Source organism: Aeromonas sp. R5-3, assembly GCF_040908225.1.
In the GTDB taxonomy this organism is placed as follows: Bacteria; Pseudomonadota; Gammaproteobacteria; order Enterobacterales; family Aeromonadaceae; genus Aeromonas; species Aeromonas dhakensis.
Window position 1 is genome coordinate 512,133 of record NZ_JBFODH010000029.1, and the last position, 57,258, is coordinate 569,390.

47 protein-coding genes, 2 tRNA genes and 1 other annotated feature (2 of these 50 running past the window's edge) are annotated in these 57,258 nt (G+C 61.4%); of the genes, 22 read left to right on the forward strand and 27 right to left on the reverse strand.

Annotation, left to right across the window (positions count from 1 at the left end):
- From crr to cysK, 4 genes are all read right to left on the reverse strand, one after another.
- Positions 1–24, reverse strand: partial view of a PTS glucose transporter subunit IIA gene (gene crr / locus AB5Y95_RS21605; protein WP_005303134.1) — the 5' portion only. 486 nt of this gene lie to the left of the window's left edge; only the first 24 of its 510 coding nucleotides appear in the window; its start codon is at positions 22–24; its stop codon lies off the left edge, out of view.
- A gap of 43 nt (positions 25–67) precedes the next feature.
- Positions 68–1,795 carry a phosphoenolpyruvate-protein phosphotransferase PtsI gene (ptsI, locus tag AB5Y95_RS21610; RefSeq protein ID WP_005303130.1) on the reverse strand — a complete coding sequence of 576 codons (1,728 nt, stop codon included), beginning with the start codon at positions 1,793–1,795 and terminating at the stop codon, positions 68–70.
- Between the two features lie 44 nt (positions 1,796–1,839).
- A complete protein-coding gene (locus AB5Y95_RS21615; RefSeq protein ID WP_005303128.1) occupies positions 1,840–2,097 on the reverse strand; it encodes an HPr family phosphocarrier protein in 258 nt (85 codons plus the stop codon).
- 442 nt (positions 2,098–2,539) lie between these two features.
- A complete protein-coding gene (gene cysK, locus AB5Y95_RS21620) occupies positions 2,540–3,508 on the reverse strand; it encodes a cysteine synthase A (protein WP_368162070.1) in 969 nt (322 codons plus the stop codon).
- Positions 3,509–3,675: 167 nt separating this feature from the next.
- Between cysK and AB5Y95_RS21625 the strand changes: the two genes are divergently transcribed.
- Genes AB5Y95_RS21625 through AB5Y95_RS21640 form a run of 4 tightly spaced genes read left to right on the forward strand, consistent with a single transcriptional unit; the run spans position 3,676 to position 8,355 of the window.
- The gene (locus AB5Y95_RS21625) at positions 3,676–4,518 is read left to right on the forward strand and encodes a MoxR family ATPase (RefSeq protein WP_201891867.1); all 843 of its coding nucleotides are present in this window, start codon (positions 3,676–3,678) and stop codon (positions 4,516–4,518) included.
- Complete coding sequence (locus tag AB5Y95_RS21630; protein WP_368162073.1) at positions 4,519–5,682, forward strand: VWA domain-containing protein; 1,164 nt, start codon at positions 4,519–4,521, stop codon at positions 5,680–5,682.
- A 55-nt stretch (positions 5,683–5,737) separates the two neighbouring features.
- Positions 5,738–6,859, forward strand: coding sequence for a beta-ketoacyl-ACP synthase III (locus AB5Y95_RS21635; protein WP_123245590.1), 1,122 nt, complete (start codon positions 5,738–5,740; stop codon positions 6,857–6,859).
- 50 nt (positions 6,860–6,909) lie between these two features.
- Positions 6,910–8,355, forward strand: coding sequence for an HD domain-containing phosphohydrolase (locus tag AB5Y95_RS21640; RefSeq protein WP_017778395.1), 1,446 nt, complete (start codon positions 6,910–6,912; stop codon positions 8,353–8,355).
- Positions 8,356–8,394: 39 nt separating this feature from the next.
- Here the strand turns inward: AB5Y95_RS21640 and tsaA are convergent, their stop codons facing one another.
- Complete coding sequence (tsaA, locus tag AB5Y95_RS21645; protein WP_219325356.1) at positions 8,395–9,102, reverse strand: tRNA (N6-threonylcarbamoyladenosine(37)-N6)-methyltransferase TrmO; 708 nt, start codon at positions 9,100–9,102, stop codon at positions 8,395–8,397.
- A gap of 247 nt (positions 9,103–9,349) precedes the next feature.
- Between tsaA and AB5Y95_RS21650 the strand changes: the two genes are divergently transcribed.
- Positions 9,350–10,330, forward strand: a complete 981-nt coding sequence (locus tag AB5Y95_RS21650; protein ID WP_368162077.1) for an NAD-dependent epimerase/dehydratase family protein — start codon at positions 9,350–9,352, stop codon at positions 10,328–10,330.
- Between the two features lie 70 nt (positions 10,331–10,400).
- Here AB5Y95_RS21650 and AB5Y95_RS21655 read toward each other — a convergent pair whose 3' ends face one another.
- The 4 genes from AB5Y95_RS21655 to cydD all read right to left on the reverse strand — a co-directional run bounded on the left by AB5Y95_RS21655 (position 10,401) and on the right by cydD (position 14,948).
- Positions 10,401–10,793, reverse strand: a complete 393-nt coding sequence (locus AB5Y95_RS21655; RefSeq protein WP_005303108.1) for a DUF488 domain-containing protein — start codon at positions 10,791–10,793, stop codon at positions 10,401–10,403.
- Between the two features lie 22 nt (positions 10,794–10,815).
- Complete coding sequence (gene rcsF, locus AB5Y95_RS21660) at positions 10,816–11,187, reverse strand: Rcs stress response system protein RcsF (RefSeq protein ID WP_010633326.1); 372 nt, start codon at positions 11,185–11,187, stop codon at positions 10,816–10,818.
- A 253-nt stretch (positions 11,188–11,440) separates the two neighbouring features.
- A complete protein-coding gene (cydC, locus tag AB5Y95_RS21665; RefSeq protein ID WP_324042903.1) occupies positions 11,441–13,186 on the reverse strand; it encodes a cysteine/glutathione ABC transporter ATP-binding protein/permease CydC in 1,746 nt (581 codons plus the stop codon).
- Positions 13,179–14,948 carry a cysteine/glutathione ABC transporter permease/ATP-binding protein CydD gene (gene cydD, locus AB5Y95_RS21670; RefSeq protein ID WP_368162079.1) on the reverse strand — a complete coding sequence of 590 codons (1,770 nt, stop codon included), beginning with the start codon at positions 14,946–14,948 and terminating at the stop codon, positions 13,179–13,181. Before cydD ends, cydC begins: the two co-directional genes overlap by 8 nt.
- Before the next feature lie 201 nt (positions 14,949–15,149).
- Here cydD and AB5Y95_RS21675 point away from each other — a divergent pair.
- A tRNA-Gly gene (locus AB5Y95_RS21675) sits at positions 15,150–15,223 on the forward strand.
- Between the two features lie 94 nt (positions 15,224–15,317).
- A tRNA-Gly gene (locus AB5Y95_RS21680) sits at positions 15,318–15,392 on the forward strand.
- Between the two features lie 143 nt (positions 15,393–15,535).
- On the opposite strand, the gene arcA is transcribed toward AB5Y95_RS21680, so the two are convergent.
- Positions 15,536–16,255: a two-component system response regulator ArcA gene (gene arcA, locus AB5Y95_RS21685; RefSeq protein WP_010633329.1), complete on the reverse strand. Its 720-nt coding sequence runs from the start codon at positions 16,253–16,255 to the stop codon at positions 15,536–15,538.
- Positions 16,256–16,631: 376 nt separating this feature from the next.
- On the opposite strand from arcA, the gene AB5Y95_RS21690 reads away from it, so the two are divergent.
- Both AB5Y95_RS21690 and AB5Y95_RS21695 read left to right on the forward strand, forming a co-directional pair.
- Entirely contained in the window at positions 16,632–17,048 is a 417-nt protein-coding gene (locus tag AB5Y95_RS21690) for a DUF3293 domain-containing protein (protein WP_368162082.1), read from the forward strand.
- A gap of 42 nt (positions 17,049–17,090) precedes the next feature.
- On the forward strand, positions 17,091–17,570 hold the full coding sequence (locus AB5Y95_RS21695; RefSeq protein ID WP_010633331.1) for a putative 4-hydroxy-4-methyl-2-oxoglutarate aldolase: 480 nt from the start codon (positions 17,091–17,093) through the stop codon (positions 17,568–17,570).
- A gap of 5 nt (positions 17,571–17,575) precedes the next feature.
- On the opposite strand, the gene AB5Y95_RS21700 is transcribed toward AB5Y95_RS21695, so the two are convergent.
- Positions 17,576–18,052 (reverse strand): hypothetical protein, encoded by a 477-nt coding sequence (locus AB5Y95_RS21700; RefSeq protein WP_021463125.1) that lies wholly within the window; start codon positions 18,050–18,052, stop codon positions 17,576–17,578.
- Between the two features lie 172 nt (positions 18,053–18,224).
- Here AB5Y95_RS21700 and AB5Y95_RS21705 point away from each other — a divergent pair, with 172 nt between their 5' ends.
- On the forward strand, positions 18,225–18,623 hold the full coding sequence (locus AB5Y95_RS21705) for an META domain-containing protein (RefSeq protein WP_010633332.1): 399 nt from the start codon (positions 18,225–18,227) through the stop codon (positions 18,621–18,623).
- A 110-nt stretch (positions 18,624–18,733) separates the two neighbouring features.
- Here AB5Y95_RS21705 and aceK read toward each other — a convergent pair whose 3' ends face one another.
- Positions 18,734–20,461: a bifunctional isocitrate dehydrogenase kinase/phosphatase gene (aceK, locus tag AB5Y95_RS21710; RefSeq protein WP_368162084.1), complete on the reverse strand. Its 1,728-nt coding sequence runs from the start codon at positions 20,459–20,461 to the stop codon at positions 18,734–18,736.
- A 195-nt stretch (positions 20,462–20,656) separates the two neighbouring features.
- Here aceK and AB5Y95_RS21715 point away from each other — a divergent pair, with 195 nt between their 5' ends.
- The 6 genes from AB5Y95_RS21715 (at position 20,657) to AB5Y95_RS21740 (ending at position 27,419) form a co-directional block, all read left to right on the forward strand.
- Complete coding sequence (locus tag AB5Y95_RS21715) at positions 20,657–21,349, forward strand: tRNA/rRNA methyltransferase (protein ID WP_201899001.1); 693 nt, start codon at positions 20,657–20,659, stop codon at positions 21,347–21,349.
- Between the two features lie 72 nt (positions 21,350–21,421).
- Positions 21,422–21,551, forward strand: a sequence feature (Thr leader region).
- 58 nt (positions 21,552–21,609) lie between these two features.
- On the forward strand, positions 21,610–24,069 hold the full coding sequence (thrA, locus tag AB5Y95_RS21720) for a bifunctional aspartate kinase/homoserine dehydrogenase I (protein WP_201899002.1): 2,460 nt from the start codon (positions 21,610–21,612) through the stop codon (positions 24,067–24,069).
- Between the two features lie 2 nt (positions 24,070–24,071).
- Positions 24,072–25,052 carry a homoserine kinase gene (thrB, locus tag AB5Y95_RS21725; protein WP_026458973.1) on the forward strand — a complete coding sequence of 327 codons (981 nt, stop codon included), beginning with the start codon at positions 24,072–24,074 and terminating at the stop codon, positions 25,050–25,052.
- Positions 25,049–26,323: a threonine synthase gene (thrC, locus tag AB5Y95_RS21730; protein WP_019839424.1), complete on the forward strand. Its 1,275-nt coding sequence runs from the start codon at positions 25,049–25,051 to the stop codon at positions 26,321–26,323. Before thrB ends, thrC begins: the two co-directional genes overlap by 4 nt.
- Before the next feature lie 108 nt (positions 26,324–26,431).
- Positions 26,432–26,848 carry an SgcJ/EcaC family oxidoreductase gene (locus AB5Y95_RS21735; RefSeq protein WP_368162087.1) on the forward strand — a complete coding sequence of 139 codons (417 nt, stop codon included), beginning with the start codon at positions 26,432–26,434 and terminating at the stop codon, positions 26,846–26,848.
- A 322-nt stretch (positions 26,849–27,170) separates the two neighbouring features.
- Positions 27,171–27,419, forward strand: coding sequence for a hypothetical protein (locus AB5Y95_RS21740; RefSeq protein ID WP_010633338.1), 249 nt, complete (start codon positions 27,171–27,173; stop codon positions 27,417–27,419).
- Between the two features lie 100 nt (positions 27,420–27,519).
- Here the strand turns inward: AB5Y95_RS21740 and AB5Y95_RS21745 are convergent, their stop codons facing one another.
- A complete protein-coding gene (locus tag AB5Y95_RS21745; RefSeq protein ID WP_368162090.1) occupies positions 27,520–28,422 on the reverse strand; it encodes a hypothetical protein in 903 nt (300 codons plus the stop codon).
- A 406-nt stretch (positions 28,423–28,828) separates the two neighbouring features.
- On the opposite strand from AB5Y95_RS21745, the gene AB5Y95_RS21750 reads away from it, so the two are divergent.
- Positions 28,829–30,400: an ATP-binding cassette domain-containing protein gene (locus AB5Y95_RS21750; RefSeq protein ID WP_368162093.1), complete on the forward strand. Its 1,572-nt coding sequence runs from the start codon at positions 28,829–28,831 to the stop codon at positions 30,398–30,400.
- A 73-nt stretch (positions 30,401–30,473) separates the two neighbouring features.
- Here the strand turns inward: AB5Y95_RS21750 and AB5Y95_RS21755 are convergent, their stop codons facing one another.
- Positions 30,474–33,086 (reverse strand): DEAD/DEAH box helicase, encoded by a 2,613-nt coding sequence (locus tag AB5Y95_RS21755; protein WP_368162095.1) that lies wholly within the window; start codon positions 33,084–33,086, stop codon positions 30,474–30,476.
- Positions 33,087–33,860: 774 nt separating this feature from the next.
- Here AB5Y95_RS21755 and AB5Y95_RS21760 point away from each other — a divergent pair.
- Positions 33,861–34,241, forward strand: a complete 381-nt coding sequence (locus AB5Y95_RS21760) for a hypothetical protein (RefSeq protein ID WP_368162097.1) — start codon at positions 33,861–33,863, stop codon at positions 34,239–34,241.
- A gap of 121 nt (positions 34,242–34,362) precedes the next feature.
- On the opposite strand, the gene AB5Y95_RS21765 is transcribed toward AB5Y95_RS21760, so the two are convergent.
- The 6 genes from AB5Y95_RS21765 to AB5Y95_RS21790 all read right to left on the reverse strand — a co-directional run bounded on the left by AB5Y95_RS21765 (position 34,363) and on the right by AB5Y95_RS21790 (position 46,776).
- Positions 34,363–37,617, reverse strand: coding sequence for a transporter substrate-binding domain-containing protein (locus tag AB5Y95_RS21765; RefSeq protein WP_368162099.1), 3,255 nt, complete (start codon positions 37,615–37,617; stop codon positions 34,363–34,365).
- A gap of 197 nt (positions 37,618–37,814) precedes the next feature.
- On the reverse strand, positions 37,815–38,747 hold the full coding sequence (locus AB5Y95_RS21770) for a diguanylate cyclase (protein ID WP_019839433.1): 933 nt from the start codon (positions 38,745–38,747) through the stop codon (positions 37,815–37,817).
- Positions 38,748–38,758: 11 nt separating this feature from the next.
- A complete protein-coding gene (locus AB5Y95_RS21775; protein WP_368162101.1) occupies positions 38,759–43,642 on the reverse strand; it encodes a PAS domain S-box protein in 4,884 nt (1,627 codons plus the stop codon).
- Positions 43,643–43,893: 251 nt separating this feature from the next.
- Entirely contained in the window at positions 43,894–44,661 is a 768-nt protein-coding gene (locus AB5Y95_RS21780; RefSeq protein ID WP_017765719.1) for a class III extradiol ring-cleavage dioxygenase, read from the reverse strand.
- 330 nt (positions 44,662–44,991) lie between these two features.
- Positions 44,992–45,462, reverse strand: coding sequence for an FKBP-type peptidyl-prolyl cis-trans isomerase (locus AB5Y95_RS21785; protein WP_010633350.1), 471 nt, complete (start codon positions 45,460–45,462; stop codon positions 44,992–44,994).
- 159 nt (positions 45,463–45,621) lie between these two features.
- On the reverse strand, positions 45,622–46,776 hold the full coding sequence (locus AB5Y95_RS21790; protein WP_010633351.1) for a sodium dependent phosphate pump: 1,155 nt from the start codon (positions 46,774–46,776) through the stop codon (positions 45,622–45,624).
- 248 nt (positions 46,777–47,024) lie between these two features.
- On the opposite strand from AB5Y95_RS21790, the gene AB5Y95_RS21795 reads away from it, so the two are divergent.
- Positions 47,025–47,405: a hypothetical protein gene (locus tag AB5Y95_RS21795; protein WP_024941297.1), complete on the forward strand. Its 381-nt coding sequence runs from the start codon at positions 47,025–47,027 to the stop codon at positions 47,403–47,405.
- Positions 47,406–47,498: 93 nt separating this feature from the next.
- On the opposite strand, the gene AB5Y95_RS21800 is transcribed toward AB5Y95_RS21795, so the two are convergent.
- The 6 genes from AB5Y95_RS21800 to AB5Y95_RS21825 form a co-directional block, all read right to left on the reverse strand.
- Positions 47,499–48,842 (reverse strand): APC family permease, encoded by a 1,344-nt coding sequence (locus AB5Y95_RS21800; protein ID WP_005303054.1) that lies wholly within the window; start codon positions 48,840–48,842, stop codon positions 47,499–47,501.
- A complete protein-coding gene (locus tag AB5Y95_RS21805) occupies positions 48,842–48,991 on the reverse strand; it encodes a hypothetical protein (RefSeq protein WP_005303052.1) in 150 nt (49 codons plus the stop codon). The genes AB5Y95_RS21800 and AB5Y95_RS21805 overlap by 1 nt, the downstream gene beginning before the upstream one ends.
- A gap of 357 nt (positions 48,992–49,348) precedes the next feature.
- Positions 49,349–50,692, reverse strand: a complete 1,344-nt coding sequence (locus AB5Y95_RS21810; protein ID WP_005303048.1) for an APC family permease — start codon at positions 50,690–50,692, stop codon at positions 49,349–49,351.
- Positions 50,689–50,814: a hypothetical protein gene (locus AB5Y95_RS21815; protein WP_005303046.1), complete on the reverse strand. Its 126-nt coding sequence runs from the start codon at positions 50,812–50,814 to the stop codon at positions 50,689–50,691. Before AB5Y95_RS21815 ends, AB5Y95_RS21810 begins: the two co-directional genes overlap by 4 nt.
- A gap of 235 nt (positions 50,815–51,049) precedes the next feature.
- Positions 51,050–52,339 (reverse strand): 4-aminobutyrate--2-oxoglutarate transaminase, encoded by a 1,290-nt coding sequence (gene gabT / locus AB5Y95_RS21820; RefSeq protein ID WP_258116945.1) that lies wholly within the window; start codon positions 52,337–52,339, stop codon positions 51,050–51,052.
- Positions 52,340–52,487: 148 nt separating this feature from the next.
- Positions 52,488–53,951, reverse strand: coding sequence for an NAD-dependent succinate-semialdehyde dehydrogenase (locus AB5Y95_RS21825; protein ID WP_017782010.1), 1,464 nt, complete (start codon positions 53,949–53,951; stop codon positions 52,488–52,490).
- Between the two features lie 310 nt (positions 53,952–54,261).
- On the opposite strand from AB5Y95_RS21825, the gene puuR reads away from it, so the two are divergent.
- Positions 54,262–54,876, forward strand: coding sequence for an HTH-type transcriptional regulator PuuR (gene puuR, locus AB5Y95_RS21830; RefSeq protein WP_017782011.1), 615 nt, complete (start codon positions 54,262–54,264; stop codon positions 54,874–54,876).
- Between the two features lie 51 nt (positions 54,877–54,927).
- Positions 54,928–56,205 carry an FAD-binding oxidoreductase gene (locus AB5Y95_RS21835; RefSeq protein ID WP_005303038.1) on the forward strand — a complete coding sequence of 426 codons (1,278 nt, stop codon included), beginning with the start codon at positions 54,928–54,930 and terminating at the stop codon, positions 56,203–56,205.
- A gap of 75 nt (positions 56,206–56,280) precedes the next feature.
- Here AB5Y95_RS21835 and AB5Y95_RS21840 read toward each other — a convergent pair whose 3' ends face one another.
- The gene (locus tag AB5Y95_RS21840) at positions 56,281–56,781 is read right to left on the reverse strand and encodes an SRPBCC domain-containing protein (RefSeq protein WP_005303036.1); all 501 of its coding nucleotides are present in this window, start codon (positions 56,779–56,781) and stop codon (positions 56,281–56,283) included.
- Positions 56,782–56,964: 183 nt separating this feature from the next.
- Here AB5Y95_RS21840 and AB5Y95_RS21845 point away from each other — a divergent pair, with 183 nt between their 5' ends.
- Positions 56,965–57,258, forward strand: the 5' portion of a protein-coding gene (locus AB5Y95_RS21845; protein WP_005303034.1) for a GNAT family N-acetyltransferase. Its footprint extends 129 nt past the window's final position; 294 of the gene's 423 nt are visible here — the first part of the coding sequence; it begins with the start codon at positions 56,965–56,967; its stop codon lies off the right edge, out of view.

A 57,258-nucleotide genomic window follows, 5' to 3' on the forward strand; every position in this document is an offset into this window, starting at 1 on the left:
CTTCAGTTTATCAAACAGACCCATAGTAAAAGCTCCTAGAGATGATTGTCGCTGTTTGCAGCCGATCTTAGCAGACTGCCTTCTGCTTAATAAAGTTATCTACACAGGCTTCGATTTCGGCGGCGGTGGCAAAGCTCAGCGCTTGATCAGCCATGGCCTTCACATCTTCGAAGTTGGTGTTGCGGATAAGCTTCTTGATACGCGGTACAGAGATGGCGCTCATGGAGAACTCATCCAGACCCATACCCAGCAGCAGCAGGGTGGCACGCTCGTCACCAGCCAGTTCACCACACATACCGGTCCACTTGCCTTCGGCGTGGGATGCATCGATAACCATCTTGATCAGGGTCAGGACGGAGGGTGACAGCGGGTTGTACATGGCGGAAATCATCTCGTTACCACGGTCGACGGCCAGGGTGTACTGGGTCAAATCGTTGGTACCGATACTGAAGAAATCCACTTCCTTGGCCAGATGATGAGCCATCACGGCAGCAGCCGGGGTCTCGATCATGATACCCACTTCGATGGATTCATCAAAGGCTTTGCCTTCGGCACGCAGTTCGGCTTTCAGCGTCTCTACGGTGGCCTTGAGGCTGCGGAACTCTTCGACGGAGATGATCATCGGGAACATGATGCGCAGTTTGCCGAAGGCAGACGCACGCAGGATGGCCCGCAGCTGGGCGTGCATGATGTCGGCGCGATCGAAGAAGATCCGCACGGCACGCCAGCCCAGGAAGGGGTTCATCTCTTTCGGGAAATTCATGTAGGGCAGTTCTTTGTCGCCGCCGATGTCCATGGTGCGCACGATGATCGGTTGATCCGGCATCGCTTCGGCCACTTCTTTGTAGGCTTTGAACTGCTCGTCTTCGGTCGGCAGCGCGTCACGGTCCATGAACAGGAACTCGGTACGGTACAGACCCACGCCTTCGGCGCCGTTGCGGATGGCACCCTCGGTATCCTTGACGGTACCGATGTTGGCGCACACTTCGACCTGATGGCCATCCAGGGTGATGGCAGGCAGATCTTTCAGCTTGGCCAGCTCGTCTTTTTCGGCCTGGAACTGGGCCTGAATCTCTTTGAACTTGGCCAGCTGTTCGGCAGTCGGGTTGAGGACGATCTGGTTGTTGATCGCGTCCAGCACCAGCACGTCACCATTCTTGACGCGCTCGGTGATGTCGTTGGTGCCCACGATGGCCGGCAGCTCCAGGGAGCGGGCCATGATGGAGGTGTGGGAAGTACGGCCACCGATGTCGGTGACGAAACCCAGCACGTATTTCAGGTTGATCTGAGCGGTTTCGGACGGGGTCAGGTCTTTGGCGACCAGGATCACCTCTTCGTCGATGGTGCTCAGGTTGACAACGGCGATGCCCAGTACGTTCTTGACCAGACGGGTGCCGATATCACGGAAGTCGGTGGCGCGCTCGCGCAGATAGGGGTCATCCAGCTCGGCCATCATCTTCGCGTACTGCTCGATGACCTCGTAGATGGCCTTGTCAGCGGTGGCCTTGTTGTCTTTGATGAAGGATCTGATATCCCCTTCCAGCTCTTCATCTTCGAGCAGCATGATGTGGCCTTCGAAGATGGCCTCTTTTTCTTCACCGAAGGTGCGACCGGCCATCTCTTTGATGGCTTCCAGCTGTGCGGCTGACTTGGTGCGGGCTTCGAGGAAGCGGTTGATTTCGGCATCAATCTGTTCGGCAGCGATTTTGCCCTGATTGATAACGATTTCATCTTCTTTCAGAAGAAGCGCCTTGCCGAATGCGATACCGGGGGACGCAAGAATGCCAGATATCATAATCCTTCCTATTAAAACGACTGTGGGGGAGGAATAAAGCTGGATTACTCCAGCTCGTCCATCAGGGCAACCAGCTTCTCAACGGCTTTCTGAGCGTCCGGGCCGTCGGCCTGGATGGTCACGTTGGTGCCTTTGGTCAGGCCCAGGGTCTGCAGCTTGAACAGGCTCTTGGCGCTGGCGGATTTGCCACCGGAGACCACAGTGATCTCGCTTTGGAATTCTTTGGCTTCTTTCACGAACTGAGCTGCCGGACGGGTGTGCAGGCCGTTTTCAGCAGTAATAACAACAGACTTCTCGTACATGGTTTCACCCCATATTATTGATATTTTTTGGTGTGAGGGATGCTTTTGACGCTTCCTTCTCGCACCGTGTCAGTATGGATATGTTGTAAAGTAACGAAATCAGACCTGCAATGGTTTAATCCAGGTCAATTTTCTGTGCAGTATTCGGTGTCTGCCTCAACTCTTTTCCGTTATCGCGCTACAAGCCGCGTCAATGCTGGCTTGAAATTATTTTATAACGAAAAATAACACTTTGTTACTTTGTGATACCTAGTCGGCAAACACCTCGTGACGCGGCACAGGATATGAGATTTATCACAGAATGTCTGCTTTTTTCGTCACTGCTTTGCTTGTTATTTTACCCCGAAAAATAAGGGGTCGACTGGCGCTGCCAAGTGCTCAGTCTAGCCCATAAAGAAACGGCGCTCCTGGGAGCGCCGTTGTTTTGAAATAATCCGATCACTTATTGCTGCAGCTCTTGTTCGCTGAACACCCCGGCAAACAGGGCGCTGGAGAGGTAGCGCTCGGCAGCGCTCGGCAGGATGACCACTATGGTCTTGCCTTCAAACTCCGGCAGCTCGGCGAGGCGAGCTGCGGCTACCACGGCGGCACCTGAGCTGATGCCGGCCAGAATGCCTTCCTCTTCCATCAGGCGGCGAGCCATCTCGATGGCGTCATCGCTGCTTACCTGCTCGACACGATCCAGCAGGGTGAGGTCCAGGTTGCCCGGGATGAAGCCGGCACCTATGCCCTGGATCTTGTGGGGGCCCGGTTTGATTTCAAGACCGGCCAGACGCTGGCTGATCACCGGCGATTCGCTCGGCTCGACGGCGACAGAGACCACCGCCTTGCCCTTGGTCTGTTTCAGGTAGCGGGAGACACCGGTAATGGTGCCGCCGGTACCGACGCCGGCCACGAACACATCCACGTCACCATCGGTGGCATCCCAGATCTCGGGACCAGTGGTTTTCTCGTGGATTTCCGGGTTGGCCGGGTTTTCAAACTGTTGTAGCAGCACGTATTTGCCGGGCTCGGACTCGAGGATCTCGTTGGCCTTGGCAATGGCGCCCTTCATGCCGAGCGGCCCTTCGGTCAGCACCAGGTTGGCACCGAGTGCCTTGAGCAGCTTGCGGCGCTCCAGGCTCATGGTGGCCGGCATGGTCAATGTGATGGGATAGCCACGGGCGGCGGCCACGAAGGCCAGAGCAATACCCGTGTTGCCGCTGGTGGGTTCGATGATCTCCTTGCCCTGGGTCAGCACGCCGCGCTTCTCGGCATCCCAGATCAGGTTGGCGCCGATACGGCACTTGACGCTGAAGCTCGGGTTTCGGCTCTCAATCTTGGCCAGCACGCGGCCCTTGGTAACACGGTTGAGACGAACCAGAGGGGTGTGACCTATGGTCTGGCTGTTGTCCTCAAAAATTTTGCTCATGGTGCTATCCCTGTTTGTTACGGCGATGAAACAAGATTACCCTGTGGTTTCTGAATGAGAAGTGACGATTTGTTATAACAATATGTTATTACAAGATATAGAGCTTATTCTTTCTTATTGAGACCTCCCTCGCGAAAAGGTCTCTCGTCGTCAAAGGAATGGACGTTATGGGATTTGCAGGAAGCGATCGCTATCTCGCCTCAGAGGCGCTCAAGATGGCGGTCAATGCCGCCATCGTGCTGGAGAAGCCGCTGCTCATCAAGGGGGAACCCGGCACGGGCAAGACCGAGTTGGCAGAGGCCGTGGCCAGCCATCTGGGCACCGAGCTTATCGCCTGGCACATCAAATCCACCACCAAGGCCCAGCAGGGGCTCTATGAATACGATGCGGTGGCCAGGCTGCGGGACTCCCAGCTCGGCGACCCCAGGGTAGGGGAGATAGGCCACTACATCCGCCGCGGCAAGCTGTGGCAGGCTTTCACTGCCGACCAGCGTCCTGTGCTGCTTATCGATGAAATCGACAAGGCGGACATCGAGTTTCCCAACGATCTGCTGCAGGAGCTGGATCGGATGGAGTTCGACGTCTACGAGACCGGCGAGCGCATCAAGGCCCGCCAGCGCCCAGTGGTCATCATCACTTCCAACAATGAAAAAGAGCTGCCGGATGCCTTCCTGCGCCGCTGCTTCTTCCACTACATCCGCTTCCCCGACAAGGCCGAGATGCAGGCCATCGTCAAACTTCACTACCCCGACCTCAAGGAGAGCCTGCTCGGTGAGGCGATGGATCTCTTTTTCGAACTGCGGGAAGTAGAGGGGCTGCGCAAGAAACCCTCCACCTCGGAACTCTTGGACTGGATCCGGCTGCTGTTGGCTGACGACATCGCCCCCGAGGCGATGCGCGCCCGCGAGCCAGGCAAGCTGGTGCCCGCCCTCTACGGCGCCCTGCTCAAGACAGAGCAGGACCTGCATCTCTTTGAGAAGCTCGCCTTTCTGGCCCGCCGTGGTAGCTAGATGCTGATCGACTTTTTTACCCACCTGCGCCGCCACCAGCTCCCCTGCAGTCTGCGCGAACTTCTGGACTTGCACGGGGCGCTGGCAGCCCGGCTGGCCAGTCTCGACATGGACGAGTTCTACCAGCTCTCCCGCTGCCTGCTGGTAAAAGACGAGGCTCACTACGATCGTTTCGATCGCGCCTTCGCCGAGTATTACGAGGGGTTGGCCGCCATCCCCCTGTTGCCGGAGAGCCTGCCCGATGAGTGGCTGCGCAAGGAGTTCGAGCGGCTGCTGAACGCCGAGGAGAAGGCGTTGCTCCAATCCCTCGGCGGGCTGGATCAGCTGCTGGCGACCCTCAACCAGCGCTTGAACGAGCAGAAGGAGCGCCACGCCGGCGGCAACAAGTGGGTCGGCACCGGTGGCAGCAGCCCGTTCGGCCACGGCGGTTTTCACCCGGAAGGGATCCGCATGGGGGGAGAGGGCCAGCATGGCAAGGCGGTCAAGGTGTGGGAGGCGCGCCATTATCGCAACTTCAGCGAGGATTCGCCGCTGGGGCAACGGGCCATCCAGCTGGCGTTGCGCAAACTCAGGCGCTGGGTGCGTCAGGGCAACCCCGATGAGCTGGATCTCGACGACACCATCCGGAGCACGGCCAGGCAGGGCTGGCTCGATGTGAAGCTCAGACCCGAGCGCCACAACGGGGTCAAGCTGCTGGTCTTCTTCGACGTGGGAGGCTCCATGGATGCCCACGTGGCCGAGGTGCAGCGGCTCTTTTCTGCTCTGCGCCACGAGTTCAAACACCTGGAGTACTTCTATTTTCACAACTGTCTCTACGACTTTGTCTGGCGAGACAACGCCCGCAGGCACGAGGAGCGCTTCGACACCCTGCGCCTGCTGCGCACCTACGGCAGCGACTACAAGGTGATCCTGGTGGGGGATGCCACCATGGGCCCCTACGAGATCACCTGGCCCGGCGGCAGCGTCGAATATTGGAACGAGGAGGCCGGTCAGGTGTGGCTGGCCCGCCTGCAGCAGCATTTTCCCAAGCTGGTGTGGATCAATCCCACCCCGCGGCGGGAGTGGCTCTGGCACCCCTCCATCAAGTTGATGAACGAATTGATCGGCGGGCGCATGCACCCGCTGACTCTGGCGGGTCTGGCTGCGGCCATTGACCAGCTGTGACCCTCTCTACCCGAACAGACCAACAAGCCGGGAGTGAACCCGGCGAGGAGCAAAGATGACCTCTATCGTGATCAGTGGCTCAGGCCTCTATACCCCTCCCTTTGCCGTCAGCAACGAAGCGCTGGTGGCCGCCTTCAACCAGTACGTGGATCTCTACAACGAGGAGAACGCCTCCGCCATCGACGCCGGCCAGCTCCCCGCCAAACAGCATTCGAGCAGCGAGTTCATCGAGAAGGCCTCCGGCATCAAGAGCCGTTATCTGGTGAGCAAGGAGGGGGTGCTGGATCCCGACATCATGCAACCATTGATGGCGGAGCGACCCGATGACAAGCCCTCCATCATGGTGGAGATGGCGGTGGCCGCCGCCGAGCAGGCGCTGATCGCCGCCGGTCGCGAGCCGGGGGAGATCGATCTGGTTATAGTGGCTGCCTCCAACATGCCGCGCCCCTATCCAGCCCTCTCCATCGAACTGCAGCACTATCTGGGGGCGGGCGGCATGGCCTTTGACATGAACGTGGCCTGCTCCTCCGCCACCTTCGGCATCAAGACGGCGGCGGACATGCTGGCGGCTGGTACCGCCCGACTGGCGCTGGTAGTCAACCCGGAGATCTGCTCGGGCCACCTCAACTTTCGAGACAGAGACAGCCACTTCATCTTCGGTGACGCCTGTACCGCCGTGCTGCTGGAGCGGGAGGCCGATTGCCAGGTGGCCAACCCCTGGCAACTGGTGGCCAGCAAGCTGGTGACCCAATACTCCAACAACATCCGCAACAACTTTGGCTTTTTAAACCGGCTCAGCCCGCGCACCCGTTACGGCGATGACAAGCTGTTCCGCCAGCAGGGGCGCAAGGTGTTCAAGGAGGTGCTGCCGCTGGTGTGCGACCAGATCGCCGGCCAGCTCGATGAGCAGGGCTGGGCGGCAGATTCCCTGAGCCGCCTCTGGCTCCACCAGGCCAATCTGACCATGAACCAGTTCATCGCCCGCAAGCTGCTCGGCCACGATGCCAGCCAGCAGGAGGCGCCGGTGATCCTCGACAGCTACGGCAACACCAGTTCGGCGGGTTCCATTATTGCGTTCCATCTGTACAATCGCGACCTTCCCGCGGGGGCCCGCGGCGTGCTCTGCTCGTTTGGCGCCGGCTATTCGATCGGGAGCCTGCTGTTGCGGCGCCTGTGAGGGGCGGGGTCATCTCCCCGCCGTCATGACGATAAGGTTTGGGTGGAATCATGCAGAGGATCACGGGGCGCTGCGCCCTTCACTACGGGGTGACGCTGTCACTCTTTTGTCTTTACGGGCTGCAGGTCTGCCCATTTCTGGAGAGCCTGACGCTGCCCCAGCTGCTGGGGCCCGCGCTGGTGACCTTCACCATCATGTTTGTCCTGCGCGATCAGCTGCTGCGCAAGGTGACGCTGTCCGGTCAGGGGCTGGGAGGCTTCGGGCTGGAGGTGGGCTTCTACCTGCTGGGGGCCTTGCTGCTCTCTGGCTACAACGGCATCCGGTATGATTTTCCGCTGGAGAGCCACCTCAAGATCCTGTTGGGGATGAGCACCCTGGGCTTTCTGGTGGCGGCGGATCTGTCGCTGCAGCGGGACTGGCAGCGGGCCAAGCTGCGGGAACATCAGGCCTGCCTGGTGCTGAACCAGCCGCTGGCCATGCCGGTTTCCCGCAAGTTCTCCCTGTTCGCCTTCACCACCCTGACCCTGCTTGGCGCTGTGTTCTTCCTGCTGTTCAACAAGGATCTGGAGTGGCTGGTCACGGTGGACAAGAGCCTGCCGCGGCTCGATGCCCAACACTACATCTTGCTGGAGATCGCCTTCGTGATGGTGGTGACCTTCGGTTATCTCTGGCTCATCATTCGCGGCTATGGCCGCAACCTGACCCTCTCCCTGATGCATCAGACTCGCGCCATGGCGCAGGTGCAGTGCGGCGATCTGGAGGCGCGGGTGCCGGTGATCCGGGACGATGAGTTCGGCCTGATTGCCGCCGGCACCAACCAGATGATCGGCGAGCTGAAGGCGCGCCAGGACGAGCTCAACCTGACCCGGGACGTGGCCATCCTGGGGCTCGCCTCGCTGGCGGAGACCCGCGACAACGAGACCGGCGCCCACATCATCCGCACCCAGTTCTACGTCAAGGTGCTGGCGGAGCAGTTGAGCCGCAGCGACTGGGAGCGCTATCCGCTGGACGATGCCACCATCGATCTGCTGTTCAAGTCGGCGCCGCTGCACGACGTGGGCAAGGTGGGCATTCCCGATGCCATCCTGCTCAAGCCGGGCAAGCTGACGGACGAGGAGTTCGCCATCATGAAGCGCCACCCCCAGATTGGCGCCGATGCGCTGGCGAGCGCCGAAGCCCAGCTCGGTTCCAACTCCTTCCTGCGGCTGGCGCGGGAGATCTCCCTCACTCACCACGAGAAGTGGGATGGCAGCGGCTATCCGGCTGGGCTGGCGGGGGAGGCGATCCCCTTGTCGGGGCGGCTGATGGCGCTGGCGGATGTCTACGACGCCCTCATCTCAAAACGGGTCTACAAGCCCGCCTTCAGCCATGAGCAGGCCAGAACCATCATAGTGGAGGGGCGTGGCCGCCATTTCGATCCGGCCATCGTCGACGCCTTCCTCGCCTGCGAGGAGGAATTTCGCCAGATTGCCCTCAGGCACAAGGATCACGACTGACAAAAAACCACCCGAACGGGTGGTTTTTTTATGGCTGGCTCACTGGGCCGGCTCGATGGCGAGCACCAGGCAACTGGGCTCGCTGATGCGAAAGCGCACGTTGCAGTCAAACAGCCTGACGCCGTACTCCTTGTCATCCGGCTTGCCCTTCTTGTAGGCGGGGCGGGGATCCTGGGCCAGCACTTCGCTCACCAGCAGGCGCAGCTCGGGGTGGGCCTTGAGCCAGGGTTGCAGCTGCAGCTCCGCCTCCGGGCTGAAACTCACCGCCAGCGGCGGGGTGGGGGCATCGGGGGCAAAACCGCCGCGGGCATCCGGCAGGCTGTCGGCATAGGGAACATAGGGCTTGATGTCGACGATGGGGGTGCCATCGAGCAGGTCCACCGCCCCCAGCTCGAGCCAGAGTTTGCCGCGCGCACGGCCGACCCCGTGCAGCTCGACCACCGAGAGGCCGAGCGGGTTGGGGCGAAAGGTGGAGCGGGTGGCGAACACCCCGACCCGCTCGTTGCCGCCCAGGCGTGGCGGGCGCACCGTCGGGTGCCAGCCCTGCTCCATGGTCTGGTGAAACACGAAGCTGAGCCAGAGGTGGGAGAACTGCTCGATGCCGCGCAGCACGTCCGGCTGATCGTAGGGAGGCAGCAGCTCGAGGCGGGCGCGGGCCGATTTGACCAGACCGGGCTGGCGCGGGATGGCGAACTTCTCCTTGTAGGGAGAGCGGATGATACCCAGGGTGTCGATTTCGAACTTCATGGCGGATCCTGACTGAAAACCCCGGCAATGTAGCACAGCAGCCCTTAAAACGCAGGCTTGCCCGCCAGCCGGTGGCTCTCCGTTTGCCGTGATCCCGCTCCCATCCCGGCCGCCCGAAGGCTGTATCGCGCCGCCAACTTGCGTAGGGTGGGCGCAGGAAGAGTGAAAGGTCCGTCCGCCGGCAGGGCGGGCCGGCACAACCGGCGTGGCCATCGAGGATGGGCCGCGCCGCACAGGGGAGACAGGGATGAAACTGCTGATCATCGGCGGCACCGGATTTCTGGGTCGCCATCTCGCCTCACTGGCGCTGGACTGGGGCCACGAGGTGACCTTGTTCAATCGCGGCCGGCGCCAGCATCCGGACTGGCGCGAGCTCAGCCAGCTGCAGGGGGACCGGGATCAGGACCTGACCCCGCTGCATCACCATCAGGATGGCTGGGATCTGGCCATCGATACCTGCTGCTATCGTCCTGAACAGGCGGCGAGCCTCTCGGCCGCCCTGCTCGGGCGCTGCGAGCGGCTGATCTTCATCTCCACCATCAGCGTCTATCGCGACTTCGCCCAACCCGGGCAGGACGAGTCGGCGCCGCTGCACGAGAGTGCCGAGGGGGAGCTGGCGGAAGATTACGGTCCCCTCAAGGTGTTGTGCGAGGCGACCTATCGTGCCCGTTGGGGCGAGCGGCTCTGCATCTTGCGCCCGGGCGTCTTGTGCGGCCCCCATGATCCCACCGGTCGGCTGGCCTGGTGGATCACGCGGGTGCAGCGAGGCGGCCCCTGGCTGCTTCCGGGGCAGGGGGAAGATCGGTTGCAATATCTGGACGTGCGCGACTGTGCCGAGTTCGTGCTGCGGGCCGCCGAGCAGCAATTGAGCGGCATCTTCAACCTGGTCAAACCGGGCATCGCGCTGAGCGACTGGGTGGATCGCCTGGCCGCCAGGCTGGCCCCCGCCACTGCGATCCTGCCCGAATGGGCGCCCTGGCCCGCGCTGCTGGCCGCCGGGGTGGAGCCCTGGCAGAGCTACCCGACCCTGTTGCCCAATGCACAGCCCGAGTATGCCGGCTATGGCCGCATCAGCGCCGAGGCGGCCATCGTGCAGGGCCTCAATTTTCGGCCGCTGGAGGAGACGGTGGCGGATGTGGCCGAGTGGCTGGCCGGCGCGCCGGACGCTGTGGTGGCCGCCGGCATCACCGCCGAGCAGGAGACGCGGCTGCGTCAGCTGGTCCGCTAGAGGCCAACAAGTGCGGCAGCAAAGCAAAAGGGCATCGAGAGATGCCCTTTTCTGTCTGATGTGAGCGGCGTTATTCGGCGCGCATGGCGGCGCCGGCGGCGGTCAGTTGCTCGCGCAAGATGGCGCGATGACAGCGGGACTCCTGCTCGCAGTAACAGCCCACCGACAGGTTGGTGGTGTGGGAGAGGGCTGCCAGCAGCGCCAGATCGTGCCTGGCGGCGGGAGTGGCCAGCTCTGCCTTGTACTGTTTGCAGAAGGCACTCCACTGGGCGGGTGTCTCGGCAGCCTGGCCCAGCTTCATGGTGTCGTTGCTGGGGGCGAGATTGGGGAACCAGACGTCGTACCAATCCTGGCTGGCAAACTCGGTTTTGGGCACGCCGCGGGGCGGGCGGCGCACTGTGCCGATCCGCAGCCCCTCGTCGGGCAGGCGGGGTGTGCCGAGGCGAACGATGGCCAGTGCCATGCAGGCTCCTTGCAGTTGACGCTTATTTCTCGGTGGCGACTTTCAGCGCCTGACCGTAGCAGATCACCTGTTTCAGGCAACCCGGGGTGTCGCTGAATTCGGCGCACTTGTCGAAGGTGACGCCGTTGCCGCCCATGTCGGCCACGCGGCGGCGGGCCAGGGTGCGGGCCTCACCGGCGTTGGGGATCGGCTGCTTGGCATCGCTCTGGCAGGACTCTCCTTCGACGGTGCCGAGGTAGAGGTAGTTGAGATCGGCCAGCTGGCCCTGTTCATAGATCTGAACGCTGCCCGGCTTGAAGTACTCGTCGAAGTTCTCTTTGTCCAGATTGCTGTTGAAGGCAAAGTCGGCGCAGCCGGAGGCAATCAGGGGCATCATCAGGATCAGGCGTTTCATCGTCTCGTATCTTGTGTCGGTGATGAGGACAGTAGCAAGGCGCAGGCGCTCCATGTCGGCATCTTGTGGAATAGCGAAGGGGCCATTATAGGGGCCAGTCGACGGTGTCGACCAGCCCCATTTTTAGCCGTATGGACGGGGTGTGACAAGGATCCGGCCACGTGTTGCCTGTGCGGCTTCACGCTGCCGGCAAAGATGACTGGCCTGCTGTCACGAGAGAGGGGCGCACTGGGCGCCCCTCTCTCGTTGCTGATCAGGTCGGCGTCAGCCGCTGATGCAGGCTGCGGTAGTAGTCGTCGGCCAGCAGCGCCTGATGGGGGGCGCAGAGGCGGATCTGCCCCTCTTCCATCAGGGCGATCCGGTCCATCTGCTCCAGCCCCAGCAAACGGTGGGAGATGAGCAGCAGGGTGCGATCTGCCCCCAGCTTGAACAGCAGATCCATGATCTCCCGCTCGGTCTGGCTGTCGAGCCCCTCGGTCGGCTCATCCAGCAGCCAGAGCGGCGCGTCGTGCAGCAGGGCGCGGGCGATGCCGATGCGCCGGCGTTCGCCACCGGAGAGCGGCCGGCCGCCATCCCCCAGCCAGGCATCGAGCCCGCTGTCGCTGTGGCCGTTGTCATCTTCCAGCAGATTGGCGAGGCCGACCTGGGTCAGCACCTGCACCAGCTGCTCGTCACTGGCATGGGGGGCGGCCAGCTTGAGGTTGCCGCGCAGGGTATCGGCAAACAGGTGCACCCGCTGGCTCACCACCGAGAGGGAGGCGCGCAGCGCCCCTTCGCTGTAGTCGGTGAGCGGCTTGCCATCGAGCAGGATCTTGCCAGCCTGCGGGTGCCATTCGCGGGTCAGCAGTCCCATCAGAGTGGACTTGCCACAGCCGGTCTGGCCCAGCAGCGCCAGCTTCTCGCCGGCCTGCAGCTGCAGGGTGCAGCCGCGCAGCACCGGCTGCGGGTTGCCTGGGTAGCTGAAATAAAGGTCGCTTATCTGCAGCGCCCCCTGTGGCGCGTGGCGCTCTTCGTGGCCCCACTCGGGGGCCTTGGCCTCTTGCAGGATCTCGTTGAGGCGGCGGGCCGAGGTGAGGCTGGTGGAGAGGTGCTGGAAGGCACCGGCCAGCGGCATCAGCGCCTCGAAGCTGGCCAGGGTGGCGAATACCATCAGCGCCGTGATGGGATCCGGCGCAGCGCCCGCTACCCCGTGGCCGGCCAGCCACAGCATCAGGGTGAGGGTCCAGCCGCTCAGCAGTTGCACCGAGCCGTTGGCCAGCCCGCTCACCCGGGCCATGCGGGCCTGGGCCTGGATCAGCGCCTGTTCGGCCTGCTGCAGCTCGTCGCGCGCCCGGGGGGCGGCGGCAAACATCTGCAGCTCGGCCTGACCGTCCAGATAGTCCACCAGACGGGTACGCAGGCTCGATTTTTCCGCTATCAGCGCCTGTCCGGGCTTGCGGCCGAGGAAGTAGAACACCAGCGGCAGGGCAATCATGCCAAACAGCAGGATGGCACCCAGGGTGAGGGCCAGCTCGCTGTCAAAGAAGGAGAGAAAGAGCACCAGACCGGCAGTGCTGAGCAGGGCCGCGCCTATGGGAGTGACCAGCCGCAGGTATACGTGGTCCATGGCGTCGATGTCGGCCACCAGCCGGTTGAGCAGGTCCGCCTGGCGAAAGCCTGCCAGGGCACCGGTGGAGAGCGGCGAGAGCTTTTGCCAGAACCAGACCCGCAGCCGGGTCAGTACCCGGAAGGTGGCGTCGTGGCTCACCACTCGCTCACCCCAGCGGCCGGCGGTGCGGATGATGGAGAAGAAGCGCACCCCGCCGGCCGGCGTCATGTAGTTGAAGTGATCGCGGGTGGCCGTCGTCAGCCCCGCCACGGCGGCGGCTGAGAGAAACCAGCCGGAGAGCGACAGCAGTCCCATCCCGGCCGCCAGGGTGACCAGTGCCAGCAGCAGACCGATGGAGAGGCTGAGCCAGTGCTGGCGATAGAGGCGCAGAAACGGCAAGAGATCAGTCATCGAGAGAACCCTCGTTACGTTGGGAGAGCAGGTGGGCGAACGGCCCCTGCGCGGTGCTGAGTTGCTGGAAGTTGCCTTGCTCCACCAGCTTGCCACGCTCCAGCACCAGGATCTGGTCCATCTTGGTGAGCTGATCGAGGCGGTGGGTGATCATCAGCAGGGTCTGGTTGGCGATGACCTGCTCCAGCGTGGTCATGATGGCTCGCTCGGAGTGGCGATCCAGGCTGGCGGTCGGCTCGTCCAGCACCATCAGCTGGGTGGACTTGAGCAGGGTACGGGCCAGCGCCAGGCGCTGGGCCTGCCCGACCGAGAGGCCGCCGGCCTGATCCCCCACCGCATAGTCGAGCCCCTTCTCCATGGCGAACTCCCATGCCTGGGCCCGTTTCAGGGCCTCTTCCAGTTCGTCGTCACTGGCGGCGGGCTTGGCCAGCAGCAGGTTGTCACGCAGCGAGGCGTGGAACAGCTGGGGGTTCTGGGAGAGCCAGCCCAGCTGCCTGCGCCACTGGCTCATGTCTAGGCTGGCCAGCTCCTGGCCGTTGACCTTGAGCTCGCCGCGATAGGGGGCAAAGCCGAGCAGGGCGTTGACCAGCGAGCTCTTGCCGGCGCCGCTGATGCCGATGAGGGCGGTGCGTGAACCCGCTTCCAGGGTGAAGTTGATGGGGCCGACCAGCACCTTGCCCTCGGCGCTCAGCACCTCCAGGGCGCGGGCTTCCACCCTGATGGGGGAGTCGGCATGGAACGACGCATTGCCTGAGGCGGGTTCACTCACCTCGGCCTCGAGGAACTCCAGCAGCTGTTCGGCGGCGCCGATGGCCTGCGCCTTGGCGTGGTAGTGGGCACCGAGCTCGCGCAGCGGGGCGTAGAACTCGGGAGCGAGAAACAGCACGAACAGGCCGGTAAAGAGGGTCACTTTGGTGCCATAGTGGCCGAAGTTCAGGTGATCGATATAGGAGAACCCGAAGTAGACGGCCACCAGTGCCACCGAGAGGGCGGCGAAGAACTCCAGTACGGCGGTGCTGAGGAAGGCAAGGCGCAGCACCTCCATGGTGCGTTCGCGAAAATCTTCCGAGGCATCGCGAATGGCATCCCCTTCCGCCTGGGTGCGCATGAAGAGCTGCAGGGTGCGCAGGCCCTTGAGGCGATCGAGGAAGTGGCCGGAGAGACGGGCCAGCGCCTGGAAGTTGCGGCGGTTGGCATCGGCGGCGCCGACCCCCACCAGGATCATGAACAGCGGGATGAGGGGCGCCGTGCCCAGCAGAATGAGGCCAGCGGCCCAGTTGACCGGGAACACGGCCACCAGGATCACCACCGGAATGAACACGGCAATCGCCATTTGCGGCAGGTAGCGGGAGAAGAAGTCCTGCATGTTTTCAATCTGTTCCAGCTGCAGGCTGGCCCAGCTGCCGGCCGGTCGACGCTGGATGTAGGCCGGTCCCAACCGGCCGAGGCGGGTGAGCACCAGCTCGCGGATGGCCTGGCGCACCGCGCTGCCGGCCTTGAAGCTGGCCACCTCGCGGCCATAGGCCAGCACCGCCTTGCCAAGGGTGACCAGCAGCAGGGTAATGAAGAGGGGAATGGATCCCGCCGGGGTGGCGTCTTCGATGATGAAGCCGTGCAGCAGGGTGGCCAGCAGCCAGGCCTGCGCCACCATCAGGATGCCCTGCCCCAGGCCAAAGCCGATGGAGAGGCCGATCCAGCGCCGGCCGTGGCTCGATTGATTGCGCAACCAGCCATAGAGTCGTTTTTGCGTTTTTTTATCCATTACCACCATCCTCGCGTCGAGTGGCGCAAGACTATCCTCGCCCCCCAGGCTTGGCAACCTTGTAAATTCCGGCCGGTGAAAACGATTGATGGAAAAAGCGGCGCGCTGCTCATTAGTTGGTCGAACAGATTGATTTATGGTAAAAAACCGTATCGGGGTGATTGCGCTCGGCGGCAAAATGCATATAGTAGAGGCCCTGACGCGGGTGTAGTTCAATGGTAGAACGGTAGCTTCCCAAGCTGCATACGTGGGTTCGATTCCCATCACCCGCTCCAAATTCCTGATAATGGCCAAAGCCGTTGTCACATCAGCCGAAACGGCTGTCTGTCGTGGGGTTTCCCCATCACACCAAGAAAGTTTTGATGCCAGGCGGGCATCGTATAATGGCTATTACCTCAGCCTTCCAAGCTGATGATGCGGGTTCGATTCCCGCTGCCCGCTCCAGCCTTGATGCAAAAAGCCCACTCCTGCGAGTGGGCTTTTTGTTGTCTGTTTTTTGATGCCGGCGATAGTGCCAGATCGGCCACCCTGAAAGGCGCAGAAATGGAAAAGGCGCCATCGGCGCCTTTTCAACTCGGGAGGGAGGATTATTCCTGCTCCAGCTCGCCGCAGAAGCGATAGCCTTCGCCGTGGATGGTGGCGATGATCTCGGGGGTGTCGTTGACGCTCTCGAAGTGCTTGCGGATGCGGCGGATGGTGACATCCACGGTACGGTCGTGGGGCTTGAGCTCACGGCCGGTCATCTTCTTGAGCAGCTCGGCACGGGTCTGGATCTGGCCCGGGTTTTCGCAGAAGTGCAGCATGGCGCGGAACTCGGAGCGCGGCAGCTTGAACATGTCGCCAGCCGGGCTGACAAGGGCGCGGCTGTTGATGTCCAGTGCCCAGCCGTTGAACAGGTAACGCTCCACCAGTTTCTTCTCTTCGCCACCGGCGGCCACGTTCATGGTGCGGCTCAGCAGGTTGCGGGCACGGATGGTCAGCTCGCGGGGGTTGAACGGCTTGGTGATGTAATCGTCGGCGCCGATTTCCAGACCCAGGATCTTGTCCACTTCGTTGTCGCGACCGGTCAGGAACATCAGGGCGATGTTGTCGTCTTCACGCAGCTCACGAGCCAGCAGCAGGCCATTCTTGCCCGGCAGGTTGATGTCCATGATCACCAGGTTGATGGTGTGGGCAGTCAGGGCCTGATGCATTTCGTCGCCATTGTTGGCTTCGAGCACGATATAGCCCTCTGCCTCGAAGATGCTTTTCAGGGTATTGCGAGTGACCAGTTCGTCTTCGACGATCAGAATGTGTGGTGTTTGCATGAGTATTCCCAGATTCTTATCAGTTAATTATCTAAATTTTAACACTCTTTGGCGTTACCCGACCGGTCCTGAAAATTAATTACGTCATCCTGGGTATGAATATCAGGTCGGATTATCGCGAATTTGGCATCAGCGTTGGCAAACATCCCTGTGCCACACATAGGCTCTCAATAAGTCTGAGCGAGAGAAGCCTGGAAAGGTAGTCCATTACAAAAGTGGCTGCATTTTATCAGTTAACAGGCGCATAACAACACTCTTTGCCGTCAGATAGCAACTTTTTAACTCTGGTTTGATATAGGTCAAACCCTGAGTTCACAGCATGATACTTGGGGTTGCCCCCATTTTCGCCCCTATAAAATGTAATGGAATGTAACATGTGGTTGACATGAATTTGTGGGAAAACTACAGAAAAATCTGCTTTATTGCACCCTTTTCGGCGCCGAAATGGCCTGCCTACGCCATAGTGACGGCCTGGAATCCGGCCAGTCGCCAGCTGGGAATGCGTCGCAATACCCGCCGTCAGCGGGCCCTGTGGCGGGCCATTGCGGCGGTTCCTAGTTGGCAGGTGATGGGACCTTGCCGGGGCAGTTCGCTGGATGAAACATGGCAGGAGTCGTCGCTGCTGCTGGCCTGCCCGCGCAGCGAGGCCATCCAACTGGCAGCCCGTTTTGGTCAGAATGCCATCTACTGGGTGGAACAGGGGGAGATCTGGCTGCTGCCGGTGTTGCTGGCGGGGGAGCCACACCATCTGGGCAGAATTGAATCCCACTGGATTGTCAGGGGCTCTTCTTGATGAAAGAATGAGCGAATTCATGTCCATGGAAGGAGACTTATGATGCTGGATCTACTGCCCGATCTCTGTGACGAGTATGGCGATGCTCTGCAGGTGGCGGAGCCGCTGTTTCAAAATTTTGGTGGCAAGGCGCTGTTTCACGGCCAGGCGGTCACTCTATCCTGTTACGAGGACAACAGCCTGGTGCGGGAGCTGGTCAACCGGCCCGGGCAGGGGCGGGTGATGGTGATCGATGGCGGCGGTTCCCTGCGCCGCGCCCTGCTCGGCGATCAGCTGGCGATCAAGGCGGCGGAGCAGGGCTGGGAAGGAATCGTGATCTACGGCGCCGTGCGCGACGTGGGCACGCTGGCGACGCTGGCGCTGGGGGTCAAGGCGCTGGCGCCCTGCCCGGTCAAGACCGAGAAACGGGGGCTGGGTGAGCTGGATGCGGTGGTGTCGTTTGCCGGGGTGACCATACATCCGGGTGACTATGTCTACGCCGATCTCAACGGCGTGCTGGTGAGCGCCACCCGGCTTATCTGATCTCGCTAGAAGTTGAAGCCGACCCCGACGCTGAGGGATTGTTCGGTGCGAAAGGCGCTGACGCCGTAGTTGGCGGTGATGGCCAGTTGCGGGGTCAGCAGCAGGCTGGTGTTGAGCTCCAGCAGGGTGCTGGGCTTGTTCAGCTCCAGCTGTTTGAGCTGGCTGCCGATGTTGAGCATGGGGGAGAGCTGGTAGCGCACCCCCGAGCTCAGGTTGTAACCGGATTGCTCGCTGCTGGGGCCGATGGCCGGGCCTGCTTCCATGTAGAGGCTGACGCCATCGTGCAGCGGATATTGATAGCCGGTATTGATAAGCCAGAGATCGAAACTGTCGTTGTGATGAGTCTGACTGCCGAGCAGGACGCCTGAGTAGCTTTTGACGTAGAGCTGGCTGTCGGTATCGTTCTTGAGGAAATCCCAGTCGGCGGCCTGGGCGGTGAGGCTGAGGCATGAGACGAGTGCGATGACGGATGATTTGACCATTCTTTTCCCCTCCCTGGGTCCGGAACAGGAATACAAGCATGGCACATGCCAGCTGTTAGTAAAGGGAACCCCGATCACAATAAAACAGTTTTGATTTGCTCTGGTCTCATGATACACAGGCCCCCATCATCCTGTTTCTTCCCCTATTTCGCTGATATCGAGAGGTGAATCCATGAACAAGAAACTGACTCTGCTGGCCGCGCTGGCCCTGGGGGGCTGCGCCATGGCCACTGGTTCCAAACTGACGCAACTGCAAGCCTCCACCTGGCAACTGCAAGGGGCGAGCGGCGACACCTTTACCCTGCAAGTCGCCGGTGACAAGGTGGCGGGCAAAGGCGGCTGCAACCGCTATTTCGGCAGCATCACCCAGCAGGGTGACGGCGTACTGGCGCTGGGCCCCATGGGCTCGACCCGCATGATGTGCATGGGCGAGCTGGCCGGCAAGGAGATGCTCTACCTGCAGACGCTGGAGAAAGTGGCGAGCTTCCAGATCAGTGGCCAGCAGCTGGTGCTGAGCGACGCCAACAAGGCGGCACTGCTCACCTTTGACGCCATGCCTGCCGCCAAGTAACTGACGTTTTTGTCAGAGGCTGTCGTAGCGCACGCAGCCGGATGCAGAAAGGGACGCCACGGCGTCCCTTTTGCTATTTGCACTCCCTTTTGCAACGGGGCGTGGATCGATTAGCCGCCGCGCTGGAACTTGAAACGCTTCTTGCGCCGGTAGGGATAGACATCCTCGAACACCCCCTCCTTGATGTTGCTCTGCAGCATCTTCCAGTAGTTGGCGTCGAACATCTCCTTGTGCAGCGCCAGCATGATCTCGCGCACCTGCGGCTTTTGCAGCAGGAAGGTGGCGAACTCCTCGGGGAAAATGTCGTTGGGGGCCACCGAATACCAGGGCTCGGCGCTCCATTCGTCTTCGGGGTAGCGCGGTGGCGGGATCTGGCGGAAGTTGCACTCCGTCATGTAGCAGATCTCGTCATAGTCGTAGAACACCACCCGGCCGTGGCGGGTGACGCCGAAGTTCTTGAACAGCATGTCCCCCGGGAAGATGTTGGCCGCCGCCAGCTGCTTGATGGCGTTGCCGTACTCCTCCAGCGCGAGCCGGGTCTGCTGCTCGTCTGCCTTGTCCAGATAGAGGTTGAGCGGGATCATCTTGCGCTCTGTGTAGAGGTGCTTGATCACCAGCTTGTCGGCGGTGATGGTGAGCGCCGAGGGGGCCACCGCCTTGAGTTCGGCCAGCAGCTCCGGCGAGATGCGATCGAGGGGAAACTCGAAGTTGGTGAACTCCTGGGTATCGGCCATCCGCCCCACCCGGTCGTGCTGCTTTACCAGCCGGTACTTCGCCTTCACCTGCTCGTGGCTCACGTCCTTGGGGGGCGTGAACTCGTCCTTTATCACTTTGAACACCACGTCGTAGGAGGGGAGGGTGAACACGCTCATCACCATTCCCTTGATGCCCGGCGCGATGACGAACTGCTCGCGGCTCTGGGCCAGATGGTGCTGATAGTGGCGGTAGATCTCGGTCTTGCCGTGCTTCTGGCAGCCGATGGCGTTGTAGATCTCGTAGTCCGGCTTGTGGGGCATGATCTGGCGCAAGAAGGCGACGAACAGCGCCGGCACCGGGGCATAGACCATGAAGTAGGCGCGGGCGAAGCCAAACACGATGGAGGCGAGATCCGGCTCGAAGATGACGGTATCCACATAGATGCTCTGGCCGGTGCTGAGCAGGGGCAGGATGAAGGGAAAGACCTGCTCCCTTGCCCGGATCAGCCCCACCAGATAGGCCCCCTTGTTGCGGTAGAAGACCTCTCTCAATAGTTCGATGGCGAAAGGCTCATCGTGCAGAATATGCGGACCGTTCTCGGCAAGATGGCGATGGATATCGACAATATCCCGCTGTTTGTCCTCATAGGGCAGGGTGAAGCTGTAATCTCCCAGCAGTTGGCTCAGGGTCTGCGGCAGGTGGGCGAGATCGGTGCGATAGATGCGCAGCAATGCGCTCAGATCGGGTTTGTCACCGCGGCTGACGAAAGGGTGGATGTAGAGGTTCTCGTCGCGGATGTTGCGATGGCGAAAGATGCGGCGGTAGACGGAGTTGAAGAAGGACTCCGCCACCTCGAAGTTCTCGCACTTGGGCAGCAGGTCGCTGAAGGCCCCCTTGACCCGCTTGAGCAGCTCCTGGGTGGCGTGGTGTTCTCCCATCATCTGGCGGATGGAGCCGGCCGTCGCCCCCACGTGGTGGTCATAGAGGCGGATGCGCTCGCGCCCCGCCAGCTGCACTCCGAGCCAGTCGCTGTTTTCAAAACGGCTCTTGCTGCCCTGGGTGATTTCGAGAAACCGGCTGTAAAACGACTCGAAGCGTTGCAGAATCGTCTCGGCGACGGCCTGTTCCAATGGCTGCTGCATCTCTCTCTTCCTTGTGATCTGTCGGGCCGATGGCGCCTGGGATTGGCTGCAATTTGTCCACATTCCTGGCCACTATGGCAATATTCAAACGTCTGTTCAAGTGGCAATTTTCGGGTGAAAACGGTAGATTGCGCCCCTGTTTTGCCGACGTTCCGCTGTGGTTTGCACGTTCGGCCCTGCCCAGGAGAAGACCCGATGAAACTCTATTTTGTGCTGGTGGCCCCCGCCCGCCCTGCCAACGTGGGCGCCGCCGCCCGCGCCATGAAAACCATGGGCTTTGATGCCATGCGACTGGTGGCAAGCCGGGTGCACGAAGAGGAGGAGGCGAGCTGGGTGGCCCACGGTGCACAGGAGATCCTGGCCCAGGCCGAGGCGTTCGACACCCTGGAAGAGGCGCTGGCCGACATGGATCTGGTGGTGGCCACCACTGCCCGCCAGCGCGGCCGTTATCAGCACTACCTCACTCCGGCGGAGATTCGTGACCAGATCAAGGCCAAGCCTTCCTTGGACAAGGTCGCCATCGTGTTTGGTTGCGAGGAGTCGGGCCTCTCCAACGAGCAGCTGGCCCAGGTCGATCTCATCAGTTACCTGCCGCTCAAGGTGAGCTACCCGTCCCTGAACCTGGGCCAGGCGATCATGCTGTATGCCTACGAGCTGAGCCAGTTGCTTGATGAGCCCGAGGCGCTAGCAGAAAATATTGATAACGCCGGACAGGTTCGGGTACTGAAAAGCAAAACAGCAGAAATTCTTGGTGATCTAGGTGTTTCGCAGGATGAAAAACTGCATCAGTGGGTGATGGACCGAGTGCCCATGCTACCGCAGCGGGATTTGAATATGCTCCACCTGCTCTGCAAAGACCTTGCCCGCAAACTTGGCAAAGAGGTTTAGGTTGACAGCCCTGCGCCCGGCGCGGTATTGCTAAAAGCCAGCTTCGTTCAAGAGTGTTCGTCATGCAGTTATTCACCAGCGTCATCACCACCACCATTATTACCGGTACCACCACAGGTGGCACTGGGGCCGGTTGATGCGCTGACGAACAAGCACAGAAATCAGAAAAGGCCCGTACCCACCCAGTACGGGCCTTTTTGTTGGATGATTTTCAGAACCATTTTCGGGCAAATTTGCAAGGATCACAGGGAGAGAAAGCGATGAGAGTGTTGAAGTTTGGCGGGTCGTCACTGGCCGATGCAGAGCGTTTTTTACGGGTCGCCGATATCGCGGTGAATACCCACGGCCAATCCCAGGTTGCCCTGGTGCTGTCGGCACCGGCCAAGGTGACCAACCACCTGGTGGCCCTGGTGGAGCAGACCAGCCGCGGCATGGATGCCAGCAGCACCCTGTTTGAAATCAACGGTATCTTCTCCCGCCTGCTGGCCGGCTTGAAGGCAGCCTATCCGGCGCTGGATGACAAGGCGCTGCAGGCCCGTCTCACCAGCGAACTGGATCAGGTGGAGCGGCTGATGCAGGGCATCCGCCTGCTGGGGCTCTGCCCGGACAACGTGCAGGCCCGCATCCTGAGCCGGGGCGAGAACCTCTCCATCGCCTTCATGCACGAGCTGCTGCGGGTACGAGGCCTCGAGCTGGACCTCATTGTGCCGGAAGAGCTGCTGGTGACCGACGGCGGCTATCTGGAGGCTCACGTCGACATCGAAGCCTCCCGCTTGCGCTTCGCCGCCAAGGGGTTGCGTAGCGACTGCCTTTACCTGATGCCGGGCTTCACCGGTGGCAGCGACAAGGGCGAAACCGTGCTGCTCGGTCGTAATGGGTCGGATTACAGCGCAGCCGTGCTGGCCGCCTGCGTCGATGCCGAGTGCTGCGAGATCTGGACCGACGTCGAGGGCTGCTACAACTGCGACCCGCGCCTGGTGCCGGACGCCTATCTGCTGAAGACCCTCTCCTACAAGGAGGCGATGGAGCTCTCCTACTTCGGTGCCAAGGTACTGCACCCGAAGACCATCGCGCCGGTGGCCCAGTTCCACATTCCCTGCCTCATCAAGAACAGCTTCAACCCGCAGGGGCCGGGCACCCTTATCGGCGTCGAGCAGGGGGATGACGACCTCAAGGTGAAGGCCATCTCGGATCTCTCCGGCATGTGCATGTTCAACGTCTCCGGCCCCGGCATGAAGGGGATGGTGGGCATGGCCGGCCGCATCTTCTCCGCCGTCTCCCGCGCCGGGGTCAGCATCGTCCTCATCACCCAGTCATCCTCCGAGTACAGCGTCAGCTTCTGTATCCACAGCTATGACTGCGACAAGACCCGCAAGGTGCTGGAGCGCGAGTTCGAGCTGGAATTCAAGAACCAGCTGCTGGATCCGCTGGAGATCATGCAGGATCTGGCGATCATCTCCCTCATCGGTGACGGCATGCGCACCAGCAAGGGGATGGCGGCCCGCTTCTTCACCTCGCTGGCGCAAGCTTCCATCAACATCGTCGCCATCGCCCAGGGCTCGAGCGAGCGCTCCATCTCTGCGGTGGTGCGGGATCGCAAGGTGGCCGAAGCCATCAAGGCCTGCCACCAGAACTTCTTCGGCAGCCAACAGTTCATCGATCTCTTCGTGGTCGGCGTCGGCGGTGTCGGCGCAGCCCTGGTGGATCAGATTGCCCGCCAGCAGCCGGTATTGGCCGAGCAGGGCACTGGCCTGCGGGTAGTGGGCATCGCCAACAGCCGCCAGATGGCGGTCAACAAGGATGGCCTGAACCTCGCCAACTGGCGTGAACAGCTGGTGGAAGCCCGCGACAGCTTCAGCCTGGAGGCGGTGAAGAAGCTGGTGGAAGAGAGTCACCTCATCAACCCGGTGATCGTCGATTGCACCTCCAGCGAGGCCATCGCCGTCCAGTACGCCGACTTCCTCGCCGCCGGTTTCCACGTGGTGACCCCGAACAAGAAGGCCAACACCGGCTCGCTCGATTACTACAAGGCGCTGCGTCGCACCGCCCGCCAGACCCGTCGCAAGTTCCTGTACGAAACCAACGTGGGCGCCGGCCTGCCGGTCATCGAGAACCTGCAGAACCTGATCAAGGCTGGCGACAAGCTGCGCGCCTTCGACGGCGTGCTCTCCGGTTCGCTCTCCTTTATCTTCGGCAAGCTGGACGAGGGGATGGCCTTCTCCGATGCCACCAAGATTGCCCGTGGCAACGGCTTTACCGAGCCGGATCCGCGCGACGACCTCAACGGCATGGACGTGGCCCGCAAGCTGCTCATTCTGGCCCGCGAGGCTGGTATGGCGCTGGAGCTCTCCGATGTGGAAGTGGAGCAGGCGCTGCCGCCGGGCTTTGATGTGAGCGGCGACGTGGAAGCCTTTATGGCCCGCCTGCCGGAGGCTGACGGCTGGTTCCGCGATCAGTTCGCGGCGGCCCAGCGTGAAGGCAAGGTGCTGCGCTACGTGGGTTCCATCGAGGGTGGCAAGTGCAAGGTCGCCATCAAGGCGGTCGGTGCCGACGAGCCGCTGTTCAAGGTCAAAGACGGGGAGAACGCGCTCGCCTTCTTCTCTACCTACTACCAGCCGATCCCGCTGGTGCTGCGCGGCTATGGCGCCGGTACCGAAGTGACCGCCGCGGGCGTCTTTGCCGACGTGCTGCGCACCCAGAACTGGAAGCAGGAGTTGTAAGCATGAGTTCAGACATGTACCAGAGCAGCAGCGTGGTGGCCTATGCCCCCGCCTCCAGCGCCAACCTGAGCGTGGGATTCGATGTACTGGGGGCGGCGCTCGCCCCCGTGGATGGCTCTCTGCTCGGGGATCGCGTCCAGGTCAAAGCGGCCAATGTGCCGTTTGCCCTCTCCTCCGTGGGCCGCTACGCCCACAAGTTGCCGGCTGACCCGAAAAAGAACATCCTCCATGACTGCTGGCTCGCCTATGGCGAGGCGCTGGAGAAACGGGGCCTTGGTCTCAAGCCGCTCGAAATGGTGCTGGAGAAGAACCTGCCGGTGGGCTCGGGTCTGGGTTCCAGCGCCTGCAGCGTGGTGGCGGCACTCGAAGGCCTCAACGCCTTTCACGGCGCCCCCCTCAATGAACACGACCTGCTGCTGCTGATGGGGGAGATGGAAGGGAAGATCTCCGGCTCCGTCCATTACGACAACGTCGCCCCCTGCTATCTGGGCGGCATGCAGCTGGTGCTGGAAGAGCACGGCGTCATCAGCCAGGGCATCCCGGTGTTTGACGAGTGGTACTGGGTGGTCTGCTACCCGGGCACAGTGGTCTCCACTGCCGCCGCCCGCGCCATTTTGCCGGCCCAGTATCGCCGCCAGGATTGCCTCACCTATGGCCGCCGGCTGGCCGCTTTCGTGCACGCCAGCTACACCGGGCAGGAGGGGCTGGCGGCGAGTGTACTCAAAGACGTGATTGCCGAGCCTTACCGGGCGGCGCTCATTGAAGGTTTCAACGAGGTGCGAGCCCAGGCCGCCCAGAACGGGGCGCTGGCCACCGGCATCTCGGGCTCCGGCCCCAGCGTCTTCGTGGTGATGAAGGATCTGGCCCAGGCCGAGCGGATGAAAGAGTGGATGGACGCACATTTCGTGCAAAACGAAGATGGATTTGCCCGGGTTTGCAAACTTGACATGGCCGGGGCACGGGTAACAGGAAGCGAACTATGAATCTTTACAATATCAAGGACAAGAGTGAACAGGTGAGCTTCGCCCAGGCGGTGCGTCAGGGTCTGGGCCGCGAACAGGGTCTGTTCTTCCCCGAGCAGCTTGAGCCGTTGGCCGATGTGGATGCCCTGCTGGAGTTGCCGCTGGTGGAGCGCTCCGCCCGCATCCTCAGCCACCTGCTGGGGGACGAGGTGGCCGCACCTCAGGTACACGAGCTGGTCAAGGCCGCCTTCACCTTCCCGGCGCCGCTGGTGAAACTCAAAGACGGCACCTATGCCCTCGAACTGTTCCACGGCCCAACCCTGGCATTCAAGGATTTCGGCGGCCGCTTTATGGCCCAGTGCCTTGCGGCGTTTAGAACCAACGACAAGATCACCATCTTGACCGCCACCTCCGGCGACACCGGCGCCGCCGTGGCCCACGCCTTTTACGGGCTGGAGGGGATCGAGGTGGTGATCCTCTACCCGAAAGGCAAGATAAGCCCGCTGCAGGAGGCGCTGTTCTGTACCTTGGGTGGCAACATCCGCACCATCGCCATCGACGGCGACTTCGATGCCTGCCAGGCGCTGGTGAAGCAATCCTTCGATGACGAGGCGCTGAAAAAGGCCATTGGTCTGAACTCCGCCAACTCCATCAACATCAGCCGCTTGCTGGCCCAGGTTTGCTACTACTTCGAGGCGGTGGCCCAGCTGCCGAAAGCCGATCGTGCCAAGGCGGTCATCAGCGTGCCGTCCGGCAACTTTGGCAACCTCACCGCAGGCTTAATCGCCAAGGCGCTGGGGCTGCCGGTGAAGCGCTTTATCGCTGCCACCAACGCCAACGATACCGTACCGCGCTACCTGAAATCCGGCCAATGGGAACCGCACCAGACAGTGGCAACCCTGTCGAATGCCATGGACGTGAGCCGCCCCAACAACTGGCCGCGAGTAGAAGAGCTGTGCCGTCGCAAAGGCTGGGCGCTGGAGACCCTGGGGTCAGGCATGCGTGACGATGCCCAGACCCGTGATGCGCTCAAACGCCTGCACCAGCTGGATTACCTGTGCGAGCCCCACGGCGCCATTGCCTGGGATCTGCTGGGCGAACAGCTGGCCGAGGACGAAGTGGGGGTGTTCCTCTGCACCGCCCATCCGGCCAAGTTCAAGGAGTCGGTGGACGAGATCCTGGGACTGGACGTGCCGCTGCCCGGCCCGCTCGCCAAGCACGCCGTGCTGCCGCTCTTGTCCCACAATCTGCCGGCGGAGTTTGCCCCGCTAAGGGCCTTCCTGCTCGGTTAAGTTGATTGCGAATCCCCCGACCTCGGGGGATTTTTCTATCCGTTGTTTTCTATCCGTTGCTTTCTATTCGTGACAGGGCGGGCAAGCCGCCCCCTATAAGGAGTGAAGATGAGTCAGCATCCCCTTCGAACTCTTATCGAGACCTGCGACGCCGCCATCTCCCGGCGCGATTTCGACGCCCTGATGGCCTTCTACGCCGAGGACGCCGCCCTGGTGGTCAAGCCCGGCATGGTGGTGCGCGGCATTCCCGCCATCCGCCGCGCCTTCGCGGCCATCTCGGATTACTTTCAGGGGCAGCTCAAGGTGGAACAGGGCGTCATGGAGGTGATCGAGGGGGCCGACAATGCGCTGGTGATCATGGAGACCCGGCTCAATTACCCCGATGGCCAGGGGAGCCTGACTGAGGAAACCCGACGCGCCACCTATGTGTTTCGCAAAGAAGCCGATGGGCAGTGGCGCTGCACCATAGACAACTCCTACGGCACAGCGCTGCTGGCAGCGGTGGATCCCGCGCCTTCTGCCTGAACGCTCCCAGGGGCTATCCCAGAGCGGGGGCTGCTACAAGCCCCCGAATGGCAGGCAATCAACAAGCTGCTGATATAGAAACAGTTGTTAGAGGTTGCTGTGGTGCGGCGCCGGTTTGTTGCAGGTTTTCTCCGCCATAGTGGCGGCGCGCAGAAGAATAAAAATCGTGGGAAAAAGCCGCCGATGGGGAGTCCCTTGACCAGCCGCTCGGTGGCTGTTAATCAGGGTGCTGCATGAAGCCATCATGGACGAACAAGGCCGATACGCCTTTCTAGGGGCGCGGCCGATGGCCGGATAATAACGGATCAGGGAGCAAACCATCATGTGGCCGTACCGAAGAGTCGTAACGCAATCCCTTAAAACCCCTCTGGTGATCGCCAGGGTGCTGGTTTATATCGCGCTGTTAATCTTGTTGCCGCTGCCATTGAGCATCTTCTCGGATTCTCTGGTCGGTGGCGCAATTGTTGTTCCTTACGCCGTCTCTGTGCTGCCTGTCAGCGTCGGGTTGATCATCATCTCCGGCTTTATGGCCATCCTGATCGCCAGGGTAGAGGCGCTCAAGAACCGCTGATAGCGAGCACCGGCGCAGATAGTGACTCGCCAAACAGGATAAACAGGAAACAAAAATCCCCCGAGTGCGGGGGATTTTTATTGCTTCGATAGCGGGCTGCTTAATTGGCTTTGCCAATCACTTGAGGGCTCGCTTCGCAGAAGTCGTAATCGTCGCAGTACTGCACCTGATAGACATACTCCTTGCCCGGGATCAGAGGATTCTGGTCGCCATTGATGTCGATATAGCGGTCGTCGTTGATACCGAGTTTGGCCAGTTCGACAAACTTCTGATCTTGCGGCTTGTCGAGTTTCTCGGCGCGGGAGATGCGGGTGTATTTAAGCTGACGGGTCGTGATGGCGCTGTTGTCGGCATTGCTCCAGGCGAGCTGGACTTCGCTGACCAGATCATTGCTGGCCTTGATCCCGGCAGGCTGGCTGAATCTTGGGTACTGCACCTTGATGGTGGAGCTGGCGATGCGCAGTCTAAGGCTGGTCAATGAGTCGAAGGAGGCAATATTGCTGCCGCACAGCGAGAGATATTTCGGCATCGCCTTGCCATATTTCGGCTGATCCTGTCCGTCGTAGAAATGCATCGAGAGCTGGGTATCGCCGCTGGAGTAAGCGGTCGCCCGTTCGATGTTCTTGCGCTGGGACAACATGAAGTTGTCGGGTGATCTGCCGGCCCCGACGGAAAGGGTCATAAAGGTATAAGAGTCGCTGGTGGAGGGCTGATAGAGATTATTGGTGCCCCGCAGGGAGTAGCTGCGATATTTCGGGTCCGAATACATGTAGGAGTAGAGATCCATGGTACCGGCAGAGACGCCTCCTTCCGCATTGACGCCGGTGTCATTGAAGTTGTGTCCGAACAGCAGTGTTGCGCCTTGCGGGGTATTGAGGCGATACATCTGGCAGCCAGCGATGATCTGCTGATATTCCAGTGTGGCGAAGTGGTGGGCAATGGTCTGTTCGGCCATGGCAGGTGCGGCCAGCATGGTCAGAGCGGCGAAGAAAACGCGTTTCATATAATCGAATCCCGAATAAAAAAAGAGCGCACATTCTAGATCATGTCATCCGTCAGTTGTGCTCCATATGGGTATTGAATTGCCTCTCTCGACTGGTTTTCATACGAGGCTTTTTGTGGGTGAAAATTCAGCGGCATAGCTGCGTGAACCCGGTCATGGCGGTTGACCTGCCCGCACTCGCCGGGTTAGCCTCTTGGCTCCTTTGATATATGAGTACTTCCTCCGATGCGCATTTAACCTGTCCGCACCCCGCTTTTGATTCCTCTCCCGCCAGGGAGATCGGGTGCGTCTCACCGTGACAGGTTGATGCTGATTCTTTGTCTGTTTTCCCATTCGTGGACACGTGTCCCTGTCATTTGGCTTGGCTCTTGGCCTGCGGCTCCCGCATTGGCCCACAGGAGTTCAGATGACCCATATCGCATGTCATATCAATGCCTTGCAGCTGCCCTTCGGCGCCTGCACTGTGCCCCTTACCTTCACTTTGCCCGCTGCGGGCTGCACCCTGATCGGCCGCAACGGCATCGGCAAGAGCCTGCTGCTCGAACTGCTGGCGGGCCAGCGCCGCGCGGCTTTTGGCAAGATTGAGTGGTTGACCCCCATCAACTGGCTGTCCCAGTTTGCGCCCGCGCAGGATTATGCCGACGGAGCCAGCGTGGCCGACGTGATCGGCTGGGGCGAGCCGCTGCGGGCCCTTGAGCGCATCGAGCAGGGGAGCTGCGCCCTGGACGATTTCGAGCTGCTGGCTGATCGCTGGCACCTGCGCCGCGATCTTGCCGACCTGCTGGCAGAGGCGGGCCTCAGACTCGATGCCCATGCCCCGGTCAGCACCCTGAGCGGCGGCCAGCTCACCCGCTTGCGCCTGCTGGCGCTGTTTGCGAGGCCTGCTCACTTTCTGCTGCTCGATGAGCCGGACAACCACCTGGATGCCAGTGGCATCGCGTGGCTGAGCCAGCGATTGGCCAGCCACAGTGGTGGCTATCTGCTGGTAAGTCACGACCGGCGCCTGCTCAATCAGGGGAGTCAGTTCCTGGAGCTGGGCGAGCAGGGGCTGCAGAGTGCCAGCCTCTCGTTTGAGGCGTTTTTGGCGCAGCAGGCCGAGCTGCAGGCTGCCCGCAGCGCCCGGCTGGCGCAGGCGGAGCGCCGTGAAAAGGCGGCGGCGCGCAGCCTGCAAAAGGTGCGCGAACAGGCGGCCAGGCGGGCCAGCCAGGGGCGGCGCGAGCGCGGCTCCCAGGCCAAAATCCTGCTCGATTTCAAAGCGGAACAGGCGGGCAAATCCCTTGGCAAGGTGCTGGAACGCCATGAGCGAGGCCACAGTGCCCAGCTGGAGGCGCGCACGGAAGCGGAGGCCGCGCTGGCGGCGGTGCAGCCGCTTGTCATGCAGTGGCCGGCGGAGGGCGATCGCAAGGGGGCAGCCCAGCCGCTGGTGATCACGGCGGCGCGCCATAGGCGCTGGCATGATCAGCAGGTAGATCTGGTGCTACAGCGGGGGGCTCGCTGTCTGTTGGCCGGTCGCAACGGCAGCGGCAAGTCGAGCCTGCTGCAGATGCTGCGCAGTGAGTTGGCGCCCGAAGCGGGCAGCTTTCGCATCAATGGCCGGATGGCCTGTCTCGATCAGGGGCTCAGCCTGATCGCGCGCGACCTCAGTCCGCTGGCCAACCTGCTGGCAGCGGCGCCGACGCTTTCCGAGAGCGACGCAAGAACCCGACTGGCGGGTATCGCACTGCGCGGCGATCGCGCCCTGGCTCCCTGCCATGGGCTGAGCGGTGGCGAGCGGCTAAAACTGGGTCTGCTGATGGTGCTGGCGCAACTGCCCGATCTGCTGCTGTTGGACGAGCCGGATAACCATCTGGATCACCCCTCGCGCCAGCTGCTTATTCAGGTGCTGGCCGATTATCCGGGCACCCTGCTGCTGGTCTCCCACGATCCCGACTTTGTCGCCGGGGTGGGAATTGAAAGGGAGTATTGGTTGGAGGAATAGGGGGGGGAAATCGTGAGCCAGCCTAAAAATGGCTGGCTCAGAAAGGTGGGCGTCCTAAATATTTGATGAATAACTAATTTGATATTTGATCATCTATAGATAAAATGTCTTTGCATTTTTGTTGGCAAAGCTTGTTTTTAATGCTGTTAATGTCAATTTTTGCAAGAGTCAATCTACTTGCCGCTTCAGCCCTCCACATTAAATCACCTGGCTCTTGGAATGTAGTTCTTAGTTCACGAATAACATCCAAGGCATTGCTAGCCCAGTCTTTAAAGTCATTAAGATGCCAGAACATGACATTATTAAGATGTGGGGCGCCCCCTTTTGAGACTTTTGAAACAGGAGATAACAAAATAGGGATAATCTCGACCAAGCTTGATTTACATGATTCAACATTTTCTCTCATCCAGTTTGGATGTGTGGAGACTTGCCTGGCTTTCAATGCGCTAAGAATGTCATTTTCTGCATTTGCATGATCTTCAAACACAAAGCAAAGATTATCAATTTGCCACCATGGGTCTGGTGATGCATCAGATTCTACTTTTCTTGAATCAAATCCTAAGTGTTCACCTAAAAGTCTATGTGCCTCTTCAAATTCATTTTTTGAATTAAGACCTTCACGTATTTTTTTCTCTCTTTTAACAAGTTTTCTATCATGCATACATCCAAGTGTTGATAAAATAGACTCAATTCCTTCTACTTGCTTCATCAATAAATGATTTTGCTTATCTTGCTCGGTGTTTATGTCTTCTTTAATAGAAAACCTAGACAACCCAACTAACCATGGTATATCTACAGCTGCTTTTTTGGCTCTATTAAAATGATCTTGAGCTTTTAATGAGAACTCTACATGACCATTTTTATCAGCTAAGTATGCTGCTGCTCCAGCAAGGTAATCCCATAGGGCTCTATATCCACGTAGTTCTGCAGTTGTTAGAATGCCAAGTGTTTTTTCTGCGCTATTAATGGCTTCTTCATAGTCGCCCTTCCATAGTGATTGAACATAGTCAATTTCAAAAGATACGCATTTTGATAAGATATCTATGCCGGGAAAATTAAGTTTGGTTTTGCTAGATCTTATCTCAACAATTTCACTGTTAACATCTTCCCAAGCCTCCCCATTCTCAATGAAAATATCAAAATTCTCTAATAAACTGGAAAAGTCACTATCAATAGACTGATCTACACCAAATTCTAATTCAGCCTGTAATTCTGGATGTAGGTAATTTCGTCTGCTGCGGCTTGCAAGAAAATCGACAAGTTCATTTCCATTAACGATAACAGAAGAGTAATCTTCTAATGAGCGTGTACATCGGCCAATTGCCTGAATAACCCTTGTTTGTATTCTTTCATTAAAAAGTATATTAGCTCCCATTCTAGACATGAGAAATTGCTCTTGAATATTTACAGTTTTTGGTAAACCTTCAATTACCAATAATCGACATTCATCTCCTGGAAAATCAATGCCATCATATCTATTAGCTACTAATGCAACTGCACCTTTAGACGAAACAAATTTAGATTTAGACTCTTCTATATCACTGGCTTCGAAAACGACTAAGTTATTCTGTTTGTCTATTTTTTCCTTTATCTTTTTAGCCTGAGCATCACTTGGTACAAGGACAAGGCTTCTTTCTGCCTTTTTAAAGAGTTCGATATTTAACTCGGAGCAAGCATCGTCATTCAAAGACAGTGATGGGAAGATAAAAAATCGGCGCCCTACACCTTGAGTATCCCAGCCATCTGGGGTGGCCAATCTATAAATATCTTTTCTACCCACTAGTCGTTCTAGGTCTCCTCCCTCTCCTAGGGTCGCAGACATGTAAACTCTTTGCTTTGCATGTGTGAATGCAGAGTGAACCCATGTGGGCGGCAATAACGGTCTTAGTAAAAAACCTTTTGATGACATATATAAATGGCATGCTTGCAGATTAGAGCGAAGCATCGACCAAGAGAATTTTAGCAAATTTTCAGATGTGTGTTCATCTAATATTTCAATTAAGCTGTTTTTGATTTTATTAAATAATGGAGTTGATAGCTTATCAACCCAGCCTTGATCTGATGGACTATCCCATCGGCCTACTAATCTAGAGTAATTTGTTCCATCCAGATATGGTTTTACTAATGAGCATAGGGCTTCATGAATAATCTTATGTTCAGGGTTTGCGCGCTCAATATCTAAAGACCAAAGCTTGGATATATAATTTTCTGCAGCATGAGCATCATCAATTATTATTATATCTGGATCATCAAAAAATGGATTGACATTAAATACACTACTGTAAGTTGTTACCGCAATCGCCATACCTTGTTTGTACTTTGCGATTGCACTTGGGTCATAGTTATTTTTTGACCCAGTAAACCCCAAGACTGTTAATCCATACTTATGTTCAGCTTGTTCTACAGCTTGGTTGACTAGTTGCTTTGTTGGGCAAAGATAAACTATTTTTTCATTAAATTTTCTGCGGCGCCATTCTGAGATTAATAGTCCGACTAAGGTTTTTCCACTGCCAGTGGGTAATTGCAATGCAACATCAGACCTATTTACGGCTTCTTCCGCATATCGTTGCATTATTGACTGTTGATGTGGGAGAACATCTGGGAATTTTCTTCGTGGAAGCTCTCTGAATAATTGATCTGGGCTTGTAGCTGCGACTGGTCTGATACTTCTTTTTTTAAATGCCATGTTTACCTCATAGTTTAAATCTTAAAAAGCCAATTTCTATAAGAATATTAATTTTAAGTATTAATTAGGTGGGTTAAATAACTGTTAAAAATAGTACTATATATGATACCAGCTCCTCTTACAGTCGCATTCAACACATCAAAGGAATCGAGCTTTTCTCAGCAAAATTAGCATGTGCTTAGGGTTGTTAGACAATAACTCCAGTAATATAGAGTGCAATTAAAGTTTTTTATTAAAAATTGACTCTCAGCTTAACGACAGTGAATTTCAATATTAGAGATACTCATATGTAGACCTATGAGAAAGTTCATGCTACCGCCCATGGATTGCAGCTTCCAATATGCTCGATTGACCAGCGGGCGGGGCCCGGATGGTACTTTAGGCGCCGAATGACCAGCATAGCCTCAAGCCTCATACGCAGACCAGTCAAAAAGTGACGTAATAGTCAGTAATGGTTTGTTTTTTTGCGCTGGCTCAACAAATCGCACTGACCGGGCACTGGATTCCCATGGCCCTTGATTTTATTAGGGGCTGCGGGCGTGGCGGAGCAGAGGGTGATGGCTTGCTATTGAAGAAGTGCTGGCCGGGGAGAGTCCCGCTTTGCCAATCGGCGCTATAGTGCGGCTATGGTGCCCTGTGCCCTGTGCTCCGTGGCCCTGGCTGGCAAGGCGGGGGATCTGTGGCAACAATCAGCTGTTGTCATAACAGTTACTTGCAATCAGATCATCATGCAAACGGGTCACCATGCCAACACATCACAATAAGGAACGTCATATGAAGCGTATTGCCATCTTGTTCGGCCTGCTCTGCGGCAGCGTGCTGCTGGCCAATCCGGTCTTTGCCAACGACGCTGCCCAGTTGCAGTGCGAGGCGCAGGCCGCGGCCAAAAAACTGGCGGGCGCCGCCAAGACCAGCTTTGTCGGCAAGTGCGTGAAAGATGCCGCTGGCGCCGCGAGCGGCGAGTGCGAGAAAGCCGCGGCCGACAAGAAGCTGGCCGGTGCGGCCAAGAACAGCTTTATCCAGAAGTGCGTGAAGACGGGGGCGGCGATGGATCCGGCGGCCAAGTGCGAGAAGGCGGCGGTCGACAAGAAGCTGGCTGGCGCGGCCAAGAACAGCTTTGTCCAGAAGTGCGTGAAGGATAGCGCCGCCAAGTAAGGGGTTTTCTTGTCCGGTGTGTTTGCGGGGGGCCAGCAGGCCCCCCGCGCTTTTTGGGGCGTAGGGGCGTTATCGCTGGGCGGGTGACGGGGCGCAGAACCTGGCCAACTGGCCCGGATCATCAGAGCTGGGGCTGAGCGCAGGCGCCGCTCTGCTCCAGGCTGGCGAGGGCAGTGTGCAGCCGGGCCAGGCCGATGGGCTTGTAAAGGCAGTCGTCCATACCGGCGGCCAGGCAGAGTTCCCGCTCGCGCGCTGTGGCGTGGGCGGTAAAGCCCCAGATAGGCTGGGTGTGGCCGCGGGCGCGCAGGCGGCGGGTCAGCTCGAAACCATCCATCAGCGGCATCTGGCAGTCGGTGATGATGAGGTCGAAGGGCTGGCTCTGGCTGGCCTGCAGCGCCTCGGCGCCGTTGCCGCGCACGCACACCTCGTGGCCCAGGTGCTTGAGCTGCTGGCGCAGCAGCACCTGGTTGGCGTGGTTGTCGTCCACCACCAGCACCCGCAGCCGGGTTGCCGCAACCGGCCGGGGGGAGGGCACAAGCAGTGGCCCGGCCGGCGGCGACGCGGCGTCGAGAAGCTCGTGGGGGGCGGCCAGCGGGGTGAGGGGCAGCCGGATCCTGAGCTCGGTGCCGCTGCCAAGCTCGCTGCTGACCGCTATCTTGCCCCCCATCAGCTGGCACAGCATGCGGGCGATATTGAGGCCAAGGCCGGTGCCGGCGAACTGGTAGGGGTCGTGGGCGCGGTAGAAGGGGCTGAACAGTCCGGGCAGCTTGTCGGGGGCTATGCCCACCCCGCTGTCGCGGATGATGAGGTGCAGCAGCGGCTGCTCCGCGCTCCCCGTGAGGCTGGCCTGCAGGCTCACCTCTCCCCGCTCGGTGAACTTGATGGCGTTGCCGAGCAGGTTGAAGACGATTTGGCGCAGGCGCAGCGGGTCGATGAGCACCCGCGGCAGGGGGGGCAGCTCGACCCGGTAGCCAAGCCCCTTCTGCTGGGCCATCCACTTGCAGGCGCGGGCCACCGAGTGGAGCAGCGGCGCCAGCTCGCATGGCTCGGGGGCGAGCGTCAGCTGACCCGACTCGATGCTGGAGATGTCCAGCACGTCGCCGATGAGATCGAGCAGGCCGTTGGCGGATTCGGAGGCGATGCGCAGCTGCTCGCCGGTGTGGCGGGCGAGGGCGGGATCCTGGCTCGCCAGCTCCAGCATGCCGAGAATGGCGTTCATGGGGGTGCGGATCTCGTGGCTCATGGTGGCCAGAAAGTCGCTCTTGGCCCGGCTGGCGCGGTCGGCCTGCTCCTTGGCGCGGCGCAGCGCCTCCTCCATGGTCTTGCGTTCGGTGATGTCGATCCAGCCGTTGATCACCCCGCTGATGGCGCCGCGGTAGTCAAAGTAGGGCACCATCCAGTGGTAGACGAACTGGCGCGGACCGCGCTGGCTGAAGATGCGATCCGACAGTATGGGGCTGCCGCTTCGCAGCACCTGCTGAAAATCCTGTTCCAGGGCGGCGATGGCCTCGGCGCCGAGCAGCCCCTTGAGCCCCTCGGCAAACGAGGTGCCGAGCACCCGCTCGATGGGGGCGTTGAGGGTGGCCAGGTACTTGCTGTTGCAGAGGATCACCTTGCCCCCCTTGTCGCGCACCACTATGGGGTGGGGCAGGCTCTCGCCGAGCGCCTCGATGAAGCGCACGTGCTCCTCCAGCTGGCGGCGGGAGGCCTGCTCCGAGCGGGCCAGCCGGTTGAGCATGCGGTTGCGGTAAAACAGCAGCAGGGCGACGGCGCACAGCCCCGCCAGCAGCAGGTAGAAATAGGGGGCGTTGCGCTCCATGAAGGTGGGGGCCGGCAGTTTGCGGTTGCGCCACTGGTAACTCATCATCGCCAGCTCGTTGGGGGCGATGGAGAGGATGGTCTTGTCGATGATGTCCATCAGCATCCGGTTGGCGGAGAGGCCTGCAAAGCCCATCCGGATGGGCTGGTCGTCGGCGGGGCCGGCGATGCGGATCTGCTGGAGTCGCCCCCCTTCCACCGCATGCTGGGCAAAATAGAGCGGCACGATGGCGGCATCGAGGCGCCCCTCGTTGACCGCCTCCATCGCCTCGTCGGCGCTCTCCAGAAAGCTCACCTGGCTGTCGCCAAGTCCTCTGGCGATGGGGTTGTAGATGGTGCTGCCCACCTGTTTGCCGGCGAGCTGTGCCAGATCGCCGTTTAAGGAATCCCCTTTGCGGGCCACCAGCACATAGATGTCGTCGGTGGCGTAGGGCAGGGAGGGGCGCAGCCGGTAGCCCTCGGCCACCGGGCGGGAGATGGCGCCGATGAGATCCAGCTCCCCCCTGAGCAGGGCCTCCTTGCGCGCCTGTTCCGAGCCGTAACTGACGAACTCGAAGCGCAGACCGGAGCGTTTGCTGATCTTCTCCAGCATCTCCACCGACATGCCGGTGAGCTGGTTGTCGTAGTCGCGCACCCCGTAGGGGTAGAGGTCGTCCATCAGCCACACCTTCACCGGACCGGCGCTGGCGAGCCAGGCGCGCTCCTCGCGGCTGTAGAGATCGCCGGGGCGCTCGATGATGTCGCGGATGGGGCCGTTCCACTGGTTGAAGATGAGGCTGCGGGTGACGTCGCTCACCCCCTCCAGGGTCTGGTCGAGCAGGGCCAGCAAGCCGGGGTGAGCGGCCGACACCGCGAAGCGAAAGCCGTCCGCCGCAATGGCGGGCTGCGCCTGGCTGCGCTGGCGGATCTTGTCGAAGCGCTCGCTGTTGAGGTAGTGCAGGGAGTGGGGGTCGCTTAGCAGCAGCGGCTCGTGGCCGAAGAAGACCGCATCGAAGGCCGCCACGTTGGAGGGGTAGTTGACCAGTACCAGATCCGGGTAGTAGCGCTTGAAGGCGGCCTCGTTCACGTAGCCTCGCACGGTGGCGACCCGCTGGCCCGGCAGCAGCAGCGGCCCCTGTTCGGCGGCGAGGGCCGAGAAGACGGGGGCACTGCTGAAATAGCGCCGGCTGAGGGCGATGCCCGCCTGTTCGGCCGCGCCGAGGTTGAGGTTGCCGAGGTTGACGAGGTCGAGATCCCCGGCCCGCAGCGCCGCCAGCGCGCTGCGCGAGTCGTTGAATGCCCGCAGTTTCACCGGTTTTTGCAGCGCCCTGGCCAGGATGTCGAGGTAGTCGGCGGCGATCCCCTCGAAGTGATCATCGGGCCCGATCATGGCGAACGGGCGATAGTCGTGGCGCAGCACCCCGACTCGCAGCGCCGTCATTTCGGCGAGCCAGGGCTGGTCAGCCGTGCTGGCGGGCGCCGGGGGGCTTTGCAGGTAGGGGCGACTGTGCAGGGTGAGCGCCTGGGCGCAGAGGGGCAGCAGCAGGCAGAGCAGCAGCAGGGGTCGGATCAGGTTCATTGCCAGATTGTGCCCCTCCCGCCGGTTGGATGGTGATCGAAAGCGGCGATTCTACCGAAGAGCGGCGCACAATGAACCTTTAATCAGCAGTTTGTCAGTGCAAACGGCAAGGCCGCTGGCGGGACGGGACTCGCCAGCGGCCTGCCAACTGCCCGCCCTGACTCCTGATTTGGACAGGGGCAGGCACGGCAGAGGACTCACACCCCCTCGCCATCGGCGGCGACTCTGGCCCGTCCTGCCTCTTTGGCCCGATAGAGCTGGCGGTCGGCCGCCTCCAGCAGCTGTTGCGGCGTGCCGGTCTGGCTGGGGATGGTACAGACCACGCCAAGGGAGATGGTCACCACCCTGGCCACCTCTGAGGCGAGGTGCTCGATGGCCAGCTCGCGCACGGCGCTGCACATGCTGTCGGCGAGATGGACGGCGCTGGCCAGGGGGGTGTTGGGCAGCACGCAGGCAAACTCCTCACCGCCGTAGCGGGCCACCAGATCGTGCGGCCTGCCCAGCCGCTCGGCCAGCACGGCGGCGATGGCCTGCAGGCAGTGATCGCCGGCCTGATGGCCATAGCGGTCGTTGTAGCGCTTGAAATAATCGACATCGAGCATGATGAGGGAGAGGGGGGTGTTGTCCCGGCAACCCTGGCGCCACTGCCGCATCAGCTCATCATCGAACTGGCGCCGGTTCGGTATGCCGGTGAGGCCGTCGAGCATGGCCAGGTTGCGCAGCAAGTCCCCCTGCAGCTTGAGGGTGATGTGGGTCTTCACCCTGGCCCTGACGATGTTGGGGCTGATGGGCTTGCTGATGAAATCCACCGCGCCGAGGGCCAGACCGTACTCTTCGTCCGTCTCCTCCTGCTGGGCCGTGACGAAAATGACGGGAATGTCCTGGGTGTCGGGATCCGCCTTGAGTTGCTGGCAGACCTCGTGGCCGCTCATGCCGTCCATGATGACGTCCAGCAAGACAAGGTCGGGCAGCAGGCTGCGGCAGAGGGCAAGTGCCTGCTCCCCGCTGGTCGCCATGAAGATCTCGCACTCTTCGCGAAAGAGCTGGTGCAGCAGCCTGATGTTGATCGCCTGATCATCGACGATCAGCAGTTTGGGGCGACGGTTGGTGGGCAGGTTCCAGGGGACCATCTTGGGCTCCATCATTGGTTGTCGCATAGGGCGTGTCCCAGCTTGAGGGCGGCACCGAACTCCAGGTTGTCGATCAGGCCGGCAAACTGGCGAAAGGCGGTGTGCAGCTGCGGCGGCGTCTTGGGCGCCAGGGCCTCGGTCAGCTCGACCGCCGCCAGATTGCCATCTTCCAGCAGCGCCAGGATGTGCTGCATGGCCTCCCGCCATTCGGCGAGGGACAAGGCATCATCGGCCGGCTGCGTGGTGGTGTCGGGGGGCGGGGCGAAGGTTTTTTCGAGGCTCTCCAGGCTGAGCCGCACCGTCTCCTGCAACCGCTGCAGCCAGCCGGCGTCAGCCAGCAGCGCAGCGGCCTGCTGCTGGTCGGCGTGGAGCAGGGCCTGCTCCTGCGCCTTGGCCAGGGTGGCCAGTTGGCAGGCCCCCATGGTGCTGGCGCTGCCCTTGATCGCGTGCAATATGCGACAGGCCTCCGTGACCTGGCCAGCGGCGATGGCCTGGTGCAAGGCCTCCAGCTGTTCTGCCATGTCGGGGCCGAACAGGCTCAGGATCCGTTGCAGCAGTTCGATATCGTTGTCAAAACGCTGGCGTATGACGGATTCCGCTTCCAGCAGGGCTTCGCTGGCTGCGGGGGACGGGGGCTGGGCAAGGGCTGGCTGGCCAGCCTTGCCAAGCTGGGCCAGCAGGGTGGAGACCAGCTGTTCGAGGGCAATGGGCTTGCCCACATGCTCATTCATGCCGGCAGCCAGGCAGAGCTGGCGATCCGCTTCCGAGGCATTGGCGGTCATGGCGATGATGGGCAGGTTGGCAAACTGCGGGTGGGCCCGGATCTGGCGGGTGGCCTCCAGCCCGTCAATATCCGGCATCTGCATGTCGATCAGCACGGCATCAAACGAGGGGGCTTGCTGCAATACCATGGCCACCCCGTCCCGCCCGCATTCGGCCAGCAGCACCCTGGCCCCTTCGCAGCTCAGCAACTCGCAGGCAACCTGGCGGTTGAGCAGATTGTCCTCCACCACCAGCAGGGTGAGACCACTCAGGCGGCGGGTGTGCTGGGCAGGGAGCGCGGGCACGACATCCTGGCCATGGAGGGCCTGATAGATGGCCTCTGCCAGCTGCTTGGGAGTCACGGGTTTGGTCAGCAGGCTGACGAAGGGGGTGGCGCCCGACTGGTGCGACTCGGTGAACACCTCGTGGCCGTAGGCGGTGACCATGATGACTCCGGGGGCTGGGTCTTGCCCGGCCTGTTGCCGGATCTGGGCGGCGGCGTTCAGTCCATCCATGCCCGGCATGCTCCAGTCCATCAGCACTATGTCGAAGGGACGGCCCTGGGCACGGGCCTCGCCGACCCGGCGGACGGCTTCTGCCCCCGAGTGGACCAGCTCGGCCTGCCAGCCGAGCTGCAGCAGGGTGCGTTGCAGCAGCTCTGCCGCCAGCTCGCTGTCATCGACCACCAGAATGTAGGGTGGCGGTGCCATGTCCGGGCAGGCCTCCTTGAGAGACTGGGGGGCGGCCTGTGCCAGGGTGATGTCGAACCAGAAGCGGCTGCCACGGCCAGGTTCACTCTCGACTCGCAGCTCTGCCCCCATCAGCTTGAGCAGGCGTTTGCAGATCACCAGCCCCAGCCCGGAGCCGCCGAAGCGACGGGTGGTGGAGGCCTCGGCCTGGGTGAAGCTCTCGAAGATGCGCTCCAGCTGGTGGGCGCTGATGCCGATGCCGCTGTCGGTGACGGCCACGCGGATGGTGACCGTCTGCTCATGGCGGGCCAGCAGCGCCATAGTGATCACCACTTGCCCCTTGATGGTGAACTTGAGGGCATTGCCCGCCAGGTTGGTGAGCACCTGCTGCAGGCGCATGCTGTCACCGATCAGGAGATTGGGCAGATGGGGGTCGATATCGAACATGACCTCGATCTCTTTCTGGCGCTGGTTGCCGTCCAGTACGATGGCCAGGTCCCGCATCAGCAGCTCGATGTCGAAGGGGTGCAGATCGAGCTGCAGCTTGCTGGCCTCGATCTTCGAGTAGTCGAGAATATCGTTGAGCAAGCCCAGCAGGGAGTTGGCCGCAGAGTGTGCCTTGACCACATAGTCGAGCTGGCGGGCGGTGAGCTCGGTGTACTGGATCAGCTGCAACATGCCGAGCACGGCGTTGAGGGGCGTGCGGATCTCGTGGCTCATGTTGGCGAGGAAGGAGGACTTGGTCTGGCTGGCGGCATCTGCCTGCTCCTTGGCATAGAGCAGACGGGACTCCAGCTCGGTCTGGGCGGTGATGTCACGGTTGAAGCCGATGACGCGCAGCGCCTGACCGCTGCTGTCCCGCTCCACCTTGGCCCCGGCCTGGATCACCCGGTGATCGCCGTTGTCCTGCATCACCCGAAAGACGGGGTCGTAGATGCCGGTGCCGGCCACGGCGCGGTTCAGGCTGGCGGTGGTGGCCGCCAGATCGTCCGGGTGCACCCGGTTTGCCCAGTGCTGGTAGTTGAGCCCCTCGTCCCTGAGCGTCAGCGGCAGATCGTAGAGCTCGAACATGCGGTTGTTCCAGCTCAGGGCGTTGCTGCTGAGCTCCCATGACCAGATCCCCAGCTCGGCCACGTCGGCCGCCATCTGCAACTGATCGCGGGTCGACAGGATCTCGTTGCGCTGTGCCAACTGCTGGGTCATGTCGGTCATGATGCAGACGAACATGCTGGAGCCCGCCGCCTGCATCCGGCCGATCGACATCTGCAGCGGGAACTCGCTGCCATCGCGCCGCCGCCCGATAAACTCCCTCTCCATCAGGGCGGCCAGCTGGCTGTCGCTGAGGGTGCCGAGGGGGAATTCACCCAGTTCATGCTCATCGCTGCTTTGCAACAGGGTCTGCACCTGTCGGCCCTGGATCTCGCCGGCCTGATAGCCGAAGGCGGTCTGACCGGCCGGGTTGAGCGAGTGAATGCGACCGTCAGGATCCATGGTCATGATGGGGTTGACGGCGGTGTCCAGGATGGCGCGGGTGATCTCGAGACTCTCGGCCAGCTTCTTCTCGGCCGCCTTGCTGTCGGTGATGTCCAGGCCGATACCAAGGTAGCCCTGACTGCGCCCCTGTTCATCACGGATGGCGGTGATCACCAGGGTGACGGGGAAGCGGCTGCCATCCTTGCGCACATAGGTCCACTCCCGGCTCTCCGCCCCTTCCCGTTCCGGCTTGTAGACGAACACCTGGAAACCGCTGATCTGCTCGCCATATTGGGCGCTGAGCTCGACACTGCGGGCCTGCATCTCGTCGCGGGTGTGGAAGATACCGGGGGTCTCCTTGCCGACCACGTCGGCGGCACTGTATCCCAGCAGCTGCTCGGCCCCCTCGTTGAACAGGGTGATGGTGCCCTCCAAATCGGCCGCTATGATGGAGATTGCCGAGGCTGAGCGCAGGACGTTGCTCAATAACACGTTGATCTTGCTCAGCTCAGCCGTGCGCTCTGCCACCTGATGTTCCAGATTGGCGTTGAGCTCCAGGATCTTGGCCTCTGCCTGTTTCTGGGCCGTGATGTCCCGGATGGTCTCTGAGGTGCCGACCAGCTTGCCCCTATGGTCATAGATGGGGGCGATGGAGATGGAGAGATCCAGCAGATGGCCGTCCCTGTGCCGACGCCGGGCGGAGAAGCTCGGGATCCGGACGCCCTGCCTGAGGTCGGCGAGCAGCGCCTTCTCGCTGGCGCTGTCATGATCCGTCTGAAACAGCGCGCTGTCGGTACGGGTCAGCGCCTCGCCGGCCGGGTAACCGAACAGATCTTCGGCCCCCTTGTTCCAGCTTACGATGACGCCGCTCAGGGTCTTGGCGATGATGCCGTCACTGGCACCGGCCACGATGGCGGCCAGCCTGGCCTGTTCCTCAATGAGTTGCAGACGTTGCTGTTGCCCCTGGGCCCGCATGCGCGCAAGCAGGGTGAGCAGCAGAGTGAAGAGGCCGCCGGTGAACAGCACCACATAGGGGGAGGTCTGGTTGAGCTGCGCCACGAACAGGGGGTGGGCGTCGAGCCTGATCTGCCAGCGGCGACCATGAATTTCCCGCTCGGCGGCTCTGGACATGGTGATGTGGTGCGGATTGCGCGACTCGTGGTCGATGGCACTGGTATAGAAGGGCTGGATATGCCGGGGGTCGGTCACATCGATCAGTCTGATGTGAAAGGCCGGGCTCTCCAGATGCAGGGCGTCCAGCAACTCTTCCATCAGCAAGGGGGTATAGCTCCAGCCAAACCCGGCGGCCTCTCGCTCCTCGGGAGTCGCTGGAGTGGTCACGGTGCGGTAGATGGGCATCAGCATCAGAAAGGATTGCCTTGGCTTGCCCGTGGCCTGTACCAGGGTGATGGGGGGCGTCAGCCGTACCTCGCCGCTGCGGATAGCGGCGAGGGCCGCCTCACGGCGCGAGGGCTCCGAGGCGATGTCCAGCCCGATGGCCGCCTTGTTGCGTGATAGCGGCTCGATAAACTGGATGATGAAATGTTCACCCCGATAGGGCGAGAGCAGCTGAAGGGTGAAACCTGGCCGCCCATCTCGTCGGGCGCGCTGGATGAAGTCGTCCAGCTCGGCATCCTTCACTCGCCTGATGAAGCCAAAACCCCGGGCACCGGGGAATTCACTGTCCACATCCCTGGTCAGGCTGTAACGAACGAAGTCCTCGTTGTTGAAGGCATGTTCGCCGGCGGTCAGGATGGCGCCGCGTACCCCTCTGAGACCGTACTGATACAGATCGAGTCGCGCCTTGACGGTATCTGCGACGTGCTCCGTGGCCGCCGTGATGCTGGCTTGCACCTGCTTGTCATTGCTGTAATGGAGGAAGAGAGTGCCGAGCAGGGAGAGCAGCAGGCCGATGAGCAATACCAGGCCTGCACTGCGGTTCAACCCTAAAAAGGGGTGGTGATTGCGCAAGCTGAAGCCTCCTTGCCTCGCTGATGACGTAGAACACACCCGATGTGACGATTCTGCCGTTTTGGCCAGAGTAGCGTTAATGCATTGAAAGTAAACCCAGATATCCCGCAATCAAAACACAGAGCGCAAATGACGGCGCTCTGTGTTGGTTCAAAGTGGTATCAAATGAGTTGCAACATAACTTAGCATTAATCGCAGGGGTTTGTATCCGATTCTCCTGCTCGTCACCTTGGCCTGAACGGCCGCCGCGTCTATGCAAAGCGGTAGGAGCCCATGTAGAGGCTGCCGCCATCCCAGCTGTCGTGCAGCTTGACGGGCTTGTCCTGACCGGCGGCGCCAAGCGCCACGAACAGCGGGCGCAGGTGATCGTCGTGGGGGTGGGATTCCACCGCCCCCGGCGCGCGGGCGCGGTAATCTTCCAGCGCCGCTCTGTCGCCCTCGGCCATGGTCAGCTCCAGCCAGTCGACGAAACTGCGGGCCCAGCCCGGTACCGGCGAGTTTTCCGGCCCCAGTGCCCGCAGGTTGTGGGTGATGGCGCCGGAGGCCAGGATGCCGATCCCCTGGGCGCGCAGTTGCTGCAGCGCCTCCCCCAGTTGCCACAGCTGGCGCGGGGTGAAGCTGGCCGGGATGGAGAGCTGCACCAGCGGGACGCTGCTGGCGGGATCCATCAGCGATAGCGGCGACCAGACCCCGTGATCCAGCTCGCGGCGCACCGGCTCGGCGGGCAGGCCCGCCAGCAGCAGCTGGTCACTCACCGCCTCCTGCAGCCAGAGCGGGCTGCTGGCCGGCCAGCGGATGTGGTAGAGCGGCTCGGGGAAGCCGTAGAAGTCGTACATCAGGGCCGGATTGGGCTCGACGTTGATCTGCAGCTCGCTGCGGGTAAACCAGTGGGCCGAGATGACCACCAGCCCCTTCAGATCGCCAAGGCGCAGATTTTTGAGGAAATGGGTCGCCGGCTGGTCGCGCAGAACCAGATCCGGGGCGCCATGGGAGATGAACCAGACGGGGGCGATAGACATGACAGACTCCATATGCGTTGTGCCGGTGCCAGGGCACCGAAAACGGTGGGTCAGGGCGACATGCCGCTGACGATATGGTCATTATCTGCCCCGAGATATGAGTTAACAATCCAGATCAATGAATAAGCACTGTTCACTATTGGTTGATAGTGTTGGGTGGGAAGGAGGGGGGATCACCAATAACAAGGCCGGCGCAGTGGCCGGCCCTGGGGGAGCAGACAGGCGACAGGCCTGCCCTCAACAATTTACTGAATACCCAGCAACTCCACATCGAAGATCAACACGGGCGCTGGGTGGGATCTTGCGGACGACAGGGCAGACATCAGCAATTTACTGAATACCCAGCAGCTCCACGTCGAAGATCAATACAGATCCCGGCGGGATCTTGCCGGCGGCGCGATCGCCGTAGGCCAGGTTGGCGGGGATGTAGAAGCGGGTCTTCTCCCCTTCCACCATCAGCTGTACCCCTTCGGTCCAGCCCTTGATCACCTGGTTGAGGCCGAACTCGATGGGCTCGCCGCGGGCGACCGAGCTGTCGAAGACGGTGCCGTCCAGCAGCTTGCCCTCGTAGTGCACCTTCACCTTGCTGGTGGCGGTGGGGTGAACGGTGCCGCTGCCCGGGGTCAGCACTTCGTACTGCAGGCCGGAGGCGGTGGTGGTCACCAGGGGTTTTTCCTTGTTGGCGGCGAGGAACTCGGCCCCCTTGCGCACATTCTCTTCCGCCAGCTTCCTGTTGTTGCTGCTCGAGTAGAAGTAGTAGGCGACGCCGGCAACCAGCAGCGCGATCAGAACGAGTTTCATCGGGTATCCCTATGTCGTGAAATGCCGGGAGGGCAGTGAGTGCGGCATCTTATCCCAGCCGGGGCGTCAGGGCGAGCCGGGGCGGGGCAGGATGTGACCGGACGGGCAAATGAGCAGGGGGAGGCGACTGGCGCCTCCCCCTCGTCGTCAGGGTGGTCGTTACTTGGCGGCCACCATCATCAGGGCGGGCAGGGCGAAGAAGAGGCCCGCCACGTAGCCGAGTGCCAGTAGCTTGTTCTCGCTGCCGACCCGGGCCAGCCCCTCGGCCGCCTTGACCGGCAGCTCGCGCAGGAAGGGCACCCCGTAGATGAGCACCACGGCGAACAGGTTGAACAGCACGTGCACCAGGGCGATGGTCAGCGCCAGCTTGGCCCCGGCACCGCTGATGGCGGTGGCGGCCAGCAGGGCTGTGATGGTGGTGCCGATATTGGCGCCCAGGGTGAAGGGGTAGAGCTGACGGGTGCTGAACACGCCGCCGCCGGCCAGCGGGATCATCAGGCTGGTGGTGGTGGAAGAGGACTGCACCATCACGGTAACCAGGGTGCCGGAGGCGATGCCGGTCAGCGGGCCGCGGCCCAGCGCCTTGTGCAGCACCTCTTTGGCACGGCCGACCAGCACCCGTTGCAGTACCTTGCCGAGCCAGGTGACGCAGCCGAGGATCAGCAGGATGCCGATGACGATGGTGGCGATGGCCGGCCCTTTGCCCGGCAGGAAGGCCACCAGGTCGTCGATGAAGTTGAGGGCCGGGGAGATGAGGGGCTTCATGAAATCCATCCCCTTCATCGACATGTCGGCGGAGCCGACCAGCAGGGTGGCCAGCGCCTCGGCACTCTTTTGCAGCAGACCGAACATCAGCTCCAGCGGCAGGAAGATGAACACCGCCAGCAGGTTGAAGAAGTCGTGCACGGTGGCGGCGGCAAAGGCGCGGCGAAACTCGCCCCGATCCCGGATATGGCCGAGGGAGACGATGGTGTTGGTGATGGTGGTGCCGAGGTTGGCGCCCATCACCATGGGGATGGCCATGCCGATGGGCAGGCCGCCGGCCACCAGACCGACGATCACCGAGGTGACCGTGCTGGAGGATTGCACCAGGGCGGTGGCCAGGATGCCGAGCAGCAGGGCGACGAAGGGGTTGTTGGCGAAGGCGAAGATCTGGGCCGCGCCCTCGGCGCCGCCGGAGAAGCCTTTGAAGCCGTGGGAGACGGCGCCGACGGCAACCAGGATCAGGTAGATCAGGGTGATCACAGCGAGCCAGTTGAACAGTGGGCCAGTACGACGGGTCTGCTGTTGTGCAAAAGATGGGGTGCTGTGCATGAAGCCTCTTGGGACAGTCTGCTTGAAAATGGACGGGCGCATTACAGCAGGGCTCCATGACAGAAATATGACAAAGTGACACTTTTGTGATGATTTGATGACATGGCCGGGTGGGGGAGATGGGACAGAAGGTGTCGGATTGGGCCGGGATCTCGCCCCGTTTGGCTGCGAATGTGTCTGGCGGCTTGCAGCCGGGGGACAGGGCGTTATGCTGCGGTCTTTCTTATCTCAACCAGCGTGGTGTTGTTATGCGTGCATGGGTGTTGTGTCTGTCCCTGGGTCTGCTGTCTGTCGGTGCCCAGGCGAGCGTGTTGAAAGCCGAGTGCAACCTCGACAAGGCAATGAAGAACGAGGCGCTCAATGCGACTCTGGGGGTCAAGGGGCGCTGTGATACCGACAAGCTGGTGCGCCAGCAGAAAGAGAAGGCCGGGGCCGAGGTGAAGAAGCACACCACGGACGTGCTGGACCAGAAAACCGCCGGCCTCAAGGAGGGCAAGAGCCAGCTGCAGGGGACCCAGCAGAAGGTCAATCAGGCCGGCCAGCAGCTCAAGCAGACCCAGCAGGATGTGAAGGCGGTGGCCAAGGATCCGCTCAAGGCGGCTGCCACCGCGGTGATCAATCAGGGCTGATCAGCCTGCCCGCTCTAGGTGGGGCCGCGAGCGCGGCGTGCACAGCAAGAAGGGGAGCCATGGCTCCCCTTCTGCTTGGTTGGCGCTGGCCGCTTACTGCGAGTCGGCCGCCTCTTCGTACTGACGGAAGGGGATGCGGAACACCGCGAGGCGCAGGAACAGGTAGGTGACGCCGAGGCCGGCCCAGATCAGGCCCAGCTCCAGCGAGCTCTGCTCCAGGTTGATCCAGAGCGCGCCTATGGTGGCGGCGCCCAGCAGCGGCAGCAGCAGGAACAGCAGGTGCTCCTTGAGGCTCTTGTTGCGCTTCTCGCGCACCCAGAACTGACCGATGACCGACAGGTTGACGAAGGTGAAGGCCACCAGGGCACCGAAGTTCACCAGCGCCAGCGCCATGTCCAGATCGAACGACACCGCGGAGAGGGCCAGGGCACCCACCATCAGCACGTTGATGGCCGGGGTGCGGTATTTCGGGTGGATGTAGCCGAATACCCGCTCCGGGATCATGCGATCGCGCCCCATCACGTAGAGGATGCGGGACACGCCGGCGTGGGCGGCCATGCCGGAGGCCAGCACGGCTACCGTGGTGCACACCAGCACCACGCTCTGGAACAGGGTGCCGCCGACGTAGAGGGCGATCTCCGGCAGTACGGCGTCCGGCTCCTTGAAACGGGCCAGATCCGGGAAGTAGAGCTGCAGGAAGTAGGAGACGGTGACGAAGATGATGCCGCCGATGAGCGCGGTCAGCACGATGGCGCGCGGGATCACCTTGCCGGCGTTCGGGGTCTCTTCGGAGAGCGAGCTCAAGCCGTCGAAGCCCAGGAACGAGAAGCAGAGGATGGTCGCGCCGGTGAACAGCGGCACCATGCCGGCTGACTCGAAGTGGAACGGACGGCTGCTCAGCAGGGTCGCCGCCCCTTCACCCTGATAGATGCCCCAGCCCATCAGACCGAGGAAGACGGTGATGATGGCCAGCTGGATGAAGACGATGACGCCGTTGAAGTTGGCCACCAGGTTGATGCCGCGCAGGTTGAGGAAGGTCATCACGGTCACCAGACCGAAGATGAAGATCCAGGGCTCGACGCCGGGGAACATGGCGGTCAGGTAGATCTTGGCCAGCAGGATGTTGATCATCGGCATGAACATGTAGTCGAGCAGGGAAGACCAGCCGACCATGAAGCCGATGTAGGGGTTGAACACCTTCTGGGCGTAGGTATAGGCAGAGCCCGCGGAGGGGAACTTGCGCACCAGGTGGCCGTAGCTGATGGCGGTCAGCAGAATGCCGCCGAGCGCGAGCAGATAGGCGGTGGCGACGCGGCCTTCGGTAATGTCACCGACGATGGCGAAGGTATCGAATACCGCCATGGGTGTGAGGTAAGCCAGACCCATCACCACTACCTGGAAGAGGGTGAGCGTCTTGAGCAGCTTGGCACCGGCCATCACGCTTTCTCCTCTGTGATCGCCAGGTCGGCGAAGGGGGACGGGATCAGGGACGCAGCGCGTCGCTGGACACAGGGGGCGCCGGTCTGTGGCACAGACAAGTGGCGCACGCCGGCGGGGACCGGCAGGAAAGCAATGAAATGCCCCATGTATTTCCTCACAACGTCGGGAGATTGCCTGGCAATCTCGGTATCAATTCCGGTACAAAGTCCGGCCTCTTGGTGAATGTGGTTTACCCCTTAAAAACGAAGAACCGATGTTGCAAAAAACATCGGCTCTCAGGGGCGGCGTATTGTGCCCTCAGGGGGGGGAGGACACAAGCAAAAATGCCCCCGTCAGGGGATTTTGTTGACCTGGGTCAGGTCGGGGTTGCGCCCCCGGCTGGCAGCCTGTGCTGACAGGGGCGCGAGCGGAGCCGCTCTGGCGCGAGGGGCACTGTCACGGCGGGTGAACAGGGGTAAAAAAACGCCCGCGAAAGGCGGGCGCAGTAGTCATGAGAAGGGGGCTCAGGAGGCGTCGGTTTCGGGCCGGCGCAGCTGGACCCGGAATACCGTCAGGCGCAGCAGCAGATAGAGGGCGCCGAGGGCGGCCCAGATCAGCCCCAGCTCGAAGGAGGCCGGCTCCAGATTGAGCCAGAGCACGCCGATGCAGGCGGCGCCACACAGGGGCAGCAGCAGGAAGATCAGGTGATCCCGCAGCGTCTTGTTGTGACCGAGCTTGACGTAGAAGTGGGCAATCACCGCCAGATTGACGAAGGTGAAGGCCACCAGGGCGCCGAAGTTGATCAGTGCCAGCGCCATCTCCAGATCGAACGACACCGCCGAGAGGGCCAGGATCCCCACCAGCAGCACGTTCAGGGCCGGGGTCTGCCAGGTCGGGTGGATATAGGCGAAGAAGCGGCTCGGCAGGGCGCGATCCCGTCCCATCACGTAGAGCAGGCGCGACACGCCGGCGTGGGAGGCGAGCCCCGAGGCCAGCACCGCTACCGTGGTGCAGACCAGCACCACCGCCTGGAACAGCTTGCCGCCCACATAGAGGGCGATCTCCGGCAGCACCGCATCCGGTTGCTGGAAGCGGGAGATGTCCGGGAAGAACAGCTGCAGGAAGTAGGAGACGGAGATGAACAGCACACCGCCGATCAGCGCCGTCAGCACGATGGCGCGGGGGATCACCCGATCCGCGTTCGGCGTCTCTTCCGACAGGGTGGTGATGGCGTCAAAGCCGAGGAACGACAGACAGAGGATGGAGGCGCCGGTGAGCAGGGGGGCCACCGCCATCTGATCGGAGAAGAAGGGACGGCTGCTCGCCACCGTGCCGAGCCCCTCGCCATGGTAGACACCCCAGGCGATGAGGCCGATGAAGACGGCGATGATGCTGAACTGCATGATGACGATCAGGCTGTTGAAGTTGGCCACCAGCTTGATGCCGCGCAGGTTCAGGAAGGTCATGACGGCGGCCAGCCCCAGGATGTAGGTCCAGGGTTCCACGCTCGGGAACAGGGCCTCCATGTAGATCTTGGCCAGCAGCATGTTGATCATCGGCATGAACATGTAGTCGAGCAGGGAGACCCAGCCCACCATGAAGCCCACGTAAGGGTGGAACACCTTCTGGGCATAGGTGTAGGCGGAGCCTGCCGAGGGAAACTTGCGTACCAGGTGGCCGTAACTCATGGCGGTGAACAGCATGCCGATGAGGGCAAACAGGTAGGCGGTCGGCACATGGCCTTCGGTGATTTCGGTGACGATGCCGAAGGTGTCAAACACCGCCATGGGGGTCAGGTAGGCCAGACCCATGATGACGACGTGCCACAGCTTCAGGCTTTTTTTCAGGCCGACGGGTTGGGCATTCATTGTGCTTTCCCCTCAATCCGGGCCGAAGGGATCAGGCTGACGGCATCAACCTGGGCATAGGGGGCGCCAGCAAGGCGGCGCAGACCGGCGCGGGCCGGCAGGAAAGCAGTGAAATACCCCATGGTGTTCCTCACTAGAGAAGCGGGTGTCGTGAGATGGCAACCCATCTCGCTATCTTTTCCGGTCGGTTCCGGCCTCGTTGTGGATTTGTTTGCCGCAAAAAAAGAACCTGACTCAGCAAGTGGTCGGTCCTTTTACGCGGCGGCGCATTGTGCATTCGTGTTGCCCCCTTGACAAGCATATCAAGGGGGCAAAAACGCATTTTTTTGCACTAATGGGCGAATGCTCTGTTTCAGATCAGGCGTGAGCCGCCTGCAGGGCCTGTTCAAGCAGGGTCAGCCCCTCCTCGATGATGGCCGGCGAGGCCGTCAGCGGCGCCAGGAAGCGGATGACGTTGGCCCGCACGCCGCAGGCCAGCAGCACCAGCCCGCGCTTGCCCGCCTCGGCCACCAGCCGCTTGGTGAGGTCGGCATCTGGCTGGTTTGCGTCGCGCTGCTTGACCAGCTCCATGGCCACCATGGCGCCGGGGCCGCGGATGTCGCCGATGCAGTCAAAACGCTCGGCCAGCTGCTGCAGGCGCGCCTTGATCTGCTCGCCCTGGGCCTGGGCCTGCTGGTTGAGACGCTCCTCTTCGATCACCTCCAGCACCGCCAGGGCGGCGGCGCAGGCGATGGGGGAACCGGCGTAGGTGCCGCCCAGGCCACCCGGCTTGGCGGCGTTCATCACCTCCGCCTTGCCCACCACGGCGGAGAGCGGGAAGCCGCCGGCCAGGCTCTTGGCGAGCGTCATGATATCCGGCTCGATGCCGCTGTATTCGGTGGCGAAGGTCTTGCCGGTGCGACAGAAACCGCTCTGGATCTCGTCGCAGATGAGCAGGATGCCGTGCTGATCGCACAGCTGGCGCAGGCGCTGCATGAAGCTGGCGGAGGCGGGGTAGAAGCCCCCTTCACCCTGCACCGGCTCGATGATGATGGCGGCCACCCGGGTCGGTTCGATATCCGAGCTGAAGCAGAGATCCAGCGCAGCCAGCGCATCGGCCTCGCTCACTCCCAGATAGTCGCTCGGGAAGGGCAGGTGATAGACCTCCCCCGGGAAGGGGCCGAAACCGGTCTTGTAGGGCACCACCTTGCCGGTGAGCGCCATCCCCATCATGGTGCGGCCGTGAAAGCCCCCCTTGAAGGCGATGGTGCCGCTGCGGCCGGTGTGGGCGCGGGCGATCTTGATGGCGTTCTCTACCGCCTCGGCGCCGGTGGAGAGAAACAGGGTGCGTTTCGGGGTGGGGCCGGGCACCAGGGCATTCAACTTCTCCGCCAGCTCGATATAGCCGGGGTAGGGGGTGACCTGGAAGCAGGTGTGGCTGAACTTCTCCAGCTGCACGCGCACCGCGGCCACCACTTTCGGGTGGTTGTGGCCGGTGTTGAGCACGGCGATGCCGGAGGCAAAATCGATGTAGCGGTTGCCCTCCACATCCCACAGCTCGGCGTTTTGCGCCCGCTCGATAAACACCGGCAGCAGGGTACCGACGCCGTTGACCACGGCGGCTTCGCGGCGCGCTTGCCACGCCTTGTTTGATGCTGACTGACTCATCTTTCCTCCCTGAGGGGCCGGGGGCCCCTGTCTTAATGTGGCGAGGCCCCTTGGGAGCACTCACTTCGTCCTTGTGAATTGATATGGCTGCGCCGGCGGGTGGCGGGCCCCTGTTGCAGGCCCGGCCGCCGGCGCAAGATGTGACTGCCTAGCGGATGCCGCCGAAGCAGAGGTATTTGGTCTCGAGGTACTCCTCCAGCCCCTCGGCCGCCCCTTCACGACCCAGGCCCGACTCCTTGATGCCGCCAAAGGGGGCCAGCTCGGTCGAGATGATCCCCTCGTTGATGCCGACCATGCCGTATTCGAGCTGCTCGGCCACCCGCCAGACACGGGCGATGTCGCGGCCATAGAAATAGGCAGCCAGACCATAGGGGGTGTCGTTGGCCAGGGCGATGGCCTCGGCCTCGGTCTCGAAGCGCACCAGTGGGGCGACCGGGCCGAAGATCTCCTCCTGCAGGATGGGGTTGGTTTTATCCACCTTGCCCAGAATGGTGGGCTGGTAGAAGAGCGGGCCGGCGGGGTGGGCTTCGCCCCCCAGCAGCAGCTCGGCGCCGGCGGCGGTGGCCTGTTTGACCAGCTCGGCCACCTTGCTGGCGGCGGCCGGGTTGATGAGCGGGCCTATCTGGGTGCCTTCGCTCATGCCGTCGCCCACCTTGAAGGCCTTGACCGCGGCGGTGAGCTTCTCGGCGAAGGCGTCGTAGATGCCAGCCTGCACCAGGATACGGTTGGCGCAGACGCAGGTCTGGCCGGCGTTGCGGTATTTGGAGGCGAGCGCCCCGGCGATGGCGGCGTCGAGATCGGCGTCGTCAAACACGATGAAGGGGGCGTTGCCGCCGAGCTCCAGCGACAGCTTCTTCATGGTATCGGCGCACTGGCGCATCAACAGCTTGCCGATGCGGGTAGAGCCGGTGAAGGAGAGCTTGCGCACCGTCTTGTTGTTGCACAGCTCGTTGCCCACCGCCGCGGCCTGATGGCTGGTGACGATGTTGATGACCCCGGCCGGGATCCCTGCCTGCTCAGCCAGTGCCGCCAGCGCCAGGGCGCAGAGCGGGGTCTCGGCGGCCGGCTTGATGACGATGGTGCAACCGGCGGCCAGCGCCGGGCCCGCCTTGCGGGTGATCATGGCGATGGGGAAGTTCCAGGGAGTGATGGCGGCGACCACCCCCACCGGCTGCTTGATGGTGGCCAGCCGGCGGTCGCTGGAGAAACCCGGAATGGTGCGGCCATAGGCGCGTTTGCCCTCTTCCGCGAACCACTGGATGAAGCTGGCACCGTAGGCCACCTCCCCCTTGGCCTCGGCCAGCGGCTTGCCCTGCTCGCAGGTCATGATGCGGGCCAGCTCCTCCTGGTTGGCCATGATGAGCTCAAACCAGGCGTAGAGACGGTTGCTGCGCTCCTTGGCGGTGAGCGCCGCCCAGCCCGGCTGGGCCGCGTGGGCGGCGGCGATGGCGCGGCGGGTGTCGCCCTCGTCCATGTCGGGTACCTGGGTGATGACCTGGCCGGTGGCCGGGTTGTGCACCTCGAACCGGCGTCCGCCGCCGGCTTCGCACCAGCGACCATCTATATAGGCAAGGGATTTGATCAGGGAGAGTGCGGGTTGTGATGCTGACATAGATAGCAAGCCTCGATTGTGGGTCAGGGGGCCGGCTCATCCTGTGCCGCCACCGTATAGAATAATAAGCACAGGAAGACCATAAATTGAGCCGAAATGTTTTTCAAGTGTTAAATATATTTGAGTAAACTGTGTCTCGCGTGCTAGAAATGGAGCTGTTGGAGCGATTTTACCGGTTTCCGTGGTGCAGGGTGTGCAAAATAATGAACGGAGTGCGCTGTGCAGGATAACAAACAGGTTGGTCGGATTGACTCGCTATTTTAACCGGGGCCGCCAATGGCTCCTACCAGGCACACAGGGAGGTGGCCGAATGCAGCAACCACAGGGCGAGACGCGCTGGCAGTCCATGACCGACAACCCGCTGGCGCAGAATACTCAGGCGCAGAGCATGGGGGAGCGGTTGGCCGCCACTCGCCGCCGACTGGGGCTCTCCCAGCGGCGGGTGGCCGAGCTGAGCGGGCTGACCCATGGCGCCATCTGCATGATAGAGCAGGACAAGGTGAGCCCGTCGGTGGCCTCTTTGCAAAAGCTGCTCAGCGTCTACGAGTTGCCGCTGTCGCGCTTCTTCGCCGAAGAGGAGGTGGCGAGTACGCCGAGCGTGGTGATCAGGGCCGAGCAGCTGATCGAGCTGGGCAGCCAGGGGGTCTCCATGAAGCTGGTGCACAACGGCAATAACCGCCGCCAGCTCGGCTTCATGCTGGAGACCTATGCCCCCGGCACCGACACCGGCGGCCAGGTCACCCATCTGGGGGAGGAGGTGGGTACCGTGCTGGAGGGGTCGGTGATCCTGACGGTGGCGGGCCAGACCTATCAGCTCAGTGCCGGGGACAGCTACGTGATCGACACGGGCGAGCCCCACAGTTTCAGCAATCCGTCGGGGCAGGTCTGCCGCATCGTCAGCGCCCACACCCCGGCCAACTTCTAGTGTCGAGACATCGTCTCGTTTGGGAAAAGAACTTGTAAGGAAACAGGGATCATGACCGAACATGTAAACAGTTACTACGCAGCCAGTGCCAACCAACACGCGCCCTATCCGACGCTGACCGAACAGCTGGAGTGCGACGTCTGCGTCATCGGGGCAGGTTATACCGGCCTCTCCAGCGCATTGCATCTGGTGGAAAAGGGCTATTCGGTGGTGGTACTGGAGGCGGCCCGGGTGGGTTTTGGCGCCAGCGGGCGCAACGGCGGCCAGATCGTCAACTCCTACAGCCGCGACATCGACACCATAGAAGCGAATTGCCCGCCGGAACAGGCCAGGCTGCTCGGTTCCATGCTGTTTGAGGGGGGCCAGATCATCCGCGAGCGGATCAAGCGCTACAACATCCAGTGTGACCTGCAGGAGGGTGGGGTGTTCGCCGCCGAGACCGAGAAGCAGTTGCACGAGCTCAAGGCGCAGCAGGCGCGCTGGGAGAAGTGGGGCAACGACAAGCTGGAGCTGCTCGATGCCGACGGTGTGCGCGAGGTGGTAGCGAGCGATCGCTACGTCGGCGCCCTGCTCGACAAGAGCGGCGGCCACATTCACCCCCTCAACCTGGCGCTGGGGGAGGCGGAGGCGATCCGCTTGCAGGGGGGCAAGATCTTCGAACAGTCTGCCGTCACCAGCATCACGCCGGGTCAGCCTGCCCTGGTCAAGACCGCCAAGGGGGCGGTCAAGGCGCGCTACGTGGTGGTGGCCGGCAACGCCTACCTCGGCAACCTGGTGCCCGAGCTTGCCGGCAAGAGCATGCCGTGCGGCACTCAGGTGATCGCCACCGAGGTGTTGGGGGAGGAGCGGGCCCGCTCGCTGCTGCCGCAAAACTACTGCCTGGAAGATTGCAACTACCTGCTCGACTACTACCGCACCTCTGGCGATCACCGGCTGATCTACGGCGGTGGCGTGGTCTATGGGGCGCGGGATCCGGCAGACATCGAGCGGCTGATCATCCCCAAGATGCTCAAGACCTTCCCCCAGCTGGCAGACGTCAAGGTGGAATACACCTGGACCGGCAACTTCCTGCTCACCCTGTCGCGCCTGCCGCAGTTTGGCCGCATCGGCCACAACATCTATTACATGCAGGGCTACAGCGGCCATGGCGTCACCTGTACCCATCTGGCGGGCAAGCTGCTCTCCGAGGTGTTGAGCGGTCAGGCGGAGCGCTTCGATGCGTTCGCCAAGCTGCCGCACTACCCCTTCCCGGGTGGCCGCCTGTTCCGGATCCCCTTCACCGCCGCCGGCGCCGCCTGGTACACCCTGCGCGATCGGCTGGGGGTATGAGTCGGCCCGTGCCGGGCTTACTATCAAGGAAAAAGAAACACCGCCAGCTGGCGGTGTTTTGCTTTCTATGGGCGCTTATTGGGCCAGGGATTTCAACTGCTGCTTGTCCGGCGGGTTGTTCCAGTCGATGGGGCCATGGGTGAAGCGGTATTGCAGGCGGGGCAGGCTGGTCTCCAGCCACTCATCCCGAAAATAGGCGTAGCCCTGATCCCAGTCCGGGTCGTTAGCCCAGCCGGTCTGCAGGAAGTAGAGTCGGGTGCCCTGACCTTCCGGCACGAAGCGCAGGCAGACCTGGGTCTTCTGTTGGCGGATATGGGGCAGGGAGGGGGGAAAATTCCAGCTGAAACTGAGCAGGTCGTGGGGCATGACGGCCATCACCCGGCAACCTTCGCTGCCACGCTCGCCCAGCGGGGCATCGGGTCTGAAATAGATTTCGAAGGGACCATTCGGTTCCGGCACCATCAGGCATTCCGGCGCCAGAAAACTGCGCAGGCCGCTTTCGGTTGTCCAGGCACGCCAGACGTCGTCGATATGGGCCGGAACAAAGATATTGCCTTCTATCTGCTTGTTATCCATAAATCAGCGAGCCTCAAAACATCCATACACGGGACTCAGGCAGTATAGTCCCATGGCTCATGAAATGGACAGAGGTGTGTCACACCCCTGCCATTGCGGCGGCGTTATTCTGTGCCGGTGATTTGACAGGGCCCCCGTGTTCCATGGAGAGTGGGGTGGTACTCATATGACAGGGACAGTTTGATGATCAGAGCCATGCGAGAGACGGATATTCCCCAGTTGGCGCAGCTGTTTTTGAAAGGGCGGCGTCAGACCTTTCACTGGGTCGATCCCGCCCAGTTCCGGCTGGAAGATTTTGACGAGCAGACCCGGGGCGAGCAGATCTGGGTGGCCGAGCAGGGGGGGACACCCTGCGGCTTCATCTCCATCTGGGGCGATGAGAGCTTTGTGCACCACCTCTATGTTTCGGCCGACTGGCATGGCCAGGGCATGGGACGGGCCCTGCTGAATCAGGGGCTGGCCCCCTTCAACAAGCCT

Coding starts and splice junctions, on each gene's coding strand:
- AB5Y95_RS21740 (WP_010633338.1), top strand. CDS start 27,171: ATGTGGCCGTACCGAAGAGTCGTAACGCAATCCCTTAAAACCCCTCTG.
- AB5Y95_RS21785 (WP_010633350.1), bottom strand. CDS start 45,462: ATGAAACTCGTTCTGATCGCGCTGCTGGTTGCCGGCGTCGCCTACTAC.
- AB5Y95_RS21630 (WP_368162073.1), top strand. CDS start 4,519: ATGCTGATCGACTTTTTTACCCACCTGCGCCGCCACCAGCTCCCCTGC.
- AB5Y95_RS21705 (WP_010633332.1), top strand. CDS start 18,225: ATGAACAAGAAACTGACTCTGCTGGCCGCGCTGGCCCTGGGGGGCTGC.
- AB5Y95_RS21770 (WP_019839433.1), bottom strand. CDS start 38,747: ATGGTCCCCTGGAACCTGCCCACCAACCGTCGCCCCAAACTGCTGATC.
- thrB (WP_026458973.1), top strand. CDS start 24,072: ATGAGTTCAGACATGTACCAGAGCAGCAGCGTGGTGGCCTATGCCCCC.
- cydD (WP_368162079.1), bottom strand. CDS start 14,948: ATGGATAAAAAAACGCAAAAACGACTCTATGGCTGGTTGCGCAATCAA.
- AB5Y95_RS21695 (WP_010633331.1), top strand. CDS start 17,091: ATGCTGGATCTACTGCCCGATCTCTGTGACGAGTATGGCGATGCTCTG.
- rcsF (WP_010633326.1), bottom strand. CDS start 11,187: ATGAAACGCCTGATCCTGATGATGCCCCTGATTGCCTCCGGCTGCGCC.
- AB5Y95_RS21760 (WP_368162097.1), top strand. CDS start 33,861: ATGAAGCGTATTGCCATCTTGTTCGGCCTGCTCTGCGGCAGCGTGCTG.
- AB5Y95_RS21815 (WP_005303046.1), bottom strand. CDS start 50,814: ATGGGGTATTTCACTGCTTTCCTGCCGGCCCGCGCCGGTCTGCGCCGC.
- AB5Y95_RS21655 (WP_005303108.1), bottom strand. CDS start 10,793: ATGGCACTGGCCATCGTTCGCCTCGGCACACCCCGCCTGCCCGACGAG.
- AB5Y95_RS21790 (WP_010633351.1), bottom strand. CDS start 46,776: ATGCACAGCACCCCATCTTTTGCACAACAGCAGACCCGTCGTACTGGC.
- AB5Y95_RS21835 (WP_005303038.1), top strand. CDS start 54,928: ATGACCGAACATGTAAACAGTTACTACGCAGCCAGTGCCAACCAACAC.
- AB5Y95_RS21715 (WP_201899001.1), top strand. CDS start 20,657: ATGAAACTCTATTTTGTGCTGGTGGCCCCCGCCCGCCCTGCCAACGTG.
- AB5Y95_RS21615 (WP_005303128.1), bottom strand. CDS start 2,097: ATGTACGAGAAGTCTGTTGTTATTACTGCTGAAAACGGCCTGCACACC.
- AB5Y95_RS21625 (WP_201891867.1), top strand. CDS start 3,676: ATGGGATTTGCAGGAAGCGATCGCTATCTCGCCTCAGAGGCGCTCAAG.
- AB5Y95_RS21750 (WP_368162093.1), top strand. CDS start 28,829: ATGACCCATATCGCATGTCATATCAATGCCTTGCAGCTGCCCTTCGGC.
- AB5Y95_RS21650 (WP_368162077.1), top strand. CDS start 9,350: ATGAAACTGCTGATCATCGGCGGCACCGGATTTCTGGGTCGCCATCTC.
- cysK (WP_368162070.1), bottom strand. CDS start 3,508: ATGAGCAAAATTTTTGAGGACAACAGCCAGACCATAGGTCACACCCCT.
- thrA (WP_201899002.1), top strand. CDS start 21,610: ATGAGAGTGTTGAAGTTTGGCGGGTCGTCACTGGCCGATGCAGAGCGT.
- AB5Y95_RS21810 (WP_005303048.1), bottom strand. CDS start 50,692: ATGAATGCCCAACCCGTCGGCCTGAAAAAAAGCCTGAAGCTGTGGCAC.
- AB5Y95_RS21640 (WP_017778395.1), top strand. CDS start 6,910: ATGCAGAGGATCACGGGGCGCTGCGCCCTTCACTACGGGGTGACGCTG.
- tsaA (WP_219325356.1), bottom strand. CDS start 9,102: ATGAAGTTCGAAATCGACACCCTGGGTATCATCCGCTCTCCCTACAAG.
- thrC (WP_019839424.1), top strand. CDS start 25,049: ATGAATCTTTACAATATCAAGGACAAGAGTGAACAGGTGAGCTTCGCC.
- AB5Y95_RS21755 (WP_368162095.1), bottom strand. CDS start 33,086: ATGGCATTTAAAAAAAGAAGTATCAGACCAGTCGCAGCTACAAGCCCA.
- AB5Y95_RS21700 (WP_021463125.1), bottom strand. CDS start 18,052: ATGGTCAAATCATCCGTCATCGCACTCGTCTCATGCCTCAGCCTCACC.
- puuR (WP_017782011.1), top strand. CDS start 54,262: ATGCAGCAACCACAGGGCGAGACGCGCTGGCAGTCCATGACCGACAAC.
- gabT (WP_258116945.1), bottom strand. CDS start 52,339: ATGAGTCAGTCAGCATCAAACAAGGCGTGGCAAGCGCGCCGCGAAGCC.
- AB5Y95_RS21840 (WP_005303036.1), bottom strand. CDS start 56,781: ATGGATAACAAGCAGATAGAAGGCAATATCTTTGTTCCGGCCCATATC.
- AB5Y95_RS21765 (WP_368162099.1), bottom strand. CDS start 37,617: ATGAACCTGATCCGACCCCTGCTGCTGCTCTGCCTGCTGCTGCCCCTC.
- aceK (WP_368162084.1), bottom strand. CDS start 20,461: ATGCAGCAGCCATTGGAACAGGCCGTCGCCGAGACGATTCTGCAACGC.
- AB5Y95_RS21780 (WP_017765719.1), bottom strand. CDS start 44,661: ATGTCTATCGCCCCCGTCTGGTTCATCTCCCATGGCGCCCCGGATCTG.
- AB5Y95_RS21745 (WP_368162090.1), bottom strand. CDS start 28,422: ATGAAACGCGTTTTCTTCGCCGCTCTGACCATGCTGGCCGCACCTGCC.
- AB5Y95_RS21825 (WP_017782010.1), bottom strand. CDS start 53,951: ATGTCAGCATCACAACCCGCACTCTCCCTGATCAAATCCCTTGCCTAT.
- AB5Y95_RS21800 (WP_005303054.1), bottom strand. CDS start 48,842: ATGGCCGGTGCCAAGCTGCTCAAGACGCTCACCCTCTTCCAGGTAGTG.
- AB5Y95_RS21735 (WP_368162087.1), top strand. CDS start 26,432: ATGAGTCAGCATCCCCTTCGAACTCTTATCGAGACCTGCGACGCCGCC.
- AB5Y95_RS21635 (WP_123245590.1), top strand. CDS start 5,738: ATGACCTCTATCGTGATCAGTGGCTCAGGCCTCTATACCCCTCCCTTT.
- AB5Y95_RS21795 (WP_024941297.1), top strand. CDS start 47,025: ATGCGTGCATGGGTGTTGTGTCTGTCCCTGGGTCTGCTGTCTGTCGGT.
- ptsI (WP_005303130.1), bottom strand. CDS start 1,795: ATGATATCTGGCATTCTTGCGTCCCCCGGTATCGCATTCGGCAAGGCG.
- AB5Y95_RS21805 (WP_005303052.1), bottom strand. CDS start 48,991: ATGGGGCATTTCATTGCTTTCCTGCCGGTCCCCGCCGGCGTGCGCCAC.
- arcA (WP_010633329.1), bottom strand. CDS start 16,255: ATGCAAACACCACACATTCTGATCGTCGAAGACGAACTGGTCACTCGC.
- cydC (WP_324042903.1), bottom strand. CDS start 13,186: ATGACTGATCTCTTGCCGTTTCTGCGCCTCTATCGCCAGCACTGGCTC.